General features: G+C 48.7%; 23 protein-coding genes (2 of these 23 running past the window's edge). 14 read left to right on the top strand and 9 right to left on the bottom strand.

The window, feature by feature from the left end; genetic code table 11:
• The 3 genes in view from H6626_02000 to H6626_02010 are tightly spaced (at most 11 nt apart) and all read right to left on the bottom strand, a layout consistent with a single transcriptional unit that may run on beyond the window.
• On the bottom strand, positions 1-1,617 hold the 5' portion of the coding sequence (locus H6626_02000; GenBank protein USN47886.1) for an ABC-F family ATP-binding cassette domain-containing protein. Its footprint begins 174 nt before the window's first position; 1,617 of the gene's 1,791 nt are visible here — the first part of the coding sequence; it begins with the start codon at positions 1,615-1,617; its stop codon lies off the left edge, out of view.
• Positions 1,614-2,096 (bottom strand): hypothetical protein, encoded by a 483-nt coding sequence (locus H6626_02005; protein USN47887.1) that lies wholly within the window; start codon positions 2,094-2,096, stop codon positions 1,614-1,616. The genes H6626_02000 and H6626_02005 overlap by 4 nt, the downstream gene beginning before the upstream one ends.
• Positions 2,097-2,107: 11 nt before the next feature.
• Positions 2,108-2,977, bottom strand: a complete 870-nt coding sequence (locus tag H6626_02010) for a hypothetical protein (protein USN47888.1) — start codon at positions 2,975-2,977, stop codon at positions 2,108-2,110.
• A 253-nt stretch (positions 2,978-3,230) separates the two neighbouring features.
• On the opposite strand from H6626_02010, the gene H6626_02015 reads away from it, so the two are divergent.
• The 3 genes from H6626_02015 to H6626_02025 all read left to right on the top strand — a co-directional run bounded on the left by H6626_02015 (position 3,231) and on the right by H6626_02025 (position 8,207).
• Positions 3,231-4,052 (top strand): outer membrane lipoprotein-sorting protein, encoded by an 822-nt coding sequence (locus tag H6626_02015; protein USN47889.1) that lies wholly within the window; start codon positions 3,231-3,233, stop codon positions 4,050-4,052.
• Entirely contained in the window at positions 4,027-5,826 is a 1,800-nt protein-coding gene (locus H6626_02020; protein ID USN47890.1) for a hypothetical protein, read from the top strand. The genes H6626_02015 and H6626_02020 overlap by 26 nt, the downstream gene beginning before the upstream one ends.
• Positions 5,827-5,915: 89 nt before the next feature.
• Complete coding sequence (locus tag H6626_02025; GenBank protein ID USN47891.1) at positions 5,916-8,207, top strand: MMPL family transporter; 2,292 nt, start codon at positions 5,916-5,918, stop codon at positions 8,205-8,207.
• On the opposite strand, the gene H6626_02030 is transcribed toward H6626_02025, so the two are convergent.
• Complete coding sequence (locus H6626_02030; GenBank protein ID USN47892.1) at positions 8,185-9,243, bottom strand: hypothetical protein; 1,059 nt, start codon at positions 9,241-9,243, stop codon at positions 8,185-8,187. The genes H6626_02025 and H6626_02030 overlap by 23 nt on opposite strands.
• 426 nt (positions 9,244-9,669) lie before the next feature.
• Between H6626_02030 and H6626_02035 the strand changes: the two genes are divergently transcribed.
• From H6626_02035 to H6626_02045, 3 genes are all read left to right on the top strand, one after another.
• Positions 9,670-10,728: a M48 family metalloprotease gene (locus tag H6626_02035; protein ID USN47893.1), complete on the top strand. Its 1,059-nt coding sequence runs from the start codon at positions 9,670-9,672 to the stop codon at positions 10,726-10,728.
• A gap of 533 nt (positions 10,729-11,261) precedes the next feature.
• Positions 11,262-42,644 carry a choice-of-anchor D domain-containing protein gene (locus tag H6626_02040; GenBank protein USN47894.1) on the top strand — a complete coding sequence of 10,461 codons (31,383 nt, stop codon included), beginning with the start codon at positions 11,262-11,264 and terminating at the stop codon, positions 42,642-42,644.
• A 2-nt stretch (positions 42,645-42,646) separates the two neighbouring features.
• Positions 42,647-43,120: a hypothetical protein gene (locus tag H6626_02045; protein ID USN47895.1), complete on the top strand. Its 474-nt coding sequence runs from the start codon at positions 42,647-42,649 to the stop codon at positions 43,118-43,120.
• A 1,378-nt stretch (positions 43,121-44,498) separates the two neighbouring features.
• Here H6626_02045 and H6626_02050 read toward each other — a convergent pair.
• On the bottom strand, positions 44,499-44,912 hold the full coding sequence (locus H6626_02050) for an HNH endonuclease (GenBank protein ID USN48929.1): 414 nt from the start codon (positions 44,910-44,912) through the stop codon (positions 44,499-44,501).
• A gap of 1,725 nt (positions 44,913-46,637) precedes the next feature.
• On the opposite strand from H6626_02050, the gene H6626_02055 reads away from it, so the two are divergent.
• The 5 genes from H6626_02055 to H6626_02075 all read left to right on the top strand — a co-directional run bounded on the left by H6626_02055 (position 46,638) and on the right by H6626_02075 (position 51,835).
• The gene (locus tag H6626_02055; GenBank protein USN47896.1) at positions 46,638-48,047 is read left to right on the top strand and encodes a thioredoxin domain-containing protein; all 1,410 of its coding nucleotides are present in this window, start codon (positions 46,638-46,640) and stop codon (positions 48,045-48,047) included.
• Between the two features lie 263 nt (positions 48,048-48,310).
• Positions 48,311-49,693, top strand: a complete 1,383-nt coding sequence (locus H6626_02060; protein USN47897.1) for a thioredoxin domain-containing protein — start codon at positions 48,311-48,313, stop codon at positions 49,691-49,693.
• 340 nt (positions 49,694-50,033) lie between these two features.
• Positions 50,034-50,672, top strand: coding sequence for a hypothetical protein (locus H6626_02065; GenBank protein USN47898.1), 639 nt, complete (start codon positions 50,034-50,036; stop codon positions 50,670-50,672).
• A 1-nt stretch (position 50,673) separates the two neighbouring features.
• Entirely contained in the window at positions 50,674-51,492 is an 819-nt protein-coding gene (locus H6626_02070) for a hypothetical protein (protein ID USN47899.1), read from the top strand.
• Between the two features lie 76 nt (positions 51,493-51,568).
• The gene (locus H6626_02075; protein USN47900.1) at positions 51,569-51,835 is read left to right on the top strand and encodes a hypothetical protein; all 267 of its coding nucleotides are present in this window, start codon (positions 51,569-51,571) and stop codon (positions 51,833-51,835) included.
• 4 nt (positions 51,836-51,839) lie between these two features.
• Here the strand turns inward: H6626_02075 and H6626_02080 are convergent, their stop codons facing one another.
• Positions 51,840-52,526, bottom strand: a complete 687-nt coding sequence (locus tag H6626_02080) for a hypothetical protein (GenBank protein USN47901.1) — start codon at positions 52,524-52,526, stop codon at positions 51,840-51,842.
• A gap of 473 nt (positions 52,527-52,999) precedes the next feature.
• On the opposite strand from H6626_02080, the gene H6626_02085 reads away from it, so the two are divergent.
• Positions 53,000-53,698, top strand: coding sequence for a hypothetical protein (locus H6626_02085; GenBank protein ID USN47902.1), 699 nt, complete (start codon positions 53,000-53,002; stop codon positions 53,696-53,698).
• 74 nt (positions 53,699-53,772) lie between these two features.
• On the opposite strand, the gene H6626_02090 is transcribed toward H6626_02085, so the two are convergent.
• Both H6626_02090 and ttcA read right to left on the bottom strand, forming a co-directional pair.
• On the bottom strand, positions 53,773-54,621 hold the full coding sequence (locus H6626_02090) for an alpha/beta fold hydrolase (GenBank protein USN47903.1): 849 nt from the start codon (positions 54,619-54,621) through the stop codon (positions 53,773-53,775).
• Positions 54,597-55,427: a tRNA 2-thiocytidine(32) synthetase TtcA gene (gene ttcA / locus H6626_02095; protein ID USN47904.1), complete on the bottom strand. Its 831-nt coding sequence runs from the start codon at positions 55,425-55,427 to the stop codon at positions 54,597-54,599. Before ttcA ends, H6626_02090 begins: the two co-directional genes overlap by 25 nt.
• 325 nt (positions 55,428-55,752) lie before the next feature.
• Here ttcA and H6626_02100 point away from each other — a divergent pair, with 325 nt between their 5' ends.
• Positions 55,753-56,241, top strand: coding sequence for a hypothetical protein (locus tag H6626_02100; GenBank protein USN47905.1), 489 nt, complete (start codon positions 55,753-55,755; stop codon positions 56,239-56,241).
• A 34-nt stretch (positions 56,242-56,275) separates the two neighbouring features.
• The gene (locus tag H6626_02105) at positions 56,276-57,265 is read left to right on the top strand and encodes a tRNA-dihydrouridine synthase family protein (protein USN48930.1); all 990 of its coding nucleotides are present in this window, start codon (positions 56,276-56,278) and stop codon (positions 57,263-57,265) included.
• Between the two features lie 46 nt (positions 57,266-57,311).
• Here H6626_02105 and H6626_02110 read toward each other — a convergent pair whose 3' ends face one another.
• On the bottom strand, positions 57,312-57,671 hold the final stretch of the coding sequence (locus tag H6626_02110; protein ID USN47906.1) for a zinc-dependent metalloprotease. It continues 2,277 nt past the right edge of the window; the window shows 360 of its 2,637 coding nt (coding positions 2,278-2,637); the start codon falls outside the window, past its right edge; its stop codon occupies positions 57,312-57,314.

Raw genomic sequence — 57,671 nt, forward strand, 5'->3', positions numbered from 1 at the left:
TCCAAGCAGTTGCGCTCGCCATTGGCGTGATTGCTTTTTGTTGAGTGGAGAAGCGTCGGCCGCTGAGGATTTGTCTGGGCCAGGCGCCGGTTCAGCGGGTTTTGGCACTGTGGAGTCTTCGGCTTCAGCGCCCCACTGGCCCCGTTGCACACTCCAAACATATTCGTCGTAGGTTCCGGGGAATAGTTCTAAAGTTCCTTTTTTGATATCAAATATTTTTTTTGCCACACGGCCAATAAACGATCGATCGTGGCTGACCACAATGAGAGTGCCGGCAAAATCTCGAAGGGCTTGAGTGAGGGCTTCCACCGTATGGAAATCCAAGTGGTTTGTCGGTTCGTCCAGAATAATCACTGGTGACTTTGACAACAGCACCTGGCCAATGGCGACCCGAGATTTTTCGCCGCCCGAGAGTACCGCAATTTTTTTGTTGATAGAGTCACCCGAAAACAAAAGAGAGCCCGCCAAGTCTTTAATTTCTTGCGGAGTTATAGAGGTGTGGGCTGCATGGGCGAGAGATTCATAAACCGTGTCAACGGGGTCAAGGGCCTCGGCCACATGTTGGGCGTAATATCCCACCTCTACTTTTTGCCCGTGGGAAATTCTTCCGGAGATGGGCTTTAGCTCGCCAGCCAAGGCTTTGAGCAATGTTGTTTTGCCGGCTCCGTTAGCGCCGACCACACCGATGTGATCCCCCCGGAAAATACTAAAATGTAAACTTTTAAGTACTGTCACTCCGGGGTAGCCCAAGTCGGCTTGTTCCATATCGATGGCCAATTTGCCGATGGGCAGGGGCGGTGGTATGGATATTTTAGTTCGAACGGGCAAAGACTTTATTTCAACAGACTGCATTTTTGCCAGTTGCCGCAGGCGACTTTGAACTTGTTTTGCTTTTGTCGCTTTGGCGCGAAATCGATCCGCAAAGGCCATGACTTGTTGGCGCTTGGCTTCCTGCGAGAGCGCCATTTTTTGCAGCTGTTCTGCAAGCAGCGCTTTTTGTTCAAAATAGTCATCAATATTGCCGTTGAATTTTGTAATATCACCCTTTTCGACCTCTAGGGTGTGGTCGGTGGTGCGCCGGAGAAACTCTCTGTCATGTGAAATCAACAAAAAAGATCCGGGGAATTGTTGAAGAAACTTTTCTAAAACCAATGTGGACTCGAGATCCAGATAGTTTGTGGGCTCGTCCAAGAGGAGTAACTCACTATCTTGGCATAAAAGATTGAGCAGCTTTATTCTCATTCTAAAGCCGCCGCTGAGCTTTTTAAGTTGCTGATGAAAGTGGTCTTCGAGCAAGCCAAACTGAGCCCCTAATTTTATAATTTCCCAGTCGGGGTATTCAGTATTTTGTTGAATAAACTCCAGCCCCGTCAGCGCGGGTGGGGCCGCATCTTCTTGGGCCAGGTGCCCAATGCGAAGATTCCTTCGATAAATGGCTTTTCCGTCATCGAGGGCGTCTGGATGAATCAAGCACTGAAATAAAGTTGACTTGCCGGCCCCATTGGGGCCGATAACTCCGATGTGCTCCTCGCTATTAATGGCAAAGTTCACCGAATGAAAGAGTTCACGGGCGCCGAAGCGTTTAGAGGCATTTTGAAGTTGTAAGAGTATACTCATCTATCGAGTTTCAGAAATTGAAAGTACGCTTCCTCGACCACGTCTATTTCTAAGAGTGTGCCCGTGTTTTCGTCGGTGTAGTGGCGTGGGGCGTCGATGGATTTGTCGTCAAACTCTCTGCCCCGCTCAAATAACACCATTTTTTCTGCTCCTGTTTCATCTGAATAATAAGGAACATAAAACGAGTCAACACGGGCGTAATCGGGCAAAAAGCCCACAACCATATTGAACTGGTCCACTAAGATTTTAGGCACGTTTTCAAAAACCAGCGAGACGCCCTCTTTAGGGTCTTGGCACCAAATCATCCACTCTCGAATACCGTTGGAGGTGATGCCGGTTAAGCCTTCAAGGTCAAACCGATAAACTCCTGGGGTATCGATTTTCAATACTGAAAAATCTGCTGATTCATCAATAAGGCCAGTGAATTTAGCCTCGCACCCCTTAGAATTCTTTTTCGCAACGATTTTCAGCTTTTCCACGTGTTTTACCCTTAAATTGAAAGCCAATGAATATTCTTGGGAGTTTGCATTCGTTGTCGCAGACTGGTCGTAATCGGCACCACGCTTCCGACAAAACTCTTATATCCCTGTTTAACCGCGCCAAAATAACTTCCACTTGAGCGATAGATCATGTACGACCCAATGCCCGCGCCGCCAGGCCCCATGTTCATGCACTTATCCGGACCTTCCGTGTAGCACCTTTGAAGGCGGTGAAGAATGTCTGCCACGTTTAATGAGCCGTAGGGGTCACAGCAGCCAATGGCCACTCGTTTGCCGTCGCTGGCTACAAAAATACGCCCGCCCAATCCGTGCTTCTTGGCGTTATTGGTTGTGGCACCGCTGGAGTTTTTCTCATGTCCATAAGGCGCATTAAAAACGGCGTTGGTAAACAGCTCGTCAGTGATCAGTAGAAGTTCGGTGATAAAAGATTGGCGGCGAATAAATTGAGATAGGTGACTTTGTATGAGGGCCAGAATGCCAAATTTTTCATTGGCGGCCTTAAAGTCAATACCGATACCTAAGTATTCTCGGTCTTTGGCGTCGCTCACCGATTCTGGGCAAAAAATGGCCGATGCTGGATGATCTAAAAATTTTTCGGGGTCTGCAAGCATCAGAGCTGAGGTTTTAAGTTCTGTCTCGGCCTCAGGGCTACCCACCTGCACCACGTGTCGCACGCCGTGATTAGCGGCAATATCCACCACTTCTCTGGGGTGTAAATCAGTCCCAACCACAATACCCGTTTCAGTTTTGAAGCCTGTAGGAAGGCGGCCTTCAAAGGGAGCCACTTGAATTTTATGTTCCCATGGGGTGCCATGAAGGCTGCCGAGTATCTGCTTCAGTTCTTTATTTTGAGTATCCACGTTCATGTTCCTTGGTGCACTAAACAGACAAACTCATTATGGCTTGTCCGCATTGGATTGTCCCTTATTGTTTCCTATGGCCCGATAAAAGTCCAGTCTTCTATGAGAACTATTGATCCTGATTCACAGCATTTTCTCTGATTCGATTTGTATTGTATTATGAAAACGCAACAATTTTTGTTGATGTGGGGCCTCTCCTCTGGCGGAGGGGATTGATTTGTCCCTAACAGGCGGTTGGGGAGGGGGATGAGGTATGATAGCTCGGGTTATTTGGTTGTATGTATTGGTCATTTTTCCTTTCTGTTTTGCGCAAGCAAAGGCCACAAAGGGGGCTGAGGATAGGGGTCAATCCATTGCGGAGAAAGTCTACAACAGACCCACCGGTAAGGATTCAGTGGGTTTTGCGCAAATGTTGATCCAACCCAAAAGTGGTTCGGCCAGAAAGCGAGAGTTTTTTATGTTTCAACGGCGACCCAAGCCCAATGAGATTGCCTCGCTCATTCGTTTCTTAATGCCAGCAGATGTGAAAGACGTGGGGCTTTTAACCCTTGATGATGCTGGAGATGAAAGTGACCAATGGATCTATTTGTCTGCTAGTGGAGGACGGATTCGTCGAATTTCATCGAAGCGAAAAGATGGAAGTTTTGTGAACTCGGATATCTTTTTTGAAGACCTCCGCGATAGAGAGGTGAAAATGGATAAGCACGTTTTTTTGGGTGAGGAATCCGTGAACGGTGTTAAGTTGTATAAAGTAGAAAGCACGCCCGTTAAAAAAGACAACTCGGCCTACAGCAAGCGAGTAGCATGGATTCACCCTGAAAGTTGGGTGCCGATAAAAATGGAAGCCTATAAAAGTGGCCGTAAGAGTCCATGGAAAGTGACGCAGGTATTTAAGCTTGAAAAGGTCCAGGGGATTTGGACCGTACTCGATAGTGAGACACAAAACTTGGTCACAGGAAGTAAAACGCGAATGGTAGTCAAACAGGTGAAGTACAACCTGGGCTTGCCAGAGAGCCTTTTTACCCAAAAGGTGTTAGAAGATCCACGTCGTGAAGAAAAGTACCGTCAACTTTAAGCCCCGTTGGTTTTCTATTTTGGCCTTTGTTTTGGCTGTTACACCGGCGGTGAATGTTTATGGGGACAGCAAGCAAACACAGGCGCACTCTTTTCATACTTCGAAAGCCTCAGCGTTCAAGGCGCTGCGTAAGCTGAAGAAAAAAGGCTTGGAGGCTCAGGTTATAAAGAAAAAGGTTCGGCCCCAATATGCCGTTATCAAACAACCGAGCCCGGCGCAGGCACAGGTAATAGGTAAAAAACTAAGGCAGAATCAGTTTTCGGTGCGAAAAAGTAAAAATCAGTGGTTGATTGGTCCCCTGTGGAGTCGGCAACAGGTGTCGCTGTTGCGAAAGGCCCTTTCAAGTCAGCGACTGAGTATTCAGCGTTTTGTTAAAAAGCGAGGTGCCGGTTCTGTACTTGTTTTTGAGGTGCGCTTGCCCTCGGCTGGAGACAAGGGCCGGGCTCAAAAAACAGAAAGCCTCGTGTTTGGTGCGCCACCGCCGCTGCCTGAAGTTACTGAAACCAATGAGGACTCTAAGCCTTCGCCATGGGCGTCGGGTGGACGAGTTCGATTCGAGCCGGGTTACTTTCCGAGACGGACATCCTCCGTGTACGGACAGCACTATTTAGATGTGAATTACTTTTTAAAAGGGGCCTTGTCGTCGAGTTTTGACTGGCGCATTGGAGGGCAGGCCTCAACCTTTTTTCAGACCGGTGACGCCAGTGAGACTTGGTCGAATGCAAGTCTTGAAGAGACTTACCTTGGTTATCGAAACAATTGGTTTAAGTTTTCAGTGGGGGCCTTAAAGGTGATCTGGGGAAACGTTTATGAAAACTCCCTTGTCGACCGCCTGGCGAGGCAAGAACTCGGTCGTCTCATACTGACCCCTTATGATGAGAGACTTCGATCACAGTGGGCGACCCGCTTGGAGTTGTTTTTCGGTTCGTTAAAAATAGACATGGCGTGGGTGCCTCAGTTTCAAGTGTCGAACTTTCCTGAAGCCAATAATGTATGGTCGCCCATTGATAAAACGCGGGGTTTAATATTGGGGGCGAACTCTTCGACTCTCATAACGACTCTCGCTACCACGGGAGAAGTTGAAGATATAAACCCGAACTCCGACGCCGGTGGGGTTAGAATGACCTACTTGGGCAAGGGCCTGGATTTGGGTCTTAGTTGGGTGCAAGCGCCGGCAGCACAACCTTTTTATTTTGTGAATCCAGTTGTGGCTGTTGCAGTGGGTTTGGGTGCCGATCCCACAACGGCTCTGGCTAGCGCAGGCGGCGTGGCCTTCTACAAGGCCTACCCAAAGCAGACAGTTGTGGCTGTTGACATGAGCACTGAAGCCTTGGGTGGGACCGTGCGGGGGGAGCTGGGGTGGGCGAGAGATGGACTGACGTTAGATCAAAATTTTCTGCCCCTTGAAACCGATAGTTTATTGTGGACCACAAGCCTTGAGGTTTTCCCCGGCGATGGCAATAACACGCTAAATTTGCAAGTGTCAGGCAGTCATGTTCAAGCAGACAGCGAGACACTTCTACCTAAGGATGTTTTAAATTTTGGCGGGAGGTGGATGCGCGAGTGGGACCAAGGGCGGTGGCGGGGGCTTATTCGTTTTGCAGTGGGAGTGAACCCCTTTGACTATTATTTAGGACCCTCTCTAGTGTTTGCCGGACAGGAACCCCATGAATTTTCACTGTCACTCCATACCTTTGAGGGGGCTGGTCAGAGTGCGGGTGAGTTTTTTCAAGACAATGCCATGATCTTGGTCGGGTGGTCAGCAAAGTATTGAAATTCAGTTGTTAAGTATTTCGATGAAATTTCCGAAAAATAGTTGTCTGGCATGATATTTTTACTGAAAGACTTCACCAAGGAATGGCAATGGTCGGTCACATTAAGCCCTGGCAATCAATAGTTGCTCTCCTCATTTTACTACTTCCTTCGTTGTTTTTTGTGTCGAAGGTGTCGCCGAATAATCACATGTATCTCTACTATGAGAAAGATGATCCCAAATTGGTTTTTGAAAAACAAGTCCGGGACACTTTCGCCAATGACACCATCTACATCCTGTTGTTTCAAGGCGACGATCTACTTGAGGCGAACTTTCTAGGTCGACTCCACAAGCTCACTGAAGATTTATCAAGCTTGGAGTTCGTCGCAAAGGTCACCTCGCCAACAAATGTTGACCACATCGAAGCCAGTGCCGATGGTTTTGAAGTGACTCCATTGATAGATGTAGATGCGGACGAATTTAGCCAACAAAGTATCAAAAGCCGAATTACAAAAGACCGATTTGCAAAAGGCATATTGTTGGCTGATGATGCGCGCACCTTGGCCGTTGTCGTTGAGCCTGTTGCCGGTGAGGTTAAAGAATTTTATGAGCCTCTCGAACAACAGATTAGAAAGCAAGTGGTCCAGAACAAACTGGATGATCATCTCAAAGGTGTGTCTGGAATGTCGGCGGTCGTGGCCGCTGATACGCGGTCAATGGCGAGAGATACCCAAATATTACTGCCGCTTTCTTTTTTGTTGGGTATTTTAGTGCTGTGGTGGATGTTTAGAAGCTACGTTGTCGTGGCATTTGGCTTAGTTTCTTTGACCGTAACGGTGGTGTCGACCATTAGTCTTTACGGAATTTTTAACGTGCCATTTACTGCCGTATCAGAAATGGTTCCGTCATTAATATCGGCATTGACCATTGCCTTTCTCGTTCATCTCTTTAACAGTGTTTATTTTTGGCACGACAAAGGGTTAAGTGTTGAAGAGTCGGTTAAAAACGCCATGCAAGATGTAAGGTCACCATCTTTGTTTGCGGCTCTGACGACGATCGCTGGGTTTGTGTCGCTGGTGACAACAAGAATTCCTCCAGTGCAGAGCTTTGGTTGGGTCGTGTCGGTGGGATTGGTCGTTATCTACGTGGTGGTGATATGGTTAATGCCCCCGCTGGTTGCTAAGTTTTTGACCTTTCCAGAAAAAGTCAAAAAAAGCGGTTTAAGGGGGCTTGACACTGTAGTCTGGGGGATTGCAAAGATTGGTCTGAGGCACCCCAAATGGGTGATAGCGGGGCACGTGCTGGCAATTTTAATCTTGGCCCCCGTTCTCTTTGCCATTCGGGTCGAGACTAACTTTATCGAATTTTTTAAGCCAAATCACGAGATCAGAAAAAGCACTGACCTTGTGGAGAAAAACTTATCCGGAACGGCCTCAATTGATGTTGTGTTTTCATTGGACCACCTTGATGGATTAAAAAGTCCTGAGAAGTTACAGGTGATCAAAAACTTCAAAGACTGGGTAGAGAAATTGCCCGAAGTGGATAAAGCCGTTTCTCCTGTAGAAGTGATCGAAGATATGCACTGGGCGTATAACGGCGAAAAAGAAGGGTATCGGACGCTGCCTGATGATAGGGAATTGATCACCCAATACTTATTTATAAATAGCGGTGAAGATCTATATGATCTCGTCAATCGCGATTTCACTCAAGCGCGCGTCGGTCTACGAATGAAAAGCTTGGGAAGCATCAAACTTAAAGGTGTGTTGCAGAATATAGAAAATTATTTAAGTAAAAATTGTCCTGAGGACTTAAGCTGGAAACTTGCTGGCTCGACTTTTCTTGAGGTTTCACTTCTGGATACTCTGATCGAAGACCAAGAGCGCGGCGTTTTGGTGGCCATCATCTTAGTGCTTGGCATGATGGCCTTTTTATTTCGCTCTTTTTCAGGCAGCATTATGTGTATGATTCCCAATGTGCTCCCTATTTTTGTGTGTTTTGTTGCTATGGGACTTTCGAATATCGCCCTTGATTTGGCAACAATTACGATTTCGGGCATCACACTGGGGATTGCCGTAGACGATACGATTCATGTTTTTCATGGTTTTTTGCATCGTATGCGAAAGGGGCAGTCTAAGTTGTGGGCCATGGCCAGAACGTTCAAACAGGCGGGACGGGCAATCACCGTGACCACTCTTATTTTGTTGGCCCAGTATCTCGTATTTCTCACCGCCACTTATCGGCCGGTGAATTATTTTGGACTGCTAATGGCCGTGGGTGTGGCCTCGGCGTTGCTTTTTGATTTGTTGCTGCTTCCGGCTTTGATTCAGGCGTTTTGGAGAAAGTCCAAGCGAGAACAAAATAGTTCGAGAGACACCGCAATTACAAAGCGGCATGCGGCATAGAATTTTGTTTTCGATCTATGTTGATTAATCCTGAATCCAGAAAATTCACACGTCCATAATTTTCGATGCCGCCGGCAAACTGACCTTTTTGATCAACGACGGGAAAACCAAACAGTTCAGGTTGTGATTGCGTCTCGGGGTTTAAGATCTTACCCGCAAATAGGTTCGGAGCCAAAAGGTGAGCGGGTTCTCGCAGAGGTGGCCACCCTTTGTAATCGATGGCCACTTCATGTGAAAACATATAATAGCTGCCGGTGCGACACTGGGCCAATGAGGTGAGTTTTCTTCGGTGTGAAGAGCAGTCACTTTCTTCAGCTGAAAAAATCAGATAAAGGCGTTTGCCACTTTTTGTTGATCTCCAAAAAACCTGCGGCACTTCCATTTGGTAAAATTCTTGCGAATGATGGAAAATGTGGATATCTGATCCCGACCACCGTTCAATGTTTGTGCTGCTTAGGTGGGCAATGACGCCGTCGCCATCAGGGTGAATCGTTCCATTGGGTTTTCGTCTTCTGGCGGTGATAAAACAGTGGTAGCGATCGTTATGATAGATAACGTAAGGGTCTCTCCAATTGATGTGATCAAAGCGAGTGTCTGTCACAGGGTTTGGTATAAGGGGTTTGTAGAGCCCTTGCTCCAGACGGCGCCAGCTGCTGAGATTCTCTGAGCGAGCGATGCCAATGTGTTGCGGGTATTGCCATTCTTTTGGCGTCCAATAGCGGCTATGTTTTGAACATCGCGAGGTGTAGAACAAGTAGTAGTAGGCGCTTTTTGGATCTTTGATAATGCTCCCACTCCAAATGGAGAGATCATCCCAAGCCCCGGAGCGACTTTTCGAAAACGCCGGATCCGGCGACAGAAGTTGCCAACCCCGATTGTTTTGAACCGCGTGCCCCAGTGAAGCCAAATCATGTCTTTGCTGCGGATCAAATTTGCAGTGTTCTTTATTGGCTTGAAGGAAAAAAACGTGATTTTCGCCGTTTTTTTCTGCGAACCAAAAATCCCAAATATAGCGATCCGGCAGGCTCCAGGCCATTTCAATTCCATCCTGAGTTGTGATGAGTCGGACTGTTTAGAAACGGGAAAATGGGGGTTTTTGTCAAGGGGGTTTGGTGGGTCCGCCGGGTCAATGGGCCCGGGATTGGATCTGAGGTGGATCAGCGGTGATTTTTTAGTTGATCGATGTCCTCATACTATTTTTCGGGGGTGTGGTGCATCTTTTCCAACACAGTCTCATCCAGAAAAGAAAGGTGTTGCGCCCTCACTTTGATGGCTGCGGCAAAAGCCCCTGAGGCGTTGTTTTTTGCCTGTTTTAGATCTGGGCTGAAACCTCTTGTTTCACCTGTAACACTTTCTGGGAAAAGGTTTTAAGAGAGGCCTAAGGGGTTGAAATGGACCTCCGGAAATCGATATGTTGTGGTTTTCTAAACGAATCGCAAACAACATTCAAATAGGGGTAGTGATGATTGATCGGAATGATAAACAGGGGCTGGGGATTATTAGAGTTTTGTTATCTAAAGGCAGCCATTTATTAATCAGATGTAGGTTTTTGTTTTTTGTCAGTGTTCTAGTTTTCGGCAGTTTGACCACCGCGGAGGAAGCGAAAAGTTTATGGCGGGTCAAAGCCAGAAGTAAGATAGAGACTCGGGCAAACGTTTCGGAGAATGGATTTCAGAAAGTGGCTGCCATTTCGGAGAGAGGGCAAGGGTATGTGCCCACGTCGATAAAGCGGATTTATGAGGATTTTGTTCTTGAGACTTGGTCCATGATCTATCACCAACAGGATTTGATACCTGAGCATTTGGACAAAAAAATGAAACCAGCATTGAAACTGATCTTAGCAGCCGCGCACAGTCTGGAAGGTCATTATGTTGGGCCCTATCAGGATTTTGTCGACCGTATCATGTTGGATCTTTCACAATTTGCTTTAGATAAAGATATGCGCTCTTGTTACCGAGCGTGGGTCATTGATGTGAACGAAGTAAATGCCTTTAATACAGGATGTAATGTATTTATATCAAAATTAATGATCGACAAGCTAGATATTGATGAAGTCGAGGCCATCATAGCCCATGAGATGAGTCATGGTGATTGGGGCGATGGAGTTCGAACCATCGGATCTTTTTTTGCCTCTGCCGGACACCACTTTGCTGACTACACGCACGACTATATACGCAAATGGATCACTGGAGAAGTGTCGGGCCGGATTCAAGGAACTCGTGATATGGGTCACATGTTTAAAATATTGGAAGAGTTTGCGACGCGAGCTCCAGCTGTGGAGCTGAGAGCCGACACGACCGCAGTTCGCCTTTTGCACCGAATGGGTCGATCGAGATCCGCATTGCCTATGGCCCTTGTGAAGTTGCATGGGTTTGAAGATCTTGTGGATTATTTGAGGCGATCCACAGACGGAAATGGCGAGGTAGTTCCGGGTGTGCGTAATTATCCCAATTTAGATGAACGTCTTGAGAGAATTGGCGAGACTTATGGCGACATAGACAAAAAAGAAAGCGGCATGTAGGCAGTAGATGATTTAGCGTTTTGTCTCGCGGGTCTAGGTGCTAGACTGTATACTCTTGTGAAATTAAAAATAGAATTTTTACCAAAAGACAATACAACAACGTCCCTTCGAATGGACCGATGTCTTAGCTAGATGGCGTTAGCCTCTAGGAGAGTGAATCAGGTTAATGGGGATGATTTTTTCGCTAATCGAGTTCCTGTCTTAGCAGGTAGCAGGGCTGAGTGGTCCTGTGAGTGATTTTGAGAAATCATTCGAAACGAGTTACGGCTCGACTTTTTTGGGCGGGTGGTTGCCCCAAACTGAGAAAATACAGCTAAACGATGCTGAGTTCTGGCCAGATCTTGGTCGTTAAAAAATATTCGCATTCTCCATTGTTGCTAGACTGTTGTCCAGTGTCTCGACTTGAGTCAAAACTGTACCAGGTCGAGACATATTCCTAAAAATAATCTGAAAAAAGCTAATGGTTTTAGACGCTTCTGCCGAAGAGATGAGTGGTTACAAAGCTCTCTAAAGAAGGGATCTTACTGCAAACTATGGAACGTAGCATAGTTATTTATATTACTAATCTATGCATGAGCTTCTGCAAAACGCTGTGGAAGCTGGGGCGAGGTGTATCCCATACACCCGTAAGTTCCTTTGTGGTCGCGGGATTGGCCGTATGGCTTCTAGGCTGCGTTGCCGAGATCAATGATCAGTTAGCAAACAAATCAGCGGCTCGAATTATTTTCTCTGAGGACGGTACGCCGTCAGGTGCCACAGACAAGTATGATTTTGGCGAAACTGCAGTGGGCGGAATGGCTGAGGCCACCGTGGACCTCTTCAATTTGGGAGACTTTCCCGCCACAAACGTCACCAGCAGCAGCATCCCTTCGCCATTTGCGTTTAAGGGTGGAAGCTTCCCCGGTATCGGCGGAAACTGTACTAGCACTCTTGCTGCCGGTGGCACTTGTGAAATTGTATTAACATATACTCCAGCGGCTTATGTGACCAACACAGAAAGCTTCACGCTCACTTACAATTCAAACAATGACACTGTCACATCCACGCTGTTTCTTGAGGGTACTGGAACCACTCCCGCCGTTCTTACGATTTCTGATGCACCTGTTTATGATTACGGAACCAAAGCTGTTGGCGGCGATCACGACCATGTGTTTACAATCACCAATGCGGGAGGTGCAACAGCCACCAACATCATCGAAGGTGGTTTGGGTTCACCTTTTCAGTTTCAAGATGGATTGTATCCTGGAACTGACGGGACATGCCCCATTGATGGGACCATCCCTGGCGGAACAGGTTGTACCGTTGTGGTCACGTTTTCGCCAACCAACATTGGTTTTTACACGGATCGCATTGAGCTGAATTATTTTGATGGCGCCACAGCACAGCTGGCCACCCGAGATCTTCAGGGTACGGCTTTGATTCCTGCTAATTTAGAAATTTCAGATGCACCCGAGTATGACTATGGTCAGATTCTTGTTGGAAACACTGTCGATTACACGTTCACAATCACCAACACGGGCGGGTCCACAGCCACATCCATGGGTGGCGGCGGGTTGGCGAGCCCCTTTAGATATGCCGGTGGCATTGGGTATCCGGGCACGGGCGGCACTTGTTTAGGCAGTTTAGCGCCGGCGGCCACTTGTGACATCGTGGTGACTTTTGCGCCAGTTACAACGGGCATGCACTCAGACACCATTGAAATTTATTACGACAATGGTGCGGGTACATCGCAAGCCGATCGGGATATAAAAGGGGAGGGCATGACTCCCGCTAATTTGGTTTATGATTTAGCGCCTGTATATGATTTTGGATTAAGAGCTATCGGATCTGTGACCTTGCAAACGATTACAATTACTAATACCGGAAGCATTGGCGCCACGGCGATAGTTGATGCCGGTTTGCTCACAGCTGATTTTCAATACGCTGGTGGCACTTACCCCGGTGGCGGAACTTGCTCGACGACTTTAGCCGGAAACGGTGGCACTTGTACGGTGAATGTTCAGTATGCGCCTGCTGGTGTGGGATCTCATACGGACTTTGTTTCTTTAGATTATTTTGATGGCGTTAATAATGTGAATGATGCCATGACGGTTACGGGTATCGGCGCACTTCCTGCCAATCTCGTTGTAACAAGTGGCGAACCTAATCCCTATGATTTTCAAGCCGATTTCGGAGTGATCGCCTACGGATCCACTCGGTCTCATACATTTACAATTCAAAACTCAGGTGGAGTGCCGGCAACGGGCGTGATTGTGGGCGGGTTGGTGGCTCCGTATACGGTCAACAGTACAACCTGTGGCGCTTCCATTAATCCTTCAGCCAGCTGTACTGTTGAAGTTCAATATGCGCCATTATCCACTGGCCCTCATGCTGGAAACTTACAGATCAATTATAATGATGGAGTGGTGGCTCAAGCATTGGTTCAGGGTATCGACGGCGATGCGGCAGCACCGGCATTATTAACAATCACAGAAATTGACCCCTACGATTACGGCACTCAGGCCATTGGTTCATTTACTCCTTACACCTTTACAGTGCAAAACACGGGCGGCGTTGATGCCACTCTAATGGCTGGCAGCGGATTAACTTCACCTGATTTTCGTTGGGAAACTACAGATGTTTATCCGGGAGCATCGGGCAATTGCGGAACGCCTCTCGCCCCGGGAGCCACTTGTACCGTGGTGGTCGAGTTTGGCCCCAACTCCACGGGCCTACTTAATGACACAATCACTGTTGACTATAATAATGGAGTCATTGCCACTTCAGTGTCTCGTGATGTGATCGGTACGGGTGCAAATCCGGCCATTCTTACGATTTCTGATGCCCCATTTTATAGTTTTGGCAGCGTGGCCAGCAACTCACTGACCACTCATATTTTCACTATTACTAATGCAGCTGGTTCCGTTGATGCCACAAGTATTACAGAGGTGGCATTTGCCATTCCTGAATACGATTTTGCCGGCGGCGTATTCCCAGGAACTGCCGGCAACTGCGTTTCTGGTGGTTCTTTGTTGCCGGGTACATCTTGTGATGTAGAAGTAGAATTTACGCCCGCCGTGAACGGATCCTACAACTCCACTTTAACATTAAACTATGACAATGGTGTAGCTGTGGTTGCGGCCAGTCGAAATATTCAAGGTGTGGCGACCAACCCCGCTCAACTTGTATTTACACCGAGTCCACAGGACTGGGGCACAGTGGCTCGTGGTTCAACCAATGTGGCGCTTATTAATGTGGAAAATACAGGTGGTGTAAATGCCACTGGCATAATCATAGGCTCAGCATTTTTAGCTCCCTACAGTTATACCGGTGGAAGTGGTTATCCGGGAGCGAACGGCACATGTACAGGAACCATCTTGCCCGGAGTGGCCAACAGTTGCATGGTTGAGGTTCAATATGTGCCCACGGTCAATGGCCCAACCAGTGATGATCTCGACCTCGACTATGATGATGGAACTATTTTAGCGCCAGTGACAGCCAGTGTGACCTTGCAGGGGAATGCGGATAATCCAGCTGTGCTCAATGTGCAAGGTGCTGATCCTACAGATTTCGGAACAGCTGCCGTGGGTGCCACTGTGCCTCTGGTATTAACCTTAGAAAATACCGGTAATATAGCCGCCACGGGAATTACTTCTGGCGGACTGGCCACAGTGAATTATCAATACACAGGGGGGACATTCCCTGGCGGTGGAACTTGTGTAGAAGGTGGCAACTTAGCTGCGGGCGCCACTTGTACTTTTAGTGTGGATTTTATGCCGCAAGGGGCAGCCATACATACAGACAACCTCACTCTTTCGTATAATGATGGGGCCGCAGCTCAAGTAGAAACTCATGGTGTAACAGGCGTTGGCGCTAATCCGGCCTCCCTAAATATTGCTAATATTCCAGATAGTTTTAGCTACGGAAATGTGGCTTTGACAACAAACCTAGATCACGAATTTACCGTAACAAATACGGGATCCATAGATGGCACGGGAGTGTCTGAAATCACTTTGGCAGCTCCATTTACAATGCCTGGTGGGTACCCAGGTGCGGGTGCAACAGTGCCTTGCGGTAATACCATTCTCGCTGGAGCCAGTTGCAATATAGTGGTTCGATTCGAACCCACGGTCACGGGCGCCCAAAACGCTAACATCACCCTACAATACAATGATGGGGCTAATGTTGTTACATCAGTGGTTACCGTTGACGGTATTGGCTTTGTGCCAGCTGATTTAGACATTACACCGCCAAGTTTTGACTTTGGCAATATGGCTTTAGGCGGTTCTTCCACGGCGCAAATTTTTACCATCACTAACGTGGGTGGATACAACGCCACTCTGGTTAATGAAGTGGCAATGGTGGATCCATTTAAATACACGGGCGGGGCTTTCCCTGGCACGAATGGCACTTGTGTGGCCAATCAAACGTTAGCTCCGGCAGCCAGTTGTGACGTGGAAGTTTATTTTAATCCATCCGTATTGGGTGCAGCCACGACCTTTTTAGATTTTAGCTATTTTGATGGATTAAACGCGCAGAACGAAACAGCCCAGCTGGATGGAACAGGAGTTGCTGTTGGACTGCTTGCGATCGCTCCAGACCCCCATGATTTTGGTTCAGTGGCAAATGGCGGACAAAGTGTGTCTCAATTGTTTACCGTGACCAACTCGGGTGGATTTGCTGTGACCAACATGAATGAGGTGGGTTTAACGGGCGACTTTATATATGTAGGTGGCGCGTTCCCAGGTTCTGGCGGGAACTGTGTGGCAGCTGGTGGTTTGACACCCACTTCGAGCTGTCAAATCGAAGTGGCTTTTAGACCTACGGCTACAGGCGGACTAGCAGATCAAATTGAATTTACGTACTTTAATGGTGCGGCCACGGTTTCGGCAACGGGTGATGTGACCGGTACGGGAGTGAACCCCGCAAGTTTATCCATTGCAGCCAATCCGGACTTGTTCAACTGGGGCATTGTTGAAACAGGAACAATCGTTGATCACACATTCACAGTAAGTAACTCAGGTGATGTTTCAGCGACCGGCATTTCGGAAGTGGGCCTAGGCGGAGAGTGGACTATGCCAGGAGGATATCCTGGTGGTGGAACATGTCCTTTGGCGGGTACGATTGCTTCTGGTGCCAGTTGCACGATTGTTGTTCGCTTTAATCCTTTGGTGAGTGGCGTAAAAACAGATGACATCGAACTTAACTATAGCGATGGTACTTTAGCAGGCCCGCCCAATGCCACGGCCACATTAACAGCTGATGCCCGAACGCGCGCCCTATTAACGATCTCAGCTAATCCAGATCCGTTCAGCTTTGGCACTCAGCCTCTGGGTTCAAGCACAATTCGAGAGTGGACACTCACTAACACAGGTGAAATGGATGCCACGGCCATTGCGGGAGATGTCTTCGCATTGGCTCCAGAATATGCTTTTGCTGGCGGCACTTTCCCAGGTGGCGGAACTTGTGTGAATGGTGGCACCTTGGCTGCTGCGGGCACTTGTACTTTCCGTGTGGAATTTGTTCCCGCCGGGGTGCCAGGGGCCAGAAACGACAACGTTGATGTTAACTATAATGATGGTGTGGCCGCAACCGATGTGACTCAGGCCATCACGGGCACGGCCGCAAACCCGGCTAACCTTGTGGTGATTAGTGGCGAGCTTGATCCCTATGACTTTGGCACCGTGGCTGTTGGTGCGACCCGTGTTCACAGTTCGTTTGTTGTACAAAACCAAGGCGGCGTTGATGCCACGGGCGTGGCCGTCAGCATTAGTGGTGGGCCATATACAGTTAATGCAACCACTTGTGGTGCAACAATTGCGGCCGGTGCCACTTGTACAGTGGATGTGGACTTCACGCCCGTTGGCAGTGGAGCCATTGTCGGTGACAATTTAGTGATAGATTACAGTGATGCCACGGGGGCATCGCAAATGTTGCACGGATTGCAAGGCACAGGTGCACTTCCTGCTCAACTTGTGTTTGATGACACGCCTTCTTATGACTTTGGTATTCAGCCTAACTCATCTTCAACAGCTCGCCTTTTCTGGGTAGAAAATATAGGCGAAGTCAATGCCATCGGTCTTGCGGGGTCATTCACAACAGGCACTCACTTTAAGTTTACTGGAGCCGGTGGTTATCCAGGTACTTTAGGTACTTGTGCTGACCCCATCGTGCCAGGTGTTGGTGGTCGTTGTCAGATTGAAATCGAGTTTATCCCGCAGTCCACGGGAGCGCACACCGACAACGTGATTTTAAGTTTCAATAACGGCGTGGGTGCGACAAGCAATCAATTGCAGATTGATGGTACCGGTGCGCCACCTGCATTAATCACAATTGCTCCGGGTGGGACTTTTGATTTTGGCTCCATTGCTCGCGGTGGTCGTGCCGTGCAAATTTTCACGTTAACAAATTTAGTGGGTGCTGTTGATGCGACAAATATCACTGGCGCTGTTGCCACTCCGGAGTTTGCATTCACTGGCGGCGGGGTGTTCCCGGGTACGAACGGGACTTGTGTGATCAATGGCACTTTGATTGGTGGGGCGAGCTGTGATGTTGAAGTGGAGTTCGTACCGTTAGCTAATGGCGGCTACATGGATAACATCACCATCACCTATGATGATGGACTTGTTGTTGGTCAGACTTCGGTTAGGCCCATTCAAGGTAATGCTACAGATCCCGCATTGTTGACATTCGCTCCTAGCCCTCAAGATTGGGGAACAGTGGCCCGCGGCTCCACCAACGTTGCGTTGGTAACTATAGAGAACACAGGCGGCGTGGATGCCTTGGGAGTCAATGAGGGGTCCGCTCTATTAGCTCCTTATAGTTATACCGGTGGCTCCGGATATCCGGGAGCAAATGGAACTTGTACGGGAACTATTTTGCCTGGCGTTGGCAACACTTGTGTCATTGAAGTGCAGTATGTGCCGACGGTCAATGGCGCAACAAATGACGATGTGGATTTAGATTATGATGACGGTACACTCATCGCTCCTGTTACAGCCAGCATGACATTGCAGGGTAATGCGGACAATCCAGCTGTCTTAAATGTGCAAGGGGCAGATCCCACTGACTTTGGAACCGCTGCCGTGGGAGCCACAGTTCCTATGCTGCTCACTCTTGAGAATACAGGCAATATTGCTGCTTCAGGAATCACATCTGGCGGCTTAGCAACAGTGAACTACCAATATACGGGCGGCACTTATCCTGGTGGCGGAACTTGCGTTGAAGGTGGGTCGTTGGCCGCAGGCGCCACTTGTACTTTTAGTGTGGACTTCACACCTCAAGGTGCGGGCACACTCACTGACACATTGACTCTATCTTATAATGATGGCGCAGCTGCTCAAGTTGAGTCTCATGGAGTGACAGGAGTGGGTGCAAATCCAGCGGCCTTGGGGATTGCAGCCGTACCGGACGCATTCAATTATGGAAATGTGGCCGTTTCTACAAGCGTAGATCATGAGTTCACAATTACAAATACCGGCGATGTGATGGCCACTGGAATTACTGAAATCACTTTGGCTGCACCCTTTACAATGCCGGGAGGATTTCCAGGAGCTGGCGCCACAGTGGCATGTGGACCTACATTGGCCTCGGGAGCGAGCTGCAATATTGTTGTTCGTTTTGCACCTTTGGCTCCAGGTGCTGTGAATGCCGACATCACTCTTCAGTATAACAATGGTGCGAATTTAGTGACTTCAAGTGTGACGCTTGATGGTGAGGGCGTGATTCCCGCCGACCTCGATATCGTTCCTGCAAGTTTTGATTTTGGTGATATGGCTCAAGGTGGGTCAACGGCGGCACAGATCTTTACTGTAACAAACAATGGCGGATATAACGCGACGTTGGTTAACGAAGTGGGATTGGTTGATCCTTTCAAATACACAGGCGGAACTTACCCCGGAACAAATGGCACTTGTGTAGCCAATCAAACGTTAGCTCCGGCAGCCAGTTGTGATATCGAAGTTTACTTTAACCCTTCGGCCATTGTGGCCTCCACGGAGTTTATAGATTTTAGCTATAACAATGGTGTGGGTGCTGTGAACGAAACAGCCCAACTTGATGGTAACGGCGTGGCTATTGGAGTTTTGACAGTGGCACCAGATCCCCATGATTTTGGACCTGTGGCCAACGGTGGTCGAAGTTCGGCCCAGCTATTTACAATTACCAACACCGGCGGATTTGTTGTCACAGCGATGAATGAAGTGGGCGTTGGTGGTGATTTTGCCTACACCGGTGGTGCGTTCCCGGGGACGGGTGGTAACTGTGTGGCGGCGGGTAGTCTAACCCCCACATCGAGTTGCTTAATTGAGTTAGAATTTTTGCCGACTTCAACGGGTGTGCAAAATGGCACCATTGATTATAGCTACTTCAATGGAGCGGCCACGACAAACGTAGTTGGAGATCTTGACGGCGAAGGTGTCAACCCGGCCGACCTCAGTATTGCGGCCAATCCAGATTCTTTTAATTGGGGCATTCAAGAAACTACAACCACAGTGGATCATACATTTACTGTTACAAACTCAGGCGATGTGGATGCCACTGGTATTACAGAAACTGGTCTTGGCGGAGACTGGAGTATGCCAGGCGGATATCCTGGAGGTGGTACATGTCCAGGTACAGGTACGATAGCTTCAGGTGCGAGCTGTACAATCATCGTACGTTGGACGCCTTCTGTGAGCGGTGTGACCACAGATGACATTTCTCTGGCCTACAGCGATGGAACAATTGCTGGGCCACCCAATGCCACAGCCACACTGACTGGGGATGCAAGAACCCGAGCTCTTTTAACTATTACGGCCAATCCTGATGCTTTCAGTTTTGGAACGCGTCCGATTGGTTCGACTCTGGTGCACGAATGGACTTTAACAAATACAGGTGAAATGGATGCTACAGCCATTGCCGGAGACGTTTTTGGATTAGCGCCTGAGTACGCGTTTGCTGGCGGAACATTCCCTGGTGGCGGAAGTTGTGTGAATGGCGGAACACTTGTAAACGGTGCCACTTGTACATTTAGAGTGGAATTTGTGCCCGCAGGAGTACCGGGCGCTCGCAACGATGTGGTTGATGTAAACTACAACGACGGAGTTGCCGTGACCGATGTGACTCAAGCGATCACGGGCACAGCCGCCAATCCTGCTAACTTGGTTGTGATTAGCGGTGAGCTTGACCCCTATGATTTTGGCACTGTGGCGGTTGGCGCGACTAGTACTCACAGTTCATTTGTTGTTCAAAATAACGGTGGCGTGGATGCCGCAGGTGTGAGTGTAGGTGTGAGCGGTGGCCCGTTTAGTATCAATGCCACAACTTGTGGTGTCACAATAGCTGCTGGTGCCACTTGTACAGTTGATGTGGATTTTACGCCCGTGGGCAGCACTGTTTACAATGGCGACAATCTCACTGTTGATTACAGCGACGCCACAGGCGCAAGCCAAATGCTGCATGGGCTCGACGGGACGGGAGCGTTGCCAGCGCAGTTGGTGTTTGACGATGCGCCGTCTTATGATTTTGGCGTGCATGCCAACACATCGTCAACGGCTCGTCTGTTCTGGGTAGAAAACATTGGTGAAGTAAATGCTGTGGGCGTGGGTGGATCTTTCACCACAGGCACTCACTTTAAGTTCACAGGTGCTGGTGGATATCCGGGAACCTTGGGCACATGTACTACGCCCATCGTGCCTGGCGTGGGTGGCCGTTGTCAAATTGAGTTGGAATTCATTCCACAAGCCAGTGGTGCGCACACAGATGATGTGATTTTGAGTTTCAATAACGGCGTGGGTGCGACAAGTAATCAACTGCAAATTGATGGAACGGGTGCTCCTGCAGCGCTAATAACCATAGTGCCCGGTGGCACCTATGATTATGGAACCATCGCTCGCGGTGGACAAGCTGTTCAAATTTTCACATTAACCAACGTGGCTGGTGCTGTGGATGCGACCAATATTACAGGAGCCCTGGGCACGGCCGATTTTGCGTTTACCGGTGGCGGCGTTTTCCCAGGAACTAGTGGAACTTGTGTTTTAGCAGGTTCACTGGCTGGGGGAGTGAGTTGTGATATCGAAGTTGAATTCACGCCGTTGGCCAATGCCAGTTACAGTGACACAATTACGATCACTTATGATAACGGGGTGATTGTAGGGCAAACGGCCACAAGACCTGTGCAGGGTGTGGCCACGGATCCGGCGCTATTGACGTTCACTCCAAGTCCGCAAGATTGGGGCACAGTGGCCCGTGGATCGACAAATGTCACTCTATTAACAATTGAAAACACTGGGGGCGTGGACGCCACAGGCGTGATTGCTGGATCGGCGTTGATTGCTCCTTATAGTTACACGGGTGGAAGTGGGTATCCTGGTGCCAACGGAACTTGTGCTGGTACGATTTTACCAGGTGGTGGAAATACCTGTTTGATCGAAGTTCAATATGTTCCAACGGCTAATGGTGCCACGAGCGATGACGTGGATCTAGATTATGATGACGGAACACTTGTTGCTCCTGTTGCAGCCAGCGTAACCTTGCAGGGTAACGCAGATAACCCCGCAGTTCTTAATGTTCAAGGCGCTGATCCCACCGATTTTGGTACGGCAGCCGCTGGAGCCACCGTTCCCATTTTGTTAACTCTTGAAAACACAGGAAACATTGACGCAACAGGAATTACCTCTGGTGGATTGGCCACAGCCAACTATCAATATACAGGTGGCGCTTTCCCTGGCGGCGGGACTTGCGTTGAAGGTGGAAATTTAGCTTTCGGCGCCACTTGTACTTTCAGTGTGGATTTTATTCCGCAAGGTGCCGGCACACACACGGATACTATGACTTTCAACTATAACGACGGCGCCGCAGCTCAAGTGGAATCTCACGGAACAACAGGCGTTGGGGCTAACCCTGCTGCGTTAGCCATTGCTGCAGTTCCTGACAGCTTCAGTTATGGTAACGTGGCCACGGCCACTTTTGTGGACCACGAGTTTACAATTACAAATACAGGTGATGTGACGGCAAATGCAATTTCTGAAATCACTTTAGCCGCACCATTTACCATCCCTGGTGGATTTCCTGGAGCGGGGGCTACTGTACCTTGCGGTGTGAGTATTAACTCAGGCGCTTCGTGTAACATCGTGGTGCGTTTTGGTCCATTGGCACCTGGTGCAGCCACAGCTGATATTACACTTCAATACAACAATGGGGCCGCCGTGGTCACGTCGGCTGTCACTTTAGACGGAACAGGTGTTGTGCCAGCAGATTTGGATATTGTTCCTGTAAGTTTTGATTTTGGCGATATGGCTATTGGTGGGTCAACCGCAGCGCAAATCTTCACTATCACTAACAACGGTGGTTATGATGCGACTTTAGTGAACGAAGTGGGCTTGGCGGATCCATTTAAGTACACAGCAGGAACTTTCCCGGGAACCAACGGAACCTGTGTGGCCAATCAGACATTGGCACCTTTAGCCAGTTGTGACATCGAAGTTTACTACAACCCATCAGTGGTTAACGTAGACACTGATTTTATTGATTTCAGCTACAATAATGGTGTGGGGCCGGTGAATGAAACGGCCCAAGTGGACGGTAATGCGGTGAATGTGGGTCTATTGACCATAGTTCCAGATCCACATGATTTTGGTGATGTGGCCAATGCCGGTGCTAGCACACCACAAGTATTTACTATCACCAATACTGGTGACTTCGTTGTGACCAATATGAATGAGACAAGTCTCACAGGTGATTTTAACTACACTGGCGGGGGCTTCCCAGGAACAGGTGGTAACTGTGTGGCTGCGGGTAGCTTAACACCCACTTCGAGCTGTTTAATTGAAGTGGAATTTACACCCACATCCACAGGTGTCCAAAACGATCAAGTGATTTTTAGTTACTTCAACGGAGCGGCCACGGTGAATGCCACAGCTGACCTAGATGGTAACGGTGTGAACCCAGCAAGTCTAGCCATTGCAGCCAACCCTGATTCATTCAACTGGGGCATTCAAGAAACCACAACTACAGTGGATCACACTTTCACAGTGACCAACTCGGGCGATGTGGATGCCACAGGTATAGCTGAAACTGGTCTTGGCGGCGACTGGAGTCTGCCAGGGGGTTATCCAGGTGGTGGTACATGTCCAGGTACCGGGACTATTGCATCAGGTGCGAGCTGTACAATCATCGTGCGTTGGACGCCCTCAGTGAGCGGTCTGGCTACAGATACGATTTCATTGGCCTACAGCGATGGTACAATTGCAGGCCCGCCGAATGCCACAGCGGCATTGAATGGTGATGCTAGAACAAGAGCTCTATTAACGATCACCGCTAACCCTGATGCTTTTAGCTTCGGAGCACGTCCGATTGGGTCTACTTTAGTGCACGAATGGACACTGACCAACACAGGAGAGATGGACGCTACAGCCATTGCTGGTGATGCATTTGCCTTGGCGCCAGAATATGCGTTTGCTGGTGGAACATTCCCTGGTGGCGGAACATGTGTGAATGGTGGCACACTGGCAAGTCTGGCCACATGTACATTTAGAGTGGAGTTTGTGCCAGCCGGTGTGGCCGGTGCCCGAAACGATGACGTTGACGTGAACTATAACGATGGAGTGGCGGCCACCGATGTGACTCAAGCCATTACGGGTACAGCAGCTAACCCAGCAAACCTTGTTGTGATCAGTGGCGAGTTAGACCCTTATGATTTTGGAACAGTGGCTGTGGGTGCGACGAGCACGCACAGTTCGTTCACAATTCAAAACACAGGTGGCGTGGATGCCACAGGCGTGAGTGTGGGCGTAAGTGGTGGTCCATTTGCTATTAACGCCACAACTTGTGGTGCAACCATTGCAGCGGGTGCCACATGTACAGTGGATGTGGACTTTACTCCAGTGGGAAGTGCAACTTATAATGGCGATAACTTAACTATAGATTATACGGATGCCACTGGCACAAGTCAGATGTTGCATGGACTTGATGGTACGGGCGCATTGCCCGCTCAACTGGTGTTTGACGATGCGCCTTCATATGACTTTGGTGTCGCGGCCAATGCCTCTTCGGTGTCGAGACTGTTCTGGGTTGAAAACATTGGTGAAGTGAATGCTGTGGGCGTGGGTGGATCTTTCACCACAGGCACTCACTTTAAGTTCACAGGTGCAGGTGGATACCCTGGAACCTTGGGCACGTGTATAACGCCGATCGTGCCTGGAGTGGGCGGCCGTTGCCAAATTGAATTGGAATTCATCCCACAAGCCAGTGGTGCGCACACTGATGATGTGATCTTAAGTTTTAATAACGGTGTGGGTGCGACAAGTAACCAGTTACAAATAGATGGAACAGGCGCTCCAGCGGCACTCATCACTATCACTCCGGCAGGACCTGTGAACTTTGGCACTATTGCACGAAATGGTACAACCACACAGATATTGACTCTGGCCAACGCAGCCGGCGCTGTGGATGCCACAAACTTAGCTGGAAGTTTTACTGGTCCTGAGTTTGGGTTTTTAGGCGGCACTTTCCCTGGTACAGCGGGGACGTGTGTGAATGGCGGAAGCTTGGCCGGTGGTGTAACTTGTGATGTGGTTGTGGAATACGCCCCCACAGTGAACAACTCAGACTCCGACACCATGGTGATCACTTATGATAATGGTGTGGCTGTGGGTGTGACGGCCACAAGAAACGTGCAAGGTGTGGCCACAGATCCAGCGCTTCTCACATTCACTCCAGATCCACAAGACTGGGGCAATGTGGCTAATGGTTCAACGAACATCACTTTAATCACCGTAGAAAACACGGGTGGCGTAAATGCCACTAGCATTATTGAAGGCTCAGTGCTTGCCAACCCCTATAGTTACACCGGTGGTTTGGGTTATCCCGGAACTAACGGTACATGTACGGGCACCATCTTACCTGGTGGCGGTAATACATGTCTTATTGAAGTGCAGTATTTGCCATCAGGTCTTGGTGCCACCAGTGATGATGTGGATTTAGATTATGATGATGGCACAACAGTAGCTCCAGTCACGGCCAGTGTGACCTTGCAGGGGACATCGGTGACTCCGGCCACTTTGGATATCACTCCAGACACATTTGATTACGGCACACAAGCCATTGGCAGCACAACGCAACAGATTTTTACAGTGACCAACTCAGGTGCTGTAGATGCCACAAATGTCACGGGTGCGGCCTTTGGAACAGCTAACTTTCAGTTTGAAACAGGGGCTTTCCCTGGTTCTGGAACTTGTACAAATGGCGGAACGATTCCTTCAGGCGGCGGCAGCTGTACATTTGTAGTGGAATTTGTACCTGGCGGAGCAGGAGCCCTGTCCGACACAATTCAACTCAACTTTAACAATGGCGCAAGCAATACATCTGTCACAGAGTCTGTGGATGGAACCGGCGCCAACCCAGCAGTGCTTGGTATCTCAGCTGTGCCAGATAGTTTTAGCTTTGGTAACATAGCTATCTCTACCACAGTGGATCATGAGTTCACAGTGACTAATACGGGTGACGTAGATGCTACGGGAATATTTGAATCCACATTGGCAGCTCCGTTTACGTTTCCTGGCGGTTATCCGGGTACAGGAGCCACAGTTCCATGTGGTGTGACTATCAATGCGAGCACAAGTTGTAATATTGTGGTTCGCTATGCGCCACTGGCCGCAGCACCACATTCTGAATCGATCACATTGAATTACAACGATGGTGCTGGCGCTGCCCTTGTGGCTCAGGCCTTGACGGGTACGGGTGTAATTCCAGCCGATCTAGATATCGTACCTATCAGCCATGATTTTGGTGATATGGCTATCGGCGGTTCCAGTGCTGCGCAAATCTTCACCATCACTAACAACGGTGGTTATGATGCCACTTTAGTGAATGAAGTGGGATTGGCAGATCCATTTAAATACACAGGTGGCGTATTCCCAGGTACCAATGGTGATTGTACCGCTGGCCAAACGCTGGCACCGCTAGCGAGTTGTGATATCGAAGTTTATTACAACCCTACAGTTGTGAATGTGGACACGGATTTTATTGATTTCAGTTACGATAATGGTGTGGGTCCTGTCAATGAAACCGCCCAAGTGGATGGTAATGCGGTGAACGTGGGCCTATTGACCATAGTTCCAGATCCGCATGATTTTAGCGATGTGGCTAACGGTGGTGCGAGCACGCCGCAGGTATTTACGGTGACTAATGGTGGCGCATTCATCGTGACATCAATGAATGAAACAAGCCTCACAGGTGATTTTAATTACACTGGCGGGGGCTTCCCAGGAACCGGTGGTAACTGTGTGGCTGCGGGTAGTTTGACGCCCACGTCGAGCTGTTTAATTGAAGTGGAATTCACGCCCACATCGACGGGTGTCCAAAACGATCAAGTGAATTTTAGTTACTTTAACGGAGCGGCCACGGTGAATGCCACAGCTGATCTTGATGGTAACGGTGTGAATCCAGCAAGTCTAGCCATTGCAGCCAACCCTGATTCATTTAACTGGGGCATTCAAGAAACAACAACAACTGTGGATCACACATTCACAGTGACCAACTCGGGTGATGTGGATGCCACGGGCATTACAGAAACAGGATTGGGCGGCGACTGGAGTATGCCAGGTGGTTATCCAGGTGGTGGTACATGTCCAGGTACAGGTACTATTGCATCAGGTGCCAGCTGTACAATCATCGTGCGTTGGACACCTTCAATGAGCGGTCTAGCTACAGATACGATCTCATTGGCTTACAATGATGGCACAATTGCAGGACCACCGAATGCCACAGCGGCATTGAATGGGGATGCGCGAACAAGAGCTGTATTGACGATCACCGCTAACCCTGATGCATTTGGATTTGGTCCAAAGCCGATCGGCTCAACCACGGTGCATGAGTGGACACTAACCAATACCGGTGAAATGGATGCTACAGCGATTGCTGGTGATGTGTTTGGTTTAGCCCCTGAATATGCTTTTGCCAGCGGCGGCACATTCCCAGGTGGTGGAACTTGTACAAACGGTGGCACATTAGCAAGTCTAGCCACGTGTACATTTAGAGTGGAATTTGTACCAGCTGGTGTCGCCGGTGCCCGAAACGACAGCGTTGATGTGAACTATCATGATGGTGTCGCGGCCACGGATGTGACTCAAGCGATAACGGGAAGTGCTGAAGATCCAGCAAACCTTGTTGTGATCAGCGGCGAGTTAGACCCTTATGATTTTGGAACAGTGGCTGTGGGTGCGACAAGCACGCACAGTTCGTTCACAATACAAAACACAGGTGGTGTGGATGCCACAGGCGTGAGTGTGGGTGTAAGTGGTGGTCCATTTGCTATTAACGCCACAACTTGTGGTGTAACCATTGCAGCCGGTGCCACATGTACAGTGGATGTGGATTTCACTCCAGTGGGAAGTGGAGCGATCGCCGGTGACAATTTAACAATAGATTATACGGATGCCACAGGAACAACTCAGATGTTGCATGGCCTTGATGGTACAGGCGCGTTGCCAGCTCAACTGGTGTTTGATGATGCACCTTCATATGATTTTGGTATCGCTGCCAATGCCTCGTCTGTGTCGAGATTGTTCTGGGTTGAAAATATTGGTGAAGTAAACGCTGTCGGTCTAGCAGGTGGCTTTACTACAGGCACACACTTTAAGTTTACTGGTGTGGGTGGATATCCTGGAACTTTGGGTTCTTGCGGAACGCCGATTGTGCCAGGTCCTGGCGGCCGTTGCCAAATTGAATTGGAATTTATCCCACAAGCCAGTGGTGCGCACACTGATGATGTGATCTTGAGCTTCAATAACGGCGTGGGTGCGACAAGTAACCAGTTACAAATAGACGGAACAGGTGCTCCAGCGGCACTGATCACCATTACTCCCGCAGGACCTGTAAACTTTGGCACTATTGCTCGAAATGGTACGACCACACAGATATTGACTCTGGCCAACGCTGCCGGGGCTGTGGATGCCACAAACTTAGCTGGAAGTTTCACTGGTCCTGAGTTTGGGTTCTTAGGCGGCACTTTCCCTGGTGCTGGTGGAACATGCGTGAACGGCGGAAGCTTAGCAGGTGGTACAACTTGTGATGTGGTTGTGGAATACGCTCCCACAGTGAACAACTCAGACTCCGACACCATGGTGATCACATATGATAACGGTGTGGCTGTGGGTGTGACGGCCACAAGAAATGTTCAGGGTGTGGCCACAGATCCAGCGCTATTAACATTCACTCCAGATCCACAAGACTGGGGCAATGTGGCTAATGGTTCAACGAACATTGCACTCATTACTGTTGAAAATACGGGTGCTGTAAATGCCACAGGCGTTATTGAAGGCTCAGTGCTTGCCAACCCCTACAGTTACACCGGTGGATTGGGCTATCCTGGAACTAACGGTACATGTACGGGCACCATCTTACCTGGTGGCGGCAACACATGTCTTATTGAAGTGCAGTACTTGCCATCGGGTCTGGGCGCGACCAGCGATGATGTGGATTTAGATTATGATGATGGCACAACAGTGGCTCCAGTCACTGCCAGTGTGACCTTGCAAGGGACATCGGTGGCTCCTGCGACTTTGGATATCACTCCAGATGCATTTGACTACGGAAGCCATGCTCTAACAAGCACCACACAGCAGATCTTTACAGTGACTAACTCAGGTGGAGTGGATGCCACAAACGTCACGGGTGCGGCCTTTGGAACAGCCAACTTCCAGTTTGAAACAGGCGCTTTCCCTGGTTCTGGAACTTGTACAAATGGTGGAACGATTCCTTCAGGCGGCGGCAGCTGTACATTTGTAGTGGAGTTTATACCTGGTTCAACCGGCGCCCTTTCAGATACCATTCAATTAAACTTCAACAATGGTGCCAACAATACATCTGTGACCGAGTCCGTGAGTGGTCAAGGTGATAACCCAGCCGTACTTGGTATCTCAGCTGTTCCAGATGGATTTGCCTACGGTAACGTGGCCGTGACTACCACCGTGGATCATGAATTTACCGTCACGAACTCTGGCGACATTAATGCTACTGGCGTGAGTGAGTCCACATTGGTGGCTCCGTTTACAATGCCAGGTGGATATCCTGGTACAGGAGCCACAATTCCTTGCGGACCGACAATTAATGCGGGAACAAGTTGTAATATTGTGGTTCGCTATGCGCCACTGGCTTCAGCTCCGCACAGTGAAACGATCACTTTGGATTACAATAACGGAGCTATAAACACCAGTGTGGCGCAAGCCCTGACCGGTACCGGTGTGATTCCTGCTGATCTAGATATCGTGCCTGCAAGTCACGATTTTGGCGATATGGCCATAGGTGGATCCAGTGCCGCGCAAATCTTCACCATCACAAACAATGGTGGATTTAATGCCACACTTGTAACCGAAGTGGGCTTAGGCAATCCATTTAAATACACGGGTGGTGTATTCCCTGGAACCAATGGTGACTGTACCGCTGGCCAAACACTGGCACCACTAGCCAGTTGCGATATCGAAGTTTACTACAACCCTACAGTTGTGAATGTGGACACAGATTTTATTGATTTCAGTTACGATAATGGTGTGGGGTCAGTCAATGAAACAGCCCAAGTGGATGGCAATGCGGTGAACGTGGGTCTATTGACCATAGCTCCAGATCCACATGATTTTGGTGACGTGGCTAATGCTGGTGCCAGCACGCCACAAGTATTTACCATCACCAACACCGGTGACTTTGTTGTGACCAATATGAATGAGACAAGTCTCACAGGAGATTTTAACTACACTGGCGGGGGCTTCCCTGGAGCCGGTGGCAACTGTGTGGCTGCGGGTAGCTTAACACCCACGTCGAGCTGTTTAATTGAAGTGGAATTTACACCCACATCGACAGGTGTCCAAAACGATCAAATTAATTTCACTTACAATAACGGAGCTGCAGGAACAAGCGCCACGGCTGATCTAGATGGTAACGGTGTGAACCCAGCAAGCTTGGCTATTGCAGCAAACCCAGACTCATTCAACTGGGGTATTCAAGAAACTACAACCACAGTAGATCATACGTTCACAGTGACCAACTCTGGGGATGTGGATGCCACAGGTATTACAGAAACAGGATTGGGCGGCGACTGGAGTATGCCAGGTGGTTATCCAGGTGGTGGTACATGTCCAGGTACAGGTACTATTGCATCAGGTGCCAGCTGTACGATCATCGTGCGTTGGACACCTTCGGTGAGTGGTCTAGCTACAGATACGATCTCATTGGCTTACAATGATGGCACAATTGCAGGCCCGCCGAATGCCACAGCGGCATTGAATGGGGATGCGCGAACAAGAGCTCTGTTAACTATCACCGCTAACCCCGATGCGTTTAGTTTTGGTGCCCGTCCTATTGGGTCTACTTTAGTGCACGAATGGACGCTGACCAACACAGGAGAGATGGACGCTACAGCTATTGCTGGCGATGCATTTGCCTTAGCACCAGAGTATGCATTTGCTGGTGGAACCTTCCCAGGTGGCGGAACATGTGTGAATGGTGGCACACTGGCAAGTCTGGCTACATGTACATTTAGAGTGGAGTTTGTACCAGCCGGTGTCGCCGGTGCCCGAAACGACGACGTTGATGTGAACTATCATGATGGAGTGGCGGCCACCGATGTGACTCAGGCCATTACGGGCACAGCAGCTAACCCAGCAAACCTTGTTGTGATCAGTGGTGAGTTAGATCCGTATGACTTTGGAACAGTGGCTGTGGGTGCGACAAGCACGCACAGTTCGTTCACAGTACAAAACACAGGTGGCGTGGATGCCACAGGCGTGAGTGTGGGCGTAAGTGGTGGTCCATTTGCTATTAACGCCACAACTTGTGGTGCAACCATTGCGGCCGGTGCCACATGTACAGTGGATGTGGATTTTACTCCAGTGGGAAGTGCAACTTATAATGGCGATAACTTAACTATAGATTATACGGATGCCACTGGCACAAGTCAGATGTTGCATGGCCTTGATGGTACAGGTGCATTGCCCGCTCAACTGGTGTTTGATGATGCACCTTCATATGACTTTGGTGTAGCGGCCAATGCCTCGTCGGTGTCGAGACTGTTCTGGGTTGAAAACATTGGTGAAGTAAATGCTGTGGGCGTGGGTGGATCTTTCACCACAGGCACTCACTTTAAGTTCACAGGTGCAGGTGGATATCCAGGAACCTTGGGCACATGTACAACGCCGATCGTGCCTGGAGTGGGCGGCCGTTGCCAAATTGAATTGGAGTTTATCCCACAAGCCAGTGGTGCGCACACTGATGATGTGATCTTGAGCTTCAATAACGGCGTGGGTGCGACAAGTAACCAGTTACAAATAGACGGAACAGGTGCTCCAGCGGCGTTGATCACCATCACTCCGGCAGGACCTGTGAACTTTGGCACTATTGCACGAAATGGTACAACAACACAAATTCTCACATTAGCCAACGCTGCTGGTGCTGTGGATGCCACAAACTTAGCTGGAAGTTTTACTGGTCCTGAGTTTGGGTTCTTAGGCGGCACTTTCCCTGGTGCTGGTGGAACATGCGTGAACGGCGGAAGCTTAGCAGGTGGTACAACTTGTGATGTGGTTGTGGAATACGCTCCCACAGTGAACAACTCAGACTCCGACACCATGGTGATCACATATGATAACGGTGTGGCTGTGGGTGTGACGGCCACAAGAAACGTGCAAGGTGTGGCCACAGATCCAGCACTATTAACATTCACTCCGGACCCACAAGACTGGGGCAATGTGGCTAATGGTTCAACGAACATCACTTTAATCACCGTAGAAAACACGGGTGCTGTAAATGCCACCGGCGTTATTGAAGGCTCAGTGCTTGCCAACCCCTACAGTTACACCGGTGGTTTGGGTTATCCTGGAACTAACGGTACATGTACGGGCACCATTTTACCTGGTGGTGGCAACACATGTCTTATTGAAGTGCAGTATTTGCCATCAGGCCTGGGTGCGACCAGTGATGATGTGGATTTAGATTATGATGATGGCACAACAGTGGCCCCTGTCACTGCCAGTGTGACCTTGCAGGGGACATCGGTGGCTCCTGCGACTTTGGATATCACTCCAGATGCATTTGACTACGGAAGCCATGCTCTAACAAGCACCACACAGCAGATCTTTACAGTGACTAACTCAGGTGGAGTGGATGCCACAAACGTCACGGGCGCGGCCTTTGGAACAGCCAACTTCCAGTTTGAAACAGGCGCTTTCCCTGGTTCTGGAACTTGTACAAATGGTGGAACGATTCCTTCAGGCGGCGGCAGCTGTACATTTGTAGTGGAGTTTATACCTGGTTCAACCGGCGCCCTTTCAGATACCATTCAATTAAACTTTAACAATGGTGCGAGCAATACATCTGTGACCGAGTCCGTGAGTGGTCAAGGTGATAACCCAGCCGTACTTGGTATCTCAGCTGTTCCAGATGGATTCGCCTACGGTAACGTGGCCGTGACTACCACCGTGGATCATGAATTTACCGTCACGAACTCTGGCGACATTAATGCTACTGGCGTGAGTGAGTCCACATTGGTGGCTCCGTTTACAATGCCAGGTGGATATCCTGGTACAGGAGCCACAATCCCTTGCGGACCGACAATTAATGCGGGAACAAGTTGTAATATTGTGGTTCGCTATGCGCCACTGGCTTCAGCTCCGCACAGTGAAACGATCACTTTGGATTATAACAACGGAGCTATGAACACCAGTGTGGCGCAAGCCCTGACCGGTACCGGTGTGATTCCTGCTGATCTAGATATCGTGCCTGCAAGCCATGATTTTGGTGATATGGCTATCGGCGGTTCCAGTGCTGCGCAAATCTTCACCATCACTAATAACGGTGGCTATGATGCCACTTTAGTGAATGAAGTGGGCTTGGCAGATCCATTTAAATACACAGGTGGCGTATTCCCAGGTACCAATGGTGACTGTACGGCGGGTCAAACTCTGGCACCACTAGCCAGTTGCGATATCGAAGTTTACTACAACCCTACAGTTGTTAACGTAGATACTGATTTTATCGACTTTAGTTACTTTAATGGATCTAGCAACGTCAATCAAACCGCCCAAGTAGACGGTAACGCGGTGAATGTGGGTCTATTGACTATAGCTCCAGATCCCCATGATTTTGGTGATGTCGCCAATGCCGGTGCCAGCACACCACAAGTATTTACCATCACCAATACTGGTGACTTTGTTGTGACCAATATGAATGAGACAAGTCTCACGGGTGATTTTAACTACACTGGCGGGGGCTTCCCTGGATCGGGTGGTAACTGTGTGGCTGCGGGTAGCTTAACGCCCACATCGAGCTGTTTAATTGAAGTGGAATTTACACCCACATCGACCGGTGCGCAAAGTGATCAAATTAATTTCACTTACAATAACGGAGCTGCAGGAACAAGCGCCACGGCTGATCTAGATGGTAACGGTGTGAACCCAGCAAGCTTGGCTATTGCAGCAAACCCAGACTCATTCAACTGGGGTATTCAAGAAACTACAACCACAGTAGATCATACGTTCACAGTGACCAACTCTGGGGATGTGGATGCCACAGGTATTACAGAAACAGGATTGGGCGGAGACTGGAGTATGCCCGGTGGTTATCCAGGTGGCGGCACATGTCCAGGTACAGGTATTATAGCTTCCGGAGCCAACTGTACAATTATCGTGCGTTGGACGCCCTCAGTGAGTGGACTAGCCACAGATACGATTTCATTGGCTTACAGCGATGGTACAATTGCAGGACCACCGAATGCCACGGCGGTTTTAAATGGCGATGCCAGAACAAGAGCCCTACTCACTATTACCGCAAACCCTGACGCATTTGGATTTGGTCCACAGCCGATTGGTTCAACATCGGTGCATGAATGGACACTGACAAATGCCGGTGAAATGGATGCCACAGCGATTACGGGTGATGCTTTTGGATTGGCTCCAGAATATGCATTTGCAGGAGGCGCTTTCCCTGGTGGCGGAACTTGTACTAACGGCGGAACACTCGCTAACGCTGCTACATGTACATTTAGAGTGGAGTTTGTGCCAGCCGGTGTTGCGGGTGCAAGAAATGACTCTGTTGACATTAATTATCATGATGGCGTAGCGGCCACAGATGTGACTCAGGCGATCACTGGAAGTGCTCAAGATCCAGCCGACATTGTGCTCATCAGCGGTGAGGCCACACCATATGACTACGGAACAGTTACAAATGGAGCCAATGCCACTCATCAATTCACTTTCAGAAATGATGGTGGCGTAACGGCAACAGCCGTGGCGGTGCCCGCGTTGACATTGCCATACAGTATTGCCGCAACCACATGTGCGGGGACTTTGGCGCCAGCTTCTACATGTACTGTGGATGTGGATTTTGATCCCACATCATCAGGTACGCACACAGACACTCTCACTGTGAATTTCCATGACGGTGTTGGCGCGACAAATGTGACGCACAGTTTGACGGGTGATAGTATCACTCCTGCTCAGCTAATTTTTGCTGATGCGCCAGGGTATGATTTCAGCCCACCAAGCCATGCTGATGGTTCGTCCACAGTTCGTCTGTTCACTGTAGAAAATGTGGGCGGAACTGATGCCACAGGTGTGGGTGGCGGAGCCTTCTCAACAGTTCACTTTAAGTTTACGGGCTTGGGCGGATATCCAGGAACAAACGGTACATGTACGAATACGATTCAGCCGGGTGCGATAAATAACTGTACGGTGGAAGTGGAATTTGTGCCGACAGCACTGGGCGCGTTGAGTGACGACGTCACAATCACATACAATGATGGTGCGGTTCTTACGAATGTGCAGCTTCCTGTGGATGGTACGGCAGTACCGGCCGCAGTCATCACGATTGCACCAGGGGGAACATATGATTACAGCACTATCGCCAGAGACGGTACAGCTACGGCTACATTTACATTAACAAACCTTGCAGGTGCGGCCGATGCCACAAATATCACAGGTGCTGTTCCCACGGCTGAGTTTGATTTCTTAAACGGTACATTCCCAGGAACGGGCGGTAACTGTGTGCTTAACGGAACTCTCGCAGCAGGTGCAAGTTGTGATATCGTGGTTGAATTTGCTCCAACGGCCAATGGTCCTTATTCAGATACTATTACAATCACTTACGATGACGGAGCCAATCCTGCAGCGACGGCCACGCAAGACGTGCAAGGGGGCGCGGCTGATCCAGCAAGCCTCACATTTACGCCCACGCCACAAAACTGGGGTACAGTGGCTCGAGGATCAACGAAAACAGCAATTATCACTCTAGAAAACGTCGGTGGTGTAGATGCCACAAGTGCAGCTCCTGGATCAGCCTTGGCGTCGCCTTATGACTACACAGGTGGACTTGGCTATCCTGGAACATTGGGAACTTGCGGTGCCACAATTCTTCCTGGTGCTGGAAACACTTGTACTATCGAAGTGATGTATCAGCCGCCAGCAAATGGGCCGACCAGTGACGACGTTGACATTAGCTATGATGACGGAACAGGCGTGACTCAAACGGACAGCGTGACTTTGCAAGGTACGGCCGCCGATCCAGCCCTTTTGGTTGTGACCGATGCTGAGCCTTATGATTTCGGACCACATCCTCTAGCGAGCACAACCACATATGCATTTACGGTTGAAAACCAAGGGGGTGTTACAGCCTCTGGTATTACTGGGCTTGCATTTGGAGCGGCCCATTTTGATCACAATGGCGCGGCCTTCCCCGGTGGTGGATCTTGCGTGAGTGGCGGCAACCTCATTGCGGGTAACTCATGTACATTTAGAGTGGATTTCACTCCAGGTGCGATTGCCCTTCTCAGCGACACTATTCAATTGCAGTATAATGACGGTGCGGCTTCGCAGACGGAAACACACAATATCCAAGGTAATGGTGAAAATCCAGCAAACCTTGCCATCACCGCCGATACATCCACAGATTTTGGTAGTGTGGTGCATGGAACAACAAAGGATCTATTGTTTACCATCACTAACAGTGGTGGTTTACAAGCGACGGCCATGGCTGAAGTGGCTTTAACTCCGCCATTTAGTTTGGCAGGGGGCGTGTGGCCAGGAAACAATGGAACATGTAATGTGGGCGGCACGTTGAATGCTGGAGGCAGCTGTAAAATAGAAATTCGATTTGCTCCTGCCGGTGCGGGTACAGTGACTTATCCAAATTCTATTGATGTGAGCTATCATAATGGTTCGGCACTAACCAACTCCACATTGGCTATTACCGGTGATGGAATAAATCCAGCGAGCCTAGATATCACAACAGTTCCACATAACTTTAATACAAAAGCTATTGGTTCAACGAACTCGCAATTGTTTACGCTAACTAATAACGGCAGTTACACGGCAACAAATATCACTGGAGCGGCCTTCGGTTTAGCTGACTACACGTTCTCGGGCGGAGTTTTTGGCGGAGTGGGCACTTGTACTTCGGGTGGATCATTAGCTCCAGCTGGAAGCTGTACGTTCCAAGTTTCCTTTGTGCCAGCCGGCGCACCAGGTGCTAGAAATGACACCATCACTCTTAACTATGATGATGGTAATAACCCCGCTCAGGTGAGCACAGGCTCCCTATTAGGTGCCGCAGCCAACACGGCTAGCATCGTAGTGACCAGTGCTGAGGCTGATCCTTATGATTTCTCATCAGACTTTGGTGTGGTGGCTAACACGCACACGGTGACACACAGTTCGTTCACCATTGAAAACCAAGGTGGCGTGGATGCCACAGGCCTAGTTTTTGGTATCAGCGGTGGGCCATACTCAGTTAATACAGAAAACTGTCCTGAACCACTTCCACCCGCATCACCTTGTCAGATTGATGTGGACTTCTCACCAGTGGCTACAGGAACTCACAGTGGATTTGATTTAGAGGTAGATTATAATAACGGCGCTGCCGCAGCCCAGATGACTCATGGGTTGACGGGCACAAGCAACTCTCCAGCCTCCTTGTCACTGTCTGCCGATGTTTCATCTAACTTCGGCACCATTACACATGGAGATACTTTAGATTATCTATTTACCATTACAAACAGTGGTGGTGTACAGGCCACAGGCTTGGTGGAATCAAGCTTGGGTGCTCCTTACACTATTAGTGGCGGTTCATGGCCAGGTCTCAACGGAACATGTAATGGATTGGGCACTTTAGGTCCAGGATCCAGTTGTAAAATCGAAGTGCGTTTTGCGCCAGCAGGAGTCGGTAGCCAGACGTACCCTGATTCTATACAAATTGACTACAACACAGGTGCCGCGGCGGCCAACACAAGTTTAGCAATCACCGGCCAGGCTGAAGATCCTGCTCTGCTTGCTATCACTCCTGCGGGACACAACTTTGGAACACTGGCCACAACATCAGTGAACACGCAAATGTTTACGGTCACCAACAACGGCGATAGCCCGGCGACCAATATTACAGGTGCGGCCTTCGGCTTGGGCGACTACACGTTCTCTGGTGGTACTTTTGGCGGTGTGGGAACATGTACAAGTGGTGGATCGTTGAACCCTGCAAGTTCATGTACATTCCAAGTGACATTTACTCCTAGCATTGTGGGAGCAAGAAACGACACTATCACTCTCAATTACAATGACGGTGTAAATCCGGCACAGGTTTCTACAAATAATATATTTGGCGCTGGTGCCAATGCGGCAAACATTGTGGTCACAAGTGGTGAAGCCGATCCGTACAATTATTCTTCGGGTGGCACTATTGCCAATGGTTCTGACATTAGCCATATATTCACAGTTGAAAACCAAGGTGGTGTGGATGCCACAAGTTTGGTGTTTAACGTCTCAGGCGGCCCATATAATATCAATACAGAAAACTGCCCAGAGCCATTACCGCCATCAACTTCATGTCAAGTCACGGTAGATTTTGAGCCCGTGTCTACAGCCACGCATGCGCCTTATGACTGGACCATTGATTATGACGATGGCACGGGAGCCAATCAGCTGGCTCACGGCGTGACGGGTACAAGTGCCTCGCCGGCGAGCTTGTCAATTGCAGCAAGCCCCGACTCATTTAGTTACGGCGATGTAGCTCATGGCGGAACTCTCGATCACACCTTTGAAGTGACCAACTCAGGCGGTGTACCAGCCACAGGAATTTCTGAATCCACTTTGGCTCTTCCGTTTAGCATTGTGGGTGGAACTTGTACTCCACTGGGTTCTATTGCGGCGGGCACAACTTGTAATATTGTGGTGCGATTTGCTCCTACGGCCGCGGGTACCGTTGTCTATGGTGAAACCATCACATTGGGATACAATAACGGCGTGGGTGCTGCCGCACCAGCCACAGCGGCGGTGGATGGAACGGGTAAAGACCCTGCTACAATCACCGTTGTTGCGAGCCCCGATACTTTTGCCTTTGGTACGCGGGCGATTGGCTCAACCACAGTTTACACACTGACATTAAGAAACGATGGGGCCTTTGATGCCACAAATATTAACGGTGCAGCCTTTGGCCTTGCGGATTATACATTCTCTGGCGGAGCCTTCCCTGGCGGTGGCGGATGTTCTGCGGGTGGAACTCTTGTGCCGGCAGGGACATGTACGTTCAGAGTGGCCTTTGACCCAGCGGGAGCGCCCGGAAGTCGAAACGACACAATCACGATCACCTATGACGACGGAACAGGTGCAACCAATTCCACCCAAAATATTACCGGTGCCGCGGCCAATCCAGCAAACATTGTTGTAACCAGTGCTGAGGCCGATCCTTATGATTTTGGAACAAGAGCTAATGGTTCAACCACAACCCATGCTTCTTTCACTATTGAAAACCAAGGCAGTGTAAATGCCACAGGACTTTCTTTCGGAGTGAGCGGCGGACCTTATGCGATCAATACTGAAAACTGTCCTGAGCCATTGCCTCCGGCCACATCATGTCAAGTGTCGGTGGATTTCTCACCAGTGGGAACTGGTACGTGGAATGGCGTGAATCTAGAAGTGGATTATGATGACGGCACAGGGGCAGCCCAATTGTTACATGGCCTGACTGGTGTGTCGGACGTTCCTGCAGATTTAACCATCACAGCTGCTCCAGATGCCTTTGGATTTGGTGATTTGGCGCACACAGATACGCTAGATCATACGTTTACTGTGACAAACTCATCACCGAGCATTGCAGCCACAGGTATCAGTGAATCAACATTGGCTGCTCCATTTAGTATTGTGGGTGGAACTTGTACTCCGTTGGGCACTATTGCTGGTGGTGCTTCGTGTACATTGCAAGTGAGGTTTGCTCCTTCTGATGCGGGTGATGTGGCCTACAGTGAAACCATCACTTTAGGTTTTAGCAATGGCGTAGGTGCCGACACGGCAACCGCTAACGTCACTGGTGACGGACACAATAAAGCTCTGCTTGTGATTACGGCTGTGCCAGATTCTTTCGCTTTTGGTACTAAAGGTGATGGCTCGTCAACCACGCGCACGTTTACAATCACAAACAACGGCGGTATGGATGCCACAGGTGTGACTGACAATGCCTTTGCAGCATTCCCCGCACAATGGAGCTTTGCTGGTGGTGCTTTTGGTGGAGTTGGAACATGTAGTGATGGTATGACAATTATTCCAGCAGCCTCTTGTACTTTTGGTATCACCTTTGCTCCCACAGGTGCCGGCAGTCGAAACGACACAATCAGTGTGGCCTACAACGACAGCATCGCTGCCGTGAACGAAACACAGGCTGTCACTGGGGCGGTCGCGGCAGTGGCCAATATTGTGGTGACATCTGGCCAATCGGATCCATTTGATTATTCATCCGGTGGGACTTTGCCGAATACATCAGACAATAGCGAAGTATTTACTGTGCAAAACACAGGTGGTGTTGATGCCACGGGACTTGTGATTGCTGTAAGTGGTTTGCCGTTTAATATTAACACTGAAAACTGTCCAGAGCCGCTACCGGCTGGAAGTTCTTGTGATATCACCGTAGATTACGAGCCCACTGTGACCGGCTCAGTGAGTGAAAACTGGACCATCGATTACCACAACGGTGTAGCCAACGTGCAGTATAGCCATGACATCGACGGAACCAGTGGTGATCCTGCAAGTATCACCATTGTGGGCGCGGAACCCACATTCTTTGGGACTGTGGCTTCAGGCGGCGGTACGAATGCCATTGCGATGACCATTCGAAACAACGGTGGCGTGAATGCGACAAGTTTTGTACCTAGCTTGGCCACGGGAACAAATTGGTCGATTATTGGTGGCGGGACTTGTACGGGTACGATTGCACCCACACCTGGCGGTGATTGTACAGTTATGGTGCGATTTGCTCCAGGCTCTAATGGTGCCTTGAGTGATACTCTGCAAGCAGATTATCACACTGGTTTAGCCGCAGCACCCACATCCACACGCGGGCTTTCTGGCATTGGTGCTGCTCCAGCCGTATTGACGCTTTCAGGATTTCCACAAGTGGATTTTGATCGAGCGGCCATCGGTGGTGGCTACAATGATGAAACCATCACAATCACTTATGCTGGTGGCGTACCGGCATCCAGTGTGGCCGAGTCCTTTACGACGGGCACTTACTTTTCTATTCCCGGTGGCTGGCCAGGCCCTGGAGGAACGTGTCCTGTGGGCAGTATTTCAGCCACATGTGATATCACTGTGCGTTTTTCAGCAGGTGCTCCGGCCGGTGTGAAGTCAGACACAATCACTGTCGATTACAATGATGGAACCGGTATGACGTTGGTGGCAAGGGATCTCACTGGAAATGCTCAAAACCCCGCCAACGTTGTATTCAACGATGCGCCTGGACCTTATGATTTTGGAATCGTGCTTGAAGATGGTGCCAACGAAGGGGCTTATATTTTTAGAATTACGAATAACGGCGGAATTGACGCTTCAAGTTTTGGTGAAAGTGGTCTTGGCGGAGTGTTTGATTTCACTGGCGGGTTGTACCCAGGTAACAACGGAGATTGTGATGGCAATCTCGAGTTTGGTACCTTCTGTGATATCGAAGTGGCCTTCAACCCTTCTGCAGGTGGAGCGGCATCCGACACTATTCAAGTGGATTTTGATAATGGCTTGATTTCTACAAATAGCACTTTGGGTGTACAGGGAACAGGCTATGTTGAAGCGATGACATTGAGTTTACTCAACCCGGCCACTTCACCGAATAACGACACCACTCCGCAGATTCAAATTGGCGGTGTCATCACAGGATTGGGTGTGGCCCTTTACAGAGAATCTAGCTGTACGAATCAGGTGGGATCAGGAACGGCAGCGGGTGCCACAATCAATATTACGTCAAGTGTATTGGGAACAGCCAACTACACATTTGCATCAAGAGCCGAAGACGATTACGGGAACACGATTTGTTCTGCGGCCACAGTGTCGTACAACCTCGACGCCACTCCTCCGGCAGACCCAAGCGGTTGGACGATATCCTCACCGGCTAACGGCTCGCGATCCAACGACGCCTCACCAATCATCTCTGCAACAGGTATTGTCGGTGAAAATGGCTCAACCACTGAAGTATGGGACAACCCCACATGTACGGGTGGTGCATTGGCCTCAGATACAATTGCAGCCGGTAGCGCCACGATGACGGGAACATGGTATGTGGCTGGCGGTGGCGATGATGGCTTAAAACAATACTATGGGCAAATCACAGATGCCGTAGGTAACCAGTCGAACTGCGTGGATTTAAGTTTGTCCTACACTTACGACACAGTGGTAAACCCAGCCACAGGCGTCACGTTGACGGCAAATCTGATAACGAATAGCTCGATTTCTCCCACATTCAACTGGACTAATCCTGGTGACACAGACATTGACCATATTGAAGTGGGATTATGTACGCTTTCTGGAGGCTGTGATGATGTGGTTTCATATACAAATATTGCCGCGGTATCCACAAGTCACCAGTTTACGGGCCTCACTCTTTCAGAGTGTACTTATTATTATCCCACAGTGAAGATGGTGGATACATCAGGAAACGAATCCACACTTGCCGTAGATACATCGGGATTCCGCGTGGATGCCACGGGGCCAAGTGTGGTTGGAGCACTTACGAATCGTAAAGGTTCTGCTAATGCTCAGTCCCCACTCTTTACATGGACAGCCGCTACGGATGCTTGCTCAGGAATTGACCACTACGAATTTGCCGTTGGAACTACGGCCGGAGATACGGATGTTAGCGGAGGCTGGACTGACATTGGAAATGTTCTCACTTACCAGCAGACAGGACTCTCAATGTCGGTGGCCACAAATTACTTTGTGACTGTTAGAGCCGTAGATGTCGCCGGTAATGCAGGAACTCCAACAGACAGTGGTGCCTTTAGAACTGATGTTGTTGATCTCGTCGGTACGTCATTTCAGTCTGGTGGCACCTGTGTTGAGCAGGGGAGCGACAACAGCGGTCGAATCCTGGTTGTTTCAGTTCATGTTGAGTACTCTGGTGGTACCAAAGACGTAACTAATGTGCAGTGGGGGGATCGAAACCTTACACAGGGCGCGGAAGAGGGAACAGTGGGTGGCGGCGGTTGGGGTACGCGGACAGAAATCTTCTATCTCAACGATGCCGGCATACAGGCAAATACAGGCGGCAACGCTATTACGGTCACGCACAATGGAACGCTGGATTCGCAACTGATCACTTGTACTTGGTTGGAGCACGTCAACCAAGCCGCTCCCATTTCCGGTTCAAACAGTAGTTACAATGGTGGAACAAATATCAACAATATTTCGACTACATTGGCAGGTACTGTAGATGGGTTGACTTACTTGGCAAGTTCCTGGGGAGACCCAGCTGGTGGCAATACGTTATCGATAAACTCGGGCACTTATACCGAGTTAGACAATCAGGATTTTGGAGGGCAGGGTTGCGGTATTCAAGGTTATCGCCAAACTACGAGTACGGCTGTGGATAACGGTGGCACGGACATTTCTGGGGGCAGTGACAGGCGTCCAAGTATCATTTTAATCAACTGGCAAGATTGGTCGGGGTCTTAAGCATGAAAAAAATTATCTTGTTTATTTCATTTGTAGTTTTTAGCAGCTCAGTTGGGGCCCAAGAAGAAGTCCCAACGCCAGCTCCGCCAGAGCCAGCGGGCCCTATTTTTCAACTTGTGGCCAGTTCAGAAATCCGTATCGGTGAAGAAGATAAATGTGCGCTAGCAGTGGTCTTAGGTCAGACGGATTCTACATTACGAATCCACCGTATGAATCCCCCAAGCGAACACAATTACACAGTGGATGATTTGATCGAAAACCCCAACGCCTATAATGGGTACGGTTGGAAATACAACATTACAGATCTTTTTCCAGGCGTGATGACAGAAGAAATTAACCGCGTGCAGGTGCGAGTGACCGAAGAAGCCGGCCACAAAAAGGTTATCGTGGAACTGCGCAAGATCGATCAGCAAAAATTGACCAACACGCTAAATGTCCATGACCTGGCAACCAAAGACCTGCCGTGCCTGCGCTGAAAAAAACCACGACCTGGCGTTTAGGATTACGTTTTAGAGCGCCATAAATCGCTCGCGCGCAACTCCAGGTGACTGATAAATCCTGCCGTAAAAAAGTTATCTTGTAACAGTACAAGGTCGATCAAAAAAACTGACCAACATACTAGATGTCCAAGGCCTGGCAGCAAAAGATCTACCCTGCCTGCGCTGAAAAAACGCCGCGATCTGGCGTTTAGGCTTGCGTTTTAGCGCGCCATAAATCGCTCGCGCGCAACTTCAAGTGGCCGAGCCGGTCGCAAAAAAGTTATCCTGCAACACCAATGTGAAAACTGTGGGTTAAAGCACAGTTTTCAGATAGATCATAAAGTAAGCGTGTCCCTGTGGGGGGCAACAGACGAATTTAAAACCTAAGGCTCTTGTGTCGGTCATGTAACCAGCGAGCCGCAATTTAACAGTTGGGACTGAAGATGATGAATAAATATATCAACAAACAACCACCCACCCCCTGAGAAGGTCAGGCTGCGTTAAAGTGGTGCGAATGACATGAGTTTCTTTCATTGGAGAATTTAGTATCCAAAAGGTCTTCAAGTTGGAAATATTGAACGGCCAAAAGGTCGATCAGCAAAAACTGACCAATACGCTACATTTTCACGGCGGTGTCGCAACCGACATCCTGCTTTTGCCAGAAATGCCACCGATATTGGTATTGCAGGCGGACCAAGATACTGTATATCGCTATACAATGAGAGGATCTAAGGGAAGTATTTCAATAAAAAGACCACCATGGTTCTTTTTGTTTTACAAATATCTGATCGATCGAAGTTTCTTTTAGGATCAAGATTAATCAAGTACGGATTTACGTGTTCTTCAAGAGAATAATAATGTTCTGGGTAGTCCTCCCTTTGATCGCATGCTCTGAGCGTATTTTTTTCCACTTGAAACTTCCACGAGATTACCAAGGGTTTCTATTTTGTTTTCCTTTCGCTTTCCGTATCTAGAGCAGAGTTCCAGCTGGGTGAATTATATTTTTTAGAATTCTTTTTTAAAATCCCAAAAATTCGTACCAAACACGATTTTTAGAAGGAAAAAATGGACAGATTTGATATTTTTAATGGCTCTAGAAGCCCAATCCTTTCGAGCTCGAAGACCTTTTGGACACTAAATTCGCCAGTGAAAGAAACTCATGCCGCTCGCACTACTTTGAATTTGGTACGTCGAAGTTGAGCGTTTCCAGGCTGAAGATCTTTTGAATGCTAAATTCTCCAGTGAAAGAAACTCATGCCGCTCGCGCTACTTTGAGTTTGGTGCGTCGAAGTTGAGCGTTTCCAGATTGAAGACCTTTTGAATGCTAAATTCTACAGCGAAAGAAACTCATGTCATTCGCGCCACTTTAACGCAGTCAGACCTTCTCAGAGGGTGGTTGTTTGTTGATGTATTTATCCATCATCTTCAGTCCCAACTGTTCAATAGCAGCTCGCTGGTTGCACGATCGGCACAAGAGCCTTAGGTTTTCAATATGGTTGCTGCCCCCCAGGGCCACGCTTACTCTATGATCAATCTGCAAACTGTACTTTGATCCACAGTTTTCACATTGGTGTTGAGCGTTTTTAATCACAATAGCCCGCTTTCCCGGGCTAATGCTTCGGGCGCGACGACTTGGATTTGCTCTATCATTAAGCTTTGTCGTTGTGTCGGGCTCTGTGGCTTTAAGTTTTTCTTCAACGAGAAGCTGCAACAACTCCTGCTCGCAGGCCACATTCAACCGGGATTTCAACAAATGAAGTTTTTCACTGTCTAAAAAAACCTTTAACATAGTTTTTTCACCATAGCTTCGTTTGCTGGGTTTTAATTCAGGTGTTTTCAAATTATTCTCTTTGGCAATTTTTTCGAGCTCGATCTCACACTCTCGGGTGCTTTTGTTTTTAACGCGTTCTATGATTGCCTTAGGGTTAAGTTTTGCTGCTGAAAACTGAGGATGAGTAGGCAAAGTGTTTGCCCCTGCCGTTGCACGAAGGCCGACGCCTGAAACGACACCTGAAGTTGCGCCTGGAGTTGCGCCTGGAGTTGCGCCTGGAACTGCACCTGGAACTGCACCTGGAACTGTACCTGGAACTGTACCTGGAACTGTACCTGGAACTGTACCTGGAACTGTACCTGGAACTGTACCTGGAACTGTACCTGGAACTGTACCTGGAACTGTACCTGGAACTGTACCTGAAGCTGTACCTGAAGCTGTACCTGAAGCTGTACCTGAAGCTGTACCTGAAGTGGCGCCGGAGTTTTCAACTGCGCCCAACTGGGCATACGCTCCCGAGTCTTCCCAAAGAGGCCCTGCAATAGTTTCGTTCGGATCCTGCTCTTTATCGTCGCGGTGTAATTTGGCGCTCTTGTTTAAAAACACTTGAACTGCCGCTGCATTTGACAGGCTGAGCTCACCGCGAGCAATGGATTCTTTTACTCCCTGGCAATGCGAGGCCAGCTTACAGGCGCTGATCTTTTTATGGGCTTCCCCGTTGGAGTAGCCTAAAATACGTATACAGTAATCGTAAATAGAAGAGCACTTATAGTGAGCAAACAGTCGACGCCGATAAACCTCTTCAAGGTGAGCGATAATTCTGGCAACAATACGAGACTCGTTCGATTTAAGAATTAGCAAATTCTGATGTAGTTGATTGTCACTTAAGCTCCTGATGTTCACTGGATCTCCTCGAAAAGCGATTTCAAAAAACTCGCAAAATGTGACGCGAGTTTAATTTTTAGAAAATAAAATGTCAAAATATTGATCTGAAAAAAATGAATTCATGGCGCACCGTGACCTTCTGAGGGGGTGGTTTTTTTCCGAATGAATTAAATCCAAAGAATGAGGCGCCTAAAAAAACTGTTTTTGTTGGGCTAAAACGTTACCTGTCCCATGGCCTGGGGAATGTGACCTGCAGCATGTTTACGTTGTCTGGTGCTTTTCTGCATGTTCCGGAGCATGAGGGCCACTTATCTGGAAAATGGCATCAGATGACCCACTTTATCCCAGAATAGTGGTCCACATCCGACCAGGTAGGTGGCCCGCCTCCACCGGGTTTGGTGGCCAACATACGCCGGAGTTCGCACTTTTCTTCATGGAATGGCGCCTTTTTGTAGATAAGTTTTTATTTTACAGAATAAAAACCGTATCTCAGGAACTTTTTTTTAAATTTCAAGTGGGTTGGGGACGCTCTCTTCATCTGGTTCGAATTACAATTGGGCGCACCAAAAGCCGACACGCCCGAGCTGGCAGACTCCATGGCCTCGCGGTGACACCAGGCGGTTAAGGTGATGAAGTGGCCGCAAGAGATCTCCGATTTCCCCGCGGGCCGTCCCCATGATCGCGCGGTGACACCAGGATGTTAAGGCCACGACGTGGTCGCAAGAGATTTCCAGTATCTGCGCGGGCCGTCCCCATGATCGCGCGGTGATACCAGGTGATTAAGGCACCTCACGTCGCTGCGCAACGCAAAAAGTAAAGGGATACCTTTCAAGGTGTCGGGTTTTTTCTTACACTCAAATGATGAAATTAAATCTATTGTTAATCTTCGGTTTGAGTTTGCTGATTGGTTCCTGCACGAAAAAGGCTGAGGAAACTGTTTTAAAACAGGTTTCTGCAGAGGGAGTGGTTTTTAAAGAGTCTGCTGAGGCGCTTTCTCCTCTGGCGTTGATGCGGACGCCTTTGGCCGCGGTGGCCACTGTTCATGATCAGAGTATTACACTTCAAGATGTGCAACCGGGGCGGGCGCTGCAGGATTTGTCGCAAGAAATTGTAGATTTGCAGGCGGCTATGGTTGTGGGGTGGGCTTCGGACAAGTCGGCGAGTGAGGCCGTATTCTACGGTCAGCCCACACCGCAGGGGATGGCATTGGCGCTGAAGCGACTCGGTCTCAATCTGCCTCCCGATTTAAACTTGAGTTACTCCGAGGTCACAGAAGAAACTCAAGGAGTGGCTTTTGTGGGGGATCAGTGGGTGACACAGGATCAATTGCGTTCAAAGAATCTTTATTTAGCCACGCTGGAGCGGTTGCTGTACCAGGGGATTCTCAAGGCCACGGCCCAGCTGATACAGCAAAAAGTGCTCTTTGAACGAGCTAAAAGTGCAGGCAAAACCGTGGAAGATTATCTGTTGGAAGACGTGTTTCATGGTCAAATGGAATTGAGTGACGAGGAGTTTTTGCAATTCTTAGAGGCAAAAAATATCATTGAGGCCGACCTCAATGACCGACAAAAGACAAATCTAAGGGCCGCAGCCCTTGAAGAAAAAAAGAATGAAGTGACCAATGAGATGTTAAGAGAAGGTTTTGCTAAAGATCAGGCCATATTAAACATGGCTCTGCCTTCCGTGAAAATCTCTCTAAATAGCGAGTGGGTTGTGCCCTACAATGAGGCCCCCAATGCGTTGACGGTAGATGTCTTTGGCAATTTTATCAATCAAGCCAGTCGTGAAACTCTCTTGAGTCTCATGCACTATGTGGATAGTCATCCCCAGAAGGCTCAGTTGAGATTTCGTTTTTATTATTTAGATCGGCCGGTAGAAAATAAAATGGTGTCCGAAGCGGCCATGTGCATTTACGATCAGGATCCCGCTCAGTTTTGGGCTTTTGCGAAAGCTATGGTTCTGCTTTCAGGTCAAATTCTAGAGGCGCAGGTGCATAAGGCGGCCGAAGATCTAGGCCTCGACTTTAAAGCCTATAAAAAGTGTTTTTACTCGGGGGGGTACCGAAAGGTGGTCGCCTACCATTTGGATTATGCAGAGCACATAGGTGTGAGAGCCCAGCCCACCGTGGTGTTTGGCGAACAGGTCTTTGTGGGCACCACACAATCAGGTGACTTGGTACAAATGATAGAGAACGAGAAGGTCCTCGTAAAACCGAAGGGCCTTTGGCAAAGGTTCATTGCCAAGGTCAGATCGTGGCTTAATTATTAAGGCGACCTAATGCTGGGATGAAGATGTGGCGATAATTCTGACCGCCTTAACAGCGATTCTCTAAGTCATCTCACTGCAATTTGAATTTCAATACAGGCCCATTCTCCGAACACCTCAGCGCCCTTAAGTTGATTATGGAACTAGACCTCCGTCCTGATCCGTTCTCTTGCTAAGAGGTCATGGGTCATGTTTCAATGGAAGTCGGAGCCTAATTTTTAATCTCTAGGGTCAGTCAACGTCGAATGTTCGCAGTCGGGGGATTTATGAGACGATGTGCAGTAGCTGTTGCCGCATTATTAATGACAACCACTTTGTCGTGCACCAAATCGGGTCACAAGGGTGAAGATAAAAAACCCTACGTCGTCAAGCAAAGTCCCGAGCCAGGATTAGTGGCTCAATTTAAAGACAAAAAGATCACAGAAGAATCTTTACTTGAACGATCGGGATACTTACGCGACCTGGTTTCTGAAATAGAAAAAGTAAAAATCGTAATGCTCTACCGTGAAGCTGTAAATCACCTGTCAAAAATCGAAGGTGATGAGAAAGTGGCCCTTGAATTTGTAGCCAAAGAGCCAAAGCCCAGTTTTGAGCAGTCGTTAACAAAGTACGGGATAGAAGTAAACCCAAGAATCAAAGTGAGTTTTAAGACTCCTGCAGAGGGCGAGCCCCAGGGGTTTTCGGCCCAATTTATGGGGGAGGCGTGGCCAGCTCAGGGCTTTAAATATAACCATGCGTCACTCTATGAACTTGAAAACAAATATTTTGATTCGCGTTTAAAAATTCTAAACGACCTTTTCACACGCCGTGTGATTTTCTCCGAAGCCAAAGATTTCGGAATGCCACCTGAAAACTACATTCGCGAAAAAGTGTTGGGCGGCGACATCACCGTGACCGAAAAAGAAGTGGACGAGTTTATTGCAAAGACAATCCCCGCTGGTGACCCTGTTGATGAAAACCTGCGCCACCGCTTAGAGGATATTTTAAAAGAAAATATCAGACAGGCAAAAATGAAAGCCTACGCTGAAAAAATCTTTGCACAATCTCCTTATGAAATCTACTTTTCAGCTCCCACGCGTGAGTTGAGCACCACCTATGAACTGGCTCCCATCCTCGGGCGAGAAGAAGCCCCGATTACAGTAGAAGTGTTTGCTGGATTTGATTGCGCCGAATGTGCTGAAGCGGTGAAGTACGTGGAGAAGCTAAGAGTCCAAAATAAGTACGATGTACGCTTGGCTTTTCGGCATTTTTTCCCTGAGTGGAAGCGAGAAAGTCGAATGGTGGCTGAAGCGTCCATGTGTTTAAAAGAGCAGGGCGATAAAGTTTTTTGGAAGTTCTATGATAAATTCGCCGAATCCGGCAAAGAGCCCACTGAAGCCAACATCAATGAAGTGGCCGGGGCCTCAGGCGTAGATATGGATGAGTTCAAGGTGTGTTTTCTCAACCGAAAAACCAAAGACGAAGTGGCGGCCCACCTCGATTACGCCAAGCACTTAGGCATTCGCATTCAGCCCACCGTGGTTGTGGAAGGAAAAATCTTTTCAGGTCTAGATCACCTGGAAGACATTCAGCCACTGGTTGAAGACGAGATCAGCAAGTTTGGATGGAAATACAAAATCAAGCGCTTCTTCCATAACCTGTTCAACTAACTGAAGGTATCCGGCTCCCTTTGTTTACCAACTGTGGTGTTTGCACGCGGGAGATTCTTCAATTATTGCAAAAGGCATTATAATCATAAGGCACTCTTGATGTTGATGCGGTCATCCTTGCGGCGCCGTAGTTCGGCAAAGCCTCTAAAGGTATCCCTTTCCTTTTTGCGTTGCACAGCGCTACGTCGTAGCTGCTGTGCAACGCAAAAAGGAAAGGGATACCTTTAGGGACCAAGACCTAAATCCTAGTCCTTTAGTCCAAATGTCTCAAAGTGATAAATGTTTTTAAAATATCTGCCGAAGAGAAGTTGAACAACTTTATTATTTTGGAAATGTAAGGATGCTGATCCAAAACTTTATCACAATAAAGCACCTGATTATCTCAGTCATCGCTATGGCTGCGGTGCCTTGTTTTGCCCAGAATCAAACACAAAAAAATGCGGCCTCCGGCAACCGCGTCGTATTCAGTTGGGGCTTTAGCTACAACGAAGACCGTCGTGAAGACGACAATCAATCTTCTCAAGTGGAAGGCCTTACGGATTTGCGATTAGGCTACCAGTGGCGACAGGGGTGGTATTTGGGACTTTATTATGGCTATGAACAAGAAAAAATCAAAGCCAACGATTACCCAGTGGTTGGTCTTTACCGAGACTCCAGGCATACCCGTGTGGGCTATGGCCTTACCGGGGGATACGTATATGGAAGCTTTTATGGAATGTTCAACTATTTGCCCATTTGTGAGTGGGAGCTTCGTGATGTCTCCACAACCAGTGTGTTTCGTGGAGGAAGTGGCTATCAGATAGACTTTGGAATCAACTTTGAATTCTTTGGCAGCCCGAATTTTCTTTTAGGACCTCGGTTGAGCTACAAATACGCCGAGTATTCAAAAGAAAAAACGAGCTCCTCAGAAACCGAATTGTCACCGAAGCTAAAAAGAACAGCACTAGATCCTTACTTTATTCTTTGGTTTGAGTTTTAGTATGAAGTATTTTGTATTTACCATTTTAGTTCTTCCGCTTTTGGCCTGCCACAACTTTGATTTGGGAGCGCAAGTGGTACAGGCGACCAGTGAATGCGAAGCACCCATTGATCCCATTGAGCCACCGCCGGATCTGCCAGGGAGATCGCCCGCAAACACCACGGGATATTGCACTGATGTGGAACTGCAAGGCAGTTGGCAAAGTGGCACAACGTGCCTTGAACAAGGCGTAGCTAACACCAATCGCTTAATGATTGTGGCCATTACTACAGAGTACACGTCAGGGAATCCGAAAGCTGTGACATCAGTGAGTTGGGGTGGGCAGTCGCTGGCACAAGTGGCGGAGGCGGTATCTAATAAAACGGGCGGCGGATATGGTACGGGATCAGATGTATGGTTTCTGTCAGAAGCAGATATTCAAAATGCCACAGGGTCATCTCTTTCTATTGCCCACTCGGGTACATTAGACTCCTACGGTGTTTATTGTGCCTTTTTCTCAGGTGTGAGCCAAGCAAGCCCCTTTTCAGGTACAGCTACCGATAGCGCAACAAGTTCGACAAGCGCGTCAGCAAGCCTAGCCGGCGTAGAGTCCGGTCTTACAATATTAGTAGGCGGGTTTGGTGATCCGATTGGTAGCAACACATTGGCAATTACAGAGCCTGAGTGGACGACCGTAGGCACGCAAGAATTTAACAACCAGGCCTCACAAATAGTTGGATATAAAACCACCACCGACACCACTGTGGATACAGGCACGATCACGCTCACGACCAGTAACCGGCGGCCCCAGATCGTTCTGGTCAATCTGCAGCCCATGTAACACATAGCAAAAATAATTGCCCATTTTCTTTTTCTCCAAACCGGTTTACCGTCAGGTGGAAACAGGAGGGAGAACTATGAAATATTTAATTTTTGCCGCGCTAATGGCTTTACCCATTTTAGTTTTTGCGGGTGATGACCAAGAAGACTACTCCATATTGAGAACAGAAACCATACGCCCTTGTTCTTCGTGGAGGTATTTTAACGGTGGCACAAACGGCTCTGGGTATATATGTTCGTTTACGGGTTCCACCATATATGTACCGACGGCCGATACCGTACTAGATCTTGAACGGCGCATTCGCGACCTCGAAGCGCGCATTCAGCAGCTAGAAAATAAATAATTTTTTAAGAAAAATATTTGGCAATAGAGGCCAGATCTTCTTCGATGTCAGAGTTAACCAGGTAGGCAAAGCTATCTAAAATAACGATGGCATTTTTACCAGCATCCTTTTGGGTGGCCACTCGTAGACGCTCGAGGATGCCGAGGTTCACATGGTGGGCGGCATCGTAGTGGCGCGGTAGGTTTTTTAGCTCAAAATCAGGAGCCTCTCCGCGTTTCATCGCAAAATACTGGCCCAACAAATAATGAGACGTGGCCCGAACCAAGGTTTCATTGACATCAGAAAAGGGCAAATGAAAGCGAGCCATGGATCTAAAAAATCCCATATTTGGGCAGCCACTTGTGGCCATCACAAGGCCCAAAATAGATTGCATGCCCACTTGTAACGACGTCTTTTTGGCGTAGTGACGCTCGTTACAGGTAACAACCACGCGAGAGGTTTCGTGCGATACCTTGTCCCTAAAAGCATGAATCACGGGGAGTAGGTTTTTAGCCACCGGGCAGGTGGGATTGTCTTCAGAGCTTAAGGGGCAGTGCGAGCATTTTTCAAAATCAAGATTAGTCCACTCAGGCAGAGGTTCTGAAATTTTGTTGATCACAGTCAGTGAATCGTCATTAATTTCATAGGAGAAGGTAAACGAATCTCCATTATCACTTTCAAAGTGATATTTAAACTTTACTGTGTCGCTCATACCAGGGGGCTCGCTTTAAATTGGTAATGATTTGCAGCAATGTTTTCTAGAATGCATCTAGAGTCTCATCTTGATTAAGAATCCCATATATTTCACAAGTTGATAGCTGGCTAAAGGTAGGGTTTTTTGAAAAACAGCAAACAAGTTTGACGAATTCCCCGCAGTTTGAGGGGGATCGCCGAAGAAATATTTCTACATCATCAAGTAACACATGTAGTCATGTATCGAATTGAAAAGCGTCGCAGCCATTTCGTATCAAAACAATCCGCGATGAAAGTCCAGAAAGACTGGCAAAAGGTCTAGGTATCAAACAGCCAAGAACAAGTTGACGATAAAACCGAGTTTCCTCCCGCTTTTGCGCTCCTGTGGCGGAATAGCGGTTGCAATGAATCATCATTGAATCGTCCTCGGCTAGCGTTTCAAGGAAGAGGCGTGGCGGACAAGGACAAAAATTTTAAAATGTGGGGGAACTTATGAAAGGAACAAAGATTAAATTCATCGCTTTGGCATTGTTATTGGGTGCCGGCCTTAGTGGATGTCAAAACTATATGGAACCCATTTCTGAAAATCCAGTGACCACAGGTTCAGAGGCTATGGACGTGGACCTGGGCTTGGACGCGGTGAATGCTGAAGCCCTCAGTCTTGAGGCTTCCATTGAAGCGAGTGTTTCAGAAATAGACGGCATCACCAACTCAGATGCCTTCAAAGTGAACTTCGGGAGCATCACCAGCATATTGTTGGGCGATATGCAGACCAGTTTGCGTGATGTTCTTGGGCAACTAAATACGCGACTGGATAAAGCGCGAACAGCTATTGATAAAGCTCGCATTAAAATAGATAGTCGATTGGCGATGCTTTCGCCAGACAATCCGGCTCACCAATTGGCTCTTTCACAAATAGCAGATCTTAATGATCGATTGGATCATTTAGAAGCTAAAGTGGACGCTGCTGTTGGGCGAGTAAAAAACAAAGCCGGAAAACTCATCGTAAAAATCGATGATGTGATTAAGAAGGTAAAAAGAAATCCCATTTTGAATCTTCTTTTGCGCGTGGCTTTATCACAATTTCGCGGTGGCGTGGCCGGCATTTTTATCGATCTTTTGGGTTTTGGCCCAGATGGATCTGATAGCGGCTTGGGTGATCTAGTTGGTTTATTGCCGCAAGAAGTATAAATTAATTAATAGGGGGCCTGATTTTCAAATGTGAAAAGCGGGCCCTTCACCTCGTCACGAGTATTTTTAATCTGCTAAGATTCTGCGCCCAAATGAATTTCAATGTCTTTTAACATTTTTTTCCACTGCTCGGGGCCCACTGATTTTTCGTCAATAATTAAATGGTGATATTTTCCCTTAAGCGACGAGCCATCGTTGCTGACAGGGACGGTTTTCCAGCGCTTGAGTGAATGGGCGGAAATAAATTTTTTAAGTTTTTCAAAGCTGACTAGTTCATCCTTAGGGTCAATAAATACCAAAGTGGATACATCAAGCTCTTGAGGTCTGGCTTTTTGCTCCACTTCATCAACAAGGGCAAATAGGGCTTTATAAGCGGCGACACTGGTGCCAAGTTGAGCTTGATACGATTCAGGCGACCAGCTCTTTAAAATATAGTCATCTCCAAAAAGACCAAACATCTTCACCCATCGGGTAAAAAACTTCGGTGTAATAGCTGGGGCTAAAAGCACCATTTTATCAAACCGAATTTGTTTCTGCGGATTTTTTTCTAGCTGCAGGCTTAGACCAATAAGCGCCCCCAGCGAGTTACCCACAAAATACAAAGGGACCTGGTCTTTTGCCGCTCGGCTTTTTGCAGCGGAGTAGAATTCAAAAAATGACTCTGTCCATTGAGCGCGAGTGACGGTCTTCATGTTGTTTAAAGGCCCAAAGTGGCCCGGCAGACTCACCCGGTAGGCGGCAATTTTTATTTCAGCCAAGGCCTGAGCCAAAGAGTCCATGCCGGAAGGTTTAGAGTTCAGACCATGCACAACAAGGGCAATGGCCATTGGCGAGCCGTGTGGTTCAAACCACTGATTGCCATCGGCTTTGGCAAAAAGGCCATGGACAAAAATAAGGGCTAGCGCAAGGGCGAATCGGAGCATAACGACGACTCACTTTCGCTCATTGGCACAAGGTCAGCAAAGCCAAATAACTGAGTGTCGGCCAAGTGAGAGGGAACCACATTTTTTAAGCTGCGCAAGATTTGATCCAAGCGGCCGGGGGTGGCGCTTTCCCATTGTTGCAGCATTTTTTTGATCACCTTTCGTTGCAGATTCTCCTGCGAGCCGCAAAGGTTACAGGGAATAATGGGAAATTGCCGCGACTCTGCAAACTGAGCAATCAACGGCTCGGGGCAATAGGCGAGGGGCCGAATCAAGATATGTTTTCCATCGTCACTTCGAAGTTTTGGCGGCATAGTTTTTAATTTGCCGGCATAAAACATATTTAAAAATAATGTTTCCAGTAGATCTTCGCAGTGATGTCCCAACGCAATCTTAGTTGCGCCAATTTTTTCAGCAAACCCATAGAGGATTCCTCGGCGCAAACGCGAGCACAGAGAGCACATGGTTTTACCTGCAGGGATGTTTTCTTTCACCACACTGTAAGTGTCGCGCTCCAGTATGTGGTACTCGATGCCCAACTGCTCGAGGTACCGCGGCAGAATATCAGCTGGATAATCGGGTTGTTTTTGATCCAGGTTAACCGCCACCAGACTAAATTGGACGGGTGCTTTTTTCTGCAGAGTTCGCAAGATATCTAAAAGGCTGTAAGAGTCTTTGCCACCCGAAAGACAAACCATCACCCGATCGCCCTCAGTGATCATGGCATAATCTTTAATAGCTTCCCCAACCAGATGCCTGAGACGCTTTTCAATACCTAAATGTGAAGCAAGAGTTTCTGTTTGCATGCCCGGCTATCCATATCGCTGAGTGTGCGTTGAGTCAATTGGCGTCACAAGGAGGATGTGATACACCGGAGACCGAACTTCAGCCCCCCGCGCCGACCGAAGACCCAAGCCCGAGGGAGTCCCGCGGGTCCTGCGCTCGCGTTGTGCATGGCGTATCCGGGTTGCGGCACGCTAGTGACGCAATCCGAAGACGACATGCGGCCAAAAGCGACAGCGGGACCCGCGGGACTCCCTCGGGCTTGGGTCTTCGGTCGGCGCGGGGGGCTGGAGTTCTAGAGTTTGATTTGGATCTGGTGGTGTGAGGGCCAAAGAAAGGTTGGTGTTTATGTTGATTCGTCGGGTGTTGGTGTTCTTTTTAATGTTTAGTTCGTTGTCTTTTTCATCAACGGGGCATGCGGTTTATACCTCGGTGCAGGGGCGAGCCGGTGATGTGGGGCTTGGTCTTTTGATTGGTGTGCCTGCGGCTATTAGCGGAAAATATTGGCTGCAGTCAGATCGGTTTATTGATGGAGCCTTGAGTTGGAACAGCTTAGATAGTGGTTGGTTTTATGTTCATAGCACTTATTTGTGGAATCGTCGGGACGTGCTACTGATAGATGACGTGAAACTTGATATTTATTATGGAGTCGGCGGAGCGTTTTATCAAAACTTTGATGGTGACACCCATCTGGGGGTGAGAACTCCGGTGGGGGCGAGTTATCGCTGGAAGAATCCTTCCATTGAGGCGTTTGCCGAATTGGATTTGACAGTCCATTTGACACCTGGGCTTGGCATTGCTCCTGGACTTGGCGTTGGTGCCCGCTACTTTTTCTAAGCTGGGAGTCAACTTCCCTGTATTTCTAGCTCCCATGGTGGGGCTCTCTCACGTGGCCATGCGTGGCCTGGTTCGTCGCTACATGCCGGAGGGGGCTGTGACTCTATGGCCCACTGAGATGCTCAATAGTCGCCGCCTGCCGCTGCAAAAAGTGGGAGAAACTCCTGAAACATTAAAGTCTGATGGCGAAACCCATTTAATGCCGCAAATTTTGGGCAATGATGAAGACAACATCTCGCGATCCCTTAGAAAACTCGAGCCTTGGGGTGCCGTGGGTGTGGATATCAACATGGGCTGTCCCGTTCAAAAGGCACTCAAACATAACTACGGTGTGGCCTTAATGGGAGATGCCGACTATGCCGCAAAAGTGGTGGCGATGACGGTGAAACATTCAAAGGGTCCCGTGTCGGTCAAGTTGCGTGCCGGTGATCAGGGCGATTTCAACTATTTGTCAAAATTTTCTCAAGGGCTGGTGGATGCTGGGGCCGCTTGGCTTTGCCTTCATCCTCGAACAGCGGGTCAAAAACGACGGGGTAATGCCGACTGGTCGCAAATCGCTGAGCTTAAAAAAAGTATTTCAGTGCCTATTATTGGTAATGGAGATGTGCAGGTGGCAGAAGATGCTCTACAGATGTTTGAGCAAACTGGATGCGATGGCGTGATGATTGGACGAGCCCTTACTGCAAGGCCGTGGATGCTATGGCAATTGGGCGCGAAATGGGGATGGCCCAATCCGCCAGGGTTTAGTGGGGATCCACCCAAAACCGGCGAAGAAGAAGCGCAGGCTTATGGTGAAGCCTTAAAATTTTTATTGAATGAACATCAAAAATACTTCGCTGAAAGTTTGGGCTTAAGAAAATTTTTGTTTTTTGTAAAAGTGAGCTCGCCGTGGTTAAACTTTGGTCATCCTCTGTTTGCCAAAGTCAGTGGTTGTAAAACCTATGTCCAGGCGGCCGAAATATTAAATGAATTTTTTAAATCTTCACAGTTGCGAATGACCGATAAAACAAATCTGCGTTACTAGATGTAAAAAAAAAACGGGGGTTCCCAAAAGGGGCCCCCGAGGTCGTTTACTGCAGATGCGGGAGCAATGATTTTTGTTGCATCACCCACTGCCGCAAGGGTCGTGATAGCTCGCCCTCTTTGATGTCTTTAAAGTTTTCGCCCACGCCGTGCTCAATGATTTTCACATAAAGAGATTGAATGCGCTGCCTTGATTCATAGGACCAGTCCACAAGATCCCCTTTTTGTGAAGTCAAAAGCTGGGCTGCCACGGTTCGGGTCTCAAGGTCATAGGTAAAAGTGGGTGGCACCCATTTTTTGGGTTTGTCCTCTTCACCTTCTTTTTTGGCCTCATCGCTTTCGGACGATTCCTTCATTTCGCTGGCTATTTCTGAAAGCAATTCGGTCGGGACTCCCGCAGTGAGAAC

Source organism: Pseudobdellovibrionaceae bacterium (assembly GCA_023898385.1).
Classification (GTDB): domain Bacteria; phylum Bdellovibrionota; class Bdellovibrionia; order Bdellovibrionales; family UBA1609.

What these genes read in the sequence shown, in the direction of transcription:
- H6626_02015 (USN47889.1), top strand. Translation starts at nt 3,231, where the DNA reads ATGATAGCTCGGGTTATTTGGTTGTATGTATTGGTCATTTTTCCTTTC.
- H6626_02025 (USN47891.1), top strand. Translation starts at nt 5,916, where the DNA reads ATGGTCGGTCACATTAAGCCCTGGCAATCAATAGTTGCTCTCCTCATT.
- H6626_02030 (USN47892.1), bottom strand. Translation starts at nt 9,243, where the DNA reads ATGGCCTGGAGCCTGCCGGATCGCTATATTTGGGATTTTTGGTTCGCA.
- H6626_02035 (USN47893.1), top strand. Translation starts at nt 9,670, where the DNA reads ATGATTGATCGGAATGATAAACAGGGGCTGGGGATTATTAGAGTTTTG.
- H6626_02040 (USN47894.1), top strand. Translation starts at nt 11,262, where the DNA reads ATGGAACGTAGCATAGTTATTTATATTACTAATCTATGCATGAGCTTC.
- H6626_02045 (USN47895.1), top strand. Translation starts at nt 42,647, where the DNA reads ATGAAAAAAATTATCTTGTTTATTTCATTTGTAGTTTTTAGCAGCTCA.
- H6626_02050 (USN48929.1), bottom strand. Translation starts at nt 44,912, where the DNA reads ATGTTAAAGGTTTTTTTAGACAGTGAAAAACTTCATTTGTTGAAATCC.
- H6626_02055 (USN47896.1), top strand. Translation starts at nt 46,638, where the DNA reads ATGATGAAATTAAATCTATTGTTAATCTTCGGTTTGAGTTTGCTGATT.
- H6626_02060 (USN47897.1), top strand. Translation starts at nt 48,311, where the DNA reads ATGAGACGATGTGCAGTAGCTGTTGCCGCATTATTAATGACAACCACT.
- H6626_02065 (USN47898.1), top strand. Translation starts at nt 50,034, where the DNA reads ATGCTGATCCAAAACTTTATCACAATAAAGCACCTGATTATCTCAGTC.
- H6626_02070 (USN47899.1), top strand. Translation starts at nt 50,674, where the DNA reads ATGAAGTATTTTGTATTTACCATTTTAGTTCTTCCGCTTTTGGCCTGC.
- H6626_02075 (USN47900.1), top strand. Translation starts at nt 51,569, where the DNA reads ATGAAATATTTAATTTTTGCCGCGCTAATGGCTTTACCCATTTTAGTT.
- H6626_02080 (USN47901.1), bottom strand. Translation starts at nt 52,526, where the DNA reads ATGAGCGACACAGTAAAGTTTAAATATCACTTTGAAAGTGATAATGGA.
- H6626_02085 (USN47902.1), top strand. Translation starts at nt 53,000, where the DNA reads ATGAAAGGAACAAAGATTAAATTCATCGCTTTGGCATTGTTATTGGGT.
- H6626_02090 (USN47903.1), bottom strand. Translation starts at nt 54,621, where the DNA reads ATGCTCCGATTCGCCCTTGCGCTAGCCCTTATTTTTGTCCATGGCCTT.
- ttcA (USN47904.1), bottom strand. Translation starts at nt 55,427, where the DNA reads ATGCAAACAGAAACTCTTGCTTCACATTTAGGTATTGAAAAGCGTCTC.
- H6626_02100 (USN47905.1), top strand. Translation starts at nt 55,753, where the DNA reads ATGTTGATTCGTCGGGTGTTGGTGTTCTTTTTAATGTTTAGTTCGTTG.
- H6626_02105 (USN48930.1), top strand. Translation starts at nt 56,276, where the DNA reads ATGGTGGGGCTCTCTCACGTGGCCATGCGTGGCCTGGTTCGTCGCTAC.